Source organism: Kribbella catacumbae DSM 19601, assembly GCF_000372465.1.
In the GTDB taxonomy this organism is placed as follows: domain Bacteria; phylum Actinomycetota; class Actinomycetes; order Propionibacteriales; family Kribbellaceae; genus Kribbella; species Kribbella catacumbae.
Genome location: NZ_AQUZ01000003.1, coordinates 1 through 56,353, shown reverse-complemented (window position 1 = coordinate 56,353; position 56,353 = coordinate 1). Strand labels below are relative to the sequence as shown.

Here is a 56,353-nt window from a genome sequence, read left to right as displayed (position 1 = left end):
ACGCAGGACGCTTTTCCACCGATCTGGACTTCTCGGTCCGTGACCCCGCCGATGACCCAGCCGTTGTGTCCGACCTGCTGCGCGGTGAGATCGACGGTCTCGAGATCGACGGCTTCCGCTACCGCGTCGACGACCATCGCGGACGGCCCCAAGTTGCCTACGACACACCGTTCGGCGGGGTCGGCAATCTGACGACCAAACTCGACATCGGACCAGCCCCGTGGTTGCCACCCGACGAGCGGGGATGGATCCGGCTCGCCATCCACGACGCATACGACCTGCCGACCGCTCTACCGGTGATGGCGCTCACGGAGAACATGGCCGAAAAGATCGCGCGCCTCACCCGGCGCACACCCGCACGTGATGTCTACGACCTGGTGTGGATCGCAACCAACAGCCCCCACTCGAGCTTCGACCGGGCTGCAGTGCGTCGCCTGACCGTACTCAAGAACTGGGTCGACCAGTACGGTCTGGCCTCGCCGCCAACGATCTGGGCGCCGGTCTCCGGTGCGGTCGGATATGACCCCGCACTCTGGCGTCGAGCCAGGACAGCCGCCGACTTCGACGAACAAAGCATCGGTCTACTCGCTGTGCCGCCACCCAGCCTGGACGAGCTCAGCGAGCAACTGCGCAGCCTCTACGGCTTCCTGGCCGAACCCGACGACCTGGAGCTGGCGATCCTCGCCGGTGGCGCGAGCAGCCGCGGACAAGTTCTCGACGCGATCAGACAGCTCCACGGTGCCAGCTACGCCGACCGCGCCCTGTACTAGCTGTACGGGTCCCAGACTGTCCAAGCTCGGTATAGGACAGCGTCACGCACGACCGTGAACTACAGCGCCGCCACCCCGACCGGCCAGCAAACGGCACACAACAGACCATCCGTGATCCCCCCAGAACGAGGCCCGCCCGGTTCGGGGTCCGACCCCCGCTAGTCGCGATCTGCCACTGGCTTGATGGCTGCGAGCCTCCAGATAGCTCTGGGCCGTCTGCCCCTCTCTGGTTCACGCTCCAGGTCCGGACGTGTTTTCTCCGTGGTTGTGTGGGTGGTCGAGATCGGAGCGTTCCGCGAGGTGGAGTGGCACCGGCTTCTTGGTCCGGTCGTCCCAAGCAGCCGCCTGATGGCACAGCCTGGCTGTGAGTTCTACAAGAATTTTTGGTTGCCAGGATCCTGGTCGTGCGACCGTGATCTCGATCATGGTGAGCGCGTGCCAGTCTTCGGCGTGGAACTTCGCTCGATCGGTCGGCAGTGTCCACCGGGTGTATTTGGCGCCGGTTTTTGCTCCGATCGACTTGCCTCGGTAGGTCTTGGACGCTTGCGCTAGGACCCAACTGCCTGTTCCGTTCTCGCTGTGTCCATATACCTGCATCTGCGGCAGCGCCGGTTGATGAGGGTCGGCTACCGGCGTGCCGTGTCCACGATGTGTGGCTTGTGGAACCCGCTGTCCGCTGGCGCAGCGAACCACTGCAAGGTCTGGGGGGTTAAGGGAATCACCGGGCAGCGGTCCGCAGCCGAGAGCTGTGTCGTTGAGTCCGGACCAGAGCCCTTTGCAGGATTCGGCGTCAACGAACAGCACCACGGGTCGGTCGCTGGGAAACTCGGCTGCCTGTAGCGCCTGTTCAACGTAGGCCTGCACGGCTTCGCGATTGCCAGCTGTGCGGGACAGTTCCTTCATTCCGATGGGACCGGTGTAGTACTCGGCGTTAGCCTCGCGGTAGCTCAACCAGGGCTGGCCTGGCTTGCCCGCACTCTTAACTCGCCATGGCTGGTTCAGGTCCGCTTCGGCATGAAGCGCCGTGAGACGAATTACGAGGCTGTTGGCGGGTTTGTAGCCATTGCGTTGTCGTCGTGGTGTGTCCTGCCGGATATGGATCCCCACCAGGATCGCCGATCGATCCAGCGTCACCGTGTCACCCTTCACCATGGCCTGCCCCAGGCGGTCGTCGATCACGCCGGCCTGGCGAAAGAGATCTCGCATTGCGCCGATCGCTGGGTAGTCGGAGGCCTTCCTCGGCTTGACTATCATTTCGTTGCCCTGCGCATCTTTTGTCTTCGCCTTGTTGGCGGCTTTCGGCTTGGCGGGGGTCCAGTTGGAGTTAATGAACTGGCTGACGATGCCCTCTTCTCCAAGGAGGCGCCGCACGATCGGTTTCGCGTCGTCCTTGGGCGGGTCTTCGGGATCCCAGAATGTCTCGGCCAGGGCAGCGATACCGGTCCCCGGCGGTGCCTTCAGCCATGCTTGGCCGTTGACAATGCGAGGCTGTGAGCCGTGATCAAGGAGGTGGCCGGCCGCTGCCATGACGACGCTCAGTCTGTCGGTCAGGTGAATGGTTTGACCGTCGGGGATTCCTGCCAGCGAGGTGTCCGGGGCAGCGCTGTAGGTGGCCATGACTTCTTGCATGCGTCGGCGAACGGTCGGTGTGGAGTAAAGGCAGACGATGCGCAGGTGCTGCAGACCGCTGGCGAGTACTGCGCCGTCGATTTTGGCTGCGGGGACGGGGTAATCGTCGAATGCTTTGACACTCATCGGCGTCTTGGCATACCGCAGGGGCTGGATACCGAGCTGCCGTGTCGCGTGCTGGCCTAGCTGGTAAAGGAATCTGACTCCAGGCCCTTTGCCGGTGGGGTGGAACAACGGCTTGCCGATGGGGCGTACCTGTCCGGCTTCAGCCCCGAATTCGGCAGGAAGCGTGATCGCGCTCAGGCCCAGAGCATCGATGACATCTGCGACGTGGCCTTTGGTCTGGGCATGGTCTCGTCCTATTTTCGGATAGGGCGACAGGACCGGGAGCCGGAGGATCGGGTCAGCCGCGCCGGTGCCTCTGTCGATATAGGCGTTCTTCACGAATGACCACGTCGTGGGGTGACGGGCCACGTGACCATCGAGGCTGAGGTAGAAGTTCGCTGCACCGGGCACCGTGACGATGGCTGTTGAAACGTACTGCGTGGCGTGACCGGTCCTGGTTTGCCCGGACGGCAGGCTGATGGGGTTGTCGAAGGCGAGAAGGTTGCCTTCGGTGTCCATTCTCAGCTGAATGGGATACGTGCCGTCGATGAGCAGTGGTTCGGCGGCGATCCGGCGTGCGAGTTCCCAGCGGGCAGCCTGGTAGAACCAGCCAGGCGCTGAGACTGTCTGGGTAACCTTGTCGCGCTCGATGAAGTCGGCGAGATTCTTGATGTGCGGTGTGATGCCCACTGGCAGGAGTGCTGCGAGCGTGTCCGAGGTGTGGTCGCCGGTGGTTAGCTGTTCGAATTTCCGGATCGCGGTATGCAAGACCCAGGGATCGATCGGTTTGGTTGTGATGAGCAGGGCGTCGCTGTCGCGGGTGCCTTTCCGGCCGGGGAACAGGGTTACTGGCTGGCTTGTGACAGCGGTCAGGGCGACGGTAAGTGCGGTGTAGCTTGGCATGACTTCGTCGCGGGCTGGGCTTGACCCGTCTCAGTCGTAGTGGCCGATGACACGGGTTCGTGGCACGCGGCGTCTCGCATGGGCCTGGGCACGATGCTGACCGCTGATGTCGTCCGCGGGGCAACTTCACTTGATCCAGGTCGACGGAAGCGGCTTACAGGGCGGACGGCGTTTCGCCTGGCCAATGTTGGACGACATGAAGCCGTGATGAGTCTTGAGTGCGCAGGGCCGCTCGCTACCGTCATACCCTTCGGGTGTCCAACGATGCATCAGGGTGATGCATTAAGCATTGCAAACGCTGCGGAATAGAGCCGAGCCGTGCGCCACCAAGCAGCGCTTTGCGCCTAGATCTCCAGGATCTCAACCCTACTGCCCCCACCTGGAGCGGGCCGCCGATCACCTGACACCAGTGACAAGCGGAGTACCCCACTGACAGGAACACCGGCACGTCCCGCTCCCGCGCCTCCATAAACACCGCCTCCGACCACTCCCGCCAGTGCACCGGATTCCCCGCATGCTGCCGCAGGTAGGGCGAAGTGGACTTGGCAAGCTCGTTGGAGGCCATGCCCCCAACGCTAGATGGTCTGGGCCAGGGCTACTGAGAGGCCTATGGCTATGGCCATGATGACGAGTTCGCCGGCTACTAGTTGCCAGAAGCGGTTGCCGATGGTTTCGAGGCCGCCGATGGTGTGGCGGCGGTGGAGCCAGCCGCCGGTGATGAGGACGATGAACGCGACGGTCTTGGCGAGCAGGAGGCCGCCGTACGCGTCCGCGGTGAGGGCGTCGAAGACCGAGCCGAAGCCACCGCCCTTGGCGGCCAGGCGGCCCGCGGCGCTGACCAAACCGCTTAGCAGTAAGGCGATCGAGGACGCGAGAGCGACCTGGCTGAAGCGTTCGAGCACGAGCGGGAGGCCGTTGCGGCTGGCGCGCCCGTAGCGGACCAGGCCGGCCAGGCCACCGACCCAGCTGGTCGCCGCGATCACGTGGATGATCAGGGCCGCGCCCGCGAGGACGACGTACGACTCATTGCGGGGGTAGCTAGTGAGCGCGGGCGGGATTAGAGCGGCGATCGCCACCAGGACGCCGAGTCCGGCGGCCGAGGAGGTCTCGACGCGGCGGACGCCGATCGCCAGCGCGACGACCAGGATGCCGGTGATCAGGAGTGCCTTCACCTCGGGAACACCGAGCGCGTCATCCAGCCGGAGCCGGAGCAGGCCGACCGGGGTGTTGAGCAGGATCGCGGCGGTCAGGAGCGCGCCGGCGAAAGCGGCGAAGGCCCAGATGATCGCCGAGTTGCTGGCATCGCGAATCGCGCGCCGACCTTGCAGACCAAGCGGACCGCCGTCAGTCCGCAGCAGCACGACCGCCGCGAGCAAGGCGCCGGCGCAACCGACCGTCGCCATCGTGGCGAGCAACCGGAACATGGGCAGCAGCCACTCGGCGACCGCACCCGGCCCACCCAGGCCGTCGTCGTTGCCTTGCGGTTCGCTGCCGGCGGCGTACAGGGCGATCACCATCGCCACCGTCGCGACCAGGACAGCGCTTGCACCACCCGCGACCAGACGACCGGGCATGCGATGCCGGGCGGCGCGGGTCGCGGTCACAGACCGTTCCCGCCCTCGGGGCCTTGGATGGACACGCGCACACTATAGGTGAGCTATCTAACAGTGTCCCGGCACGACACCATCTCGTGACCAGACCAGCGCAAACGGTTGCCTGAGCGTGACTTTCGGCAATCCCAGCCGCTCCCGCAGGATCGTTGGGAAGCGCCATCCGTTGCCTGAGGCACCAACTCCGACGGGCCCCTACACCGCGTGACATCACCGCACGCGGCGGGCGGTTACTTCGTTGTGGGCTTGGTGTTGTCGGCGGACTCGACCGGCGTACTGGAGCTGTCGTCGCCGTCAGTCGCCGTCGGCTCGGCAGCGCCAGCCTGGGCCGCTGAGTTGTCCGTGGCCGGCGGGACGTCGGACGGTGCTCGGTCGCGCGCACCAGCGTCCGGATCGAAGTCGATCCGCTTCAACTGCTTGCCCATGTTGCGCCACAGGAAGACCGTGGCGGCACCGAGAGCGAGCACGATCAGCAGCGCGACCCAGCCGGGACGCACCGAGTTCGGATCGATCTCGGTCGCTTGCGGCCTGATGCTCAGGAGTTGGGTCATCGCTGTCACCCTGCCAGTGTCTCACCGTCTCCACCCGCCGTCAGCGCAGCCCCGCGAAGAGGTCGTCCTCGGGCAGTTCGGACTCCACCAGACTGCGCGCCAGCTCGTAGTCCTCGGTCGGCCACGCCTCCTGATGCACCTCCAGCGGTACGGCGAACCAGCCGCCGTCCGGATCGATCTGCGTCGCATGCGCGAGCAACGCGCGATCGCGCAGCGCGAAGTACGCGGACGACTCGACCCTGGTGGTGATCCGCTTCTCGTTCTCCGGATCCGGCTTCCAGTCCTTCAGCCGGTCGGCGTACGGCGACTCCAGGCCCTGCGCGAGCATCGCGTCGTGCAGCGCCTTCATCCGCTCGCGGTGAAAGGTGTGGTGGTAGTAGAGCTTCATCGGCTGGTACGGCGTACCGAGGTCCGGGTACGCGTCCGGGTCGCCGGCCGCCTCGAAGGCCGCCACCGCGATCTGGTGGCACATCACGTGATCCGGGTGCGGGTAGCCACCGTTCTCGTCGTACGTCGTGACGACCTGCGGACGGAACTCGCGAATCAGCTTCACCAGTGGAGCCGCGGCGTCCTCCACCTTGAGCGAGGCGAAGCAGCCCTCCGGCAGCGGCGGCAGCGGGTCGCCCTCGGGAAAGCCCGAGTCGATCCAGCCGAGCCACTCCTGCCTGATCCCGAGGATCTCCCGGGCTGCGTCCATCTCCTGCCGGCGGATCTCGGTGATGTTCGCCAGCACGTCCGGCCGGTCCATCTTCGGGTTGAGGATCGAGCCGCGCTCCCCACCGGTACAGGTGGCGACCATCACGTCGACGCCTTCGGCGACGTACCGGGCGGTCGATGCGGCGCCCTTGCTGGACTCGTCATCGGGGTGAGCATGGACATGCAGCAGGCGAAGATCTTCAGTCACAAGACACAATGGTGCTCCAAGCCCGAGGAGAACCAGTGACCGACCCGCATTCAGCCGCCCTGGACGTCCGCTACGGACGCACCGGCCGCAGCCGCAAACCGCTGCTGCTCGGCATCGTGGGCACGCTCGCGCTGGTCGCCCTCGTCTGGCTGGTCTGGGTCGCCTTCATCCAGTCGAACCCGCCGGTCGCCTCGCGGCTGCTGGGCTACAAGATCGCCTCGTCGACGTCGGCGACCGCGACGATCCAGGTGGACCGGACCAAGTCGGTCGAGGCGCAGTGCCGGCTGCAGGCGAAGGCGTCCGACTTCTCGATCGTCGGCGAGATCACCGTCACAGTGCCGGCCGATTCACCCCGTCAGCAGTCCATCGAGGCCACCCTCACCACCCAGCGCGCCGCGACAGCCGTAGTACTGGTTGGTTGCACCACGGCCGACGCTCACCGGCCGAACTGACCTACCCACTTACGGCTGAGGGCAAACGATTCCCCCGGGTGCTTCGGTAAACGTTTGCCAACTGTTTGAGAAGGCGAAGAACTGTGGGGTTCTGAGCCTTGGCTTGCTACGCTCAGTGGATTGGTCGCCGTCGGTCGACGGCGACCTGAAGCTTTTCTACCCATCCCATCGACAAAGGAGCAGCCCGTGACGCAGAAGATCGACGAGGACAGCGTTGTCTGGCTGACACAGGATGGTTACGAGCAGCTGAAGTCCGAGCTGGAGGAGCTGAAGGGTCCCGGCCGGACCGAGGTCACCCAGCGGATCAGCGACGCCCGCGATGAGGGCGACCTGAAGGAGAACGGCGGCTACCACGCTGCCAAGGACGAGCAGGGCAAGATGGAGCTCCGGATCCGGCAGCTCGAGGACATGCTGCGCCGCGCCCGCGTCGGCGAAACCCCGAAGGCCGGTGGCAAGGTCGAGCCCGGCATGAAGGTCTCGATCAGGTTCGCCGGCGACGACGACGTCGAGACGTTCCTGCTCGGCTCCCGCGAGCTCCTCGCCCTGGACACGTCGGTGGACATCGACGTCTACTCGCCGCAGTCCCCGCTCGGCTCAGCCATCCTGGGCAAGAAGAAGGGTGAGAAGGCGACCTACCAGGCCCCCAACGGCAAGCCCGTCACAGTAGAAATCGTCGCCGCGGTCCCCTTCAAGGGCTGACCCCTCTCGACGCAGAGCACCCCGGGACCGAGGTCGGCTCCCGGGGTGTTCTCTCTCCACTTACGTCCGAAGAACTGTCGATGACGTCCCTCGAGTTCTTCGGACGTTAGCTGCAGGGGTCAGTGGCCGGTGGCTCGGCGGTACTTGTCGAACTCCAAGGCCGGGTGAGCGCCACCATGAGCTTCGTCAGCTGGGGAGCCATCCCGATCGGCAGCCTCCTCGGCGGTCTCACAGCAACCGCCCTCGGCCTCCGACCCACGCTGCTCCTGGCCGGCCTGGCCACCCTCCTCGGCACAGGCTGGCTCCTCTTCTCCCCGCTCCGCACCCTCCGCACGACCCGGGGCGACGCCTACTATGAGTGCCGGAAACCCCGATGAGAGGAACACTCCGTGACCGACGTGCCGCCGGACAAGCCTTGGCCGAGCCTGCAGGAAGGCGTTCGCTACGAGGTGGCCCAAGACCTCTTCGGCCACCTGATCGGCCAGTGCTCCGCAAAGCTTGCGGAAGAGCGGCACAAGGAGACGCCGGACCCGGCCGAGCTCCAGCGCTGGACCAGCCAAGCCACCCAGTACGCCGCTGAACGCGCCGCGCTCGACCCTCGTGACCAGGAGGCTGTCGAGGCTGTCATCGCCAAGTACGGCCCGGTTGTCCGTGGACTGCGATCCGGTGGAGACAACAGTGGCAGCTGAGCTCGACGCATCGGCGTACCGGCTGCCACCGGCGCTGTACCGGGAGATCTTCGAACAGGTCATCATCCCATCGAGCTCAGCCACGGGGTACGGCAGGAAAAACCGCGGGCGCTGTTGCTCGGCGGCCAGACCGGCGCCGGCAAGTCGGTGATGACCGGAGTGCTCACGGCCGACCCACACTGGCGGCAGGCGGCAGGCTTCGGCAGTGACACGCTGCGGGTCCATCACCCCGACTACCAGCGCTTGCTGGCCACGGACGCTGACACGGCGTGCTTCTACACCGATCCGGATGCGCGGGCCTGGGTGGGCGATGCCCTCGACCACTGCGTGGACCAGCGGTTCTCGGTGGTCTTCGACAGCACGATGAGCCGTCAGGCGGCGGCCGAGGGTTTCGCCGAACGTTTCCACGGCGCGGGGTACCGGATCGACGCGGCGTTCGTCGCCGCTCCGGCGGCGCTGAGCAAGCTGGGCGTGGTGGCGCGCTACCTGGATTCCGTGGAGGTGAGCGGATCCGGGCGCTTCAGCCCGAACCACGACGAGACCTACGACGGCGTCCTCGAGGTGGCGCGCTGGATCGACCGGACCGCACCGTTCGACACCGTCGCGGTCTACCGGCGCAACGGCGATCTGCTCTACAGCAACAGCGTCGACGAGCAGGGCAACTGGGTCAATCCGCCTGGGCTCCGGCAGGCGATCGAAGACGAGCGCAACCGGCCGTGGTCCGCGGAGGAGAGCGACCGCTTCCTGGCGGCAGTCAAAGAGACAGTGGCCAAGGTGGACTCGGTCACGGTCGACGGAAAGCCGATGCCGCCGATCTGGCTGACCCGCGTCGCGGAGGCCGCGGACCTCGGCCAGAAGCTCGCCACCGGCCCCGCCAAGGGTGAGCTGACGCAGATGGTCCTGTCACTACGTCAAGAGGCCTCCCGCCGGGTCGCCGCGGCCAGCGGGATCGACCCAGCCGCATTCAGAATCGCCGACGAGTCCCGCAAGACGACCAACCTCAAGACAACCGACCCCACCACGCAGACTCCCACCACCGACCCCCCACGCCAACCCCGCCCAGAACGGGACCCCCAACAGGTGCCCTGGCTCGCGGTTGGGAGGGCAGGCGCCGGGTGGGTCAGTCGGAGGTGATTTGGGCGGTGCCTACCAGAACCTCGACGTCCAGGGCTGCGCGGCCGCGGCCGATCTCGACGTCTTTGGACTGGCCGGAGACGGCGCCGGCCCAGGTGACTCGGCCGAGCTGGGATTCAGTGTGGACCCGTACGTCGGAGCCTCGGCGGAGGGTCACACTGGCTGAACCGGACTCGACTCGCACGCGAGAACGGCCCTTGGTGATCTGGGCGTCGAGGGTGGCGGTGCCAGCCTGGACGAGCAGGTCGATCGGACCGTCGACGTCGGTGACCTTCGCAGTACCGGCTGTGACGCGTACGCGGGAGAGGCCGGGAAGGCGTTCCGCGATCACGCTGCCGCCGGTGACCTCGATCTCCACCTGGAGCAGCGGGTTGACCCGGATGGACAGCTCCTTCGCGAAGCCGTTCACGTGGGACTTGAGGTCGGTCGGGTTGCGCAACATGCTCAGCCCGTCGATCGAGACGCCCATATCGCCTTCGCTGTTGATCGCGAGGGTGTCGCCGTCGCGCTTGATCACATGCGGACCGTCCACCGCGACCCCGGTCACAGCGGGCTCACCGATCAGCCGCACTCGCCGCCCGATCGCGCGAATGGTCACCCGCCGCACTCCGGAGGGCACTACAAGATCGCTGTGCAGCGTCTCCTCTGCGACCACTGGTTCTGCGGGCGAGGGCGCCGCCACAACCGCAGCGTCATCCACCACACTGCCTTCCCCGCTCGCCGAGGGCTCAGCCGCATGCTTTGGCGCGGAAGGCGCGGAAGGCGACGCAGGGGTAGCCGCGGTGGAGGCGGCATCGGGTGAGTCGACGACGTCTGCCCAGACAGACGGCGAAGGCGCGTCCGAGCCGGCTGAAGGTGACTGCTCGCCCGTCGACCCGCTGGACTGCGCTTCCGGGCCGGCGGAAGCGTCGCTGGCGTCGGCGGCGGATGCGGCTCCCGCCGGGCTCGTAGTACCGGCGGAGGTGGTCGGGGTGGTGCTGGGGATGGCAGCGATCAGGGTCGCGGCTTCTTCGGTGGTGAGGTGGCCGTTGGCGACTCGGTCGAGGATGTCCTTGACCCGTCGGTCGTAGTCGCTCTGATTGCTCTGATCGCTCATACCCCCAGTCCAGCACCCAGACGGGTCGAAACCAATCGGGGATCGCCCCCAACTCCCCCGCCCACGCCCTGAACCCCGGAGACGCAGCCCATCAAACGACCCCCGCAGCCCCGCTGGCCGAGCGCACCAAGCCCGTCGAGCGCCACCACCCGCGGGCGACTGATGGCCTGGAGCTCCGGCTGGCGACCGTCGAGCTCACTGCGATGTCCGCGACCATAGCCCTAGCCACAGCCCTAGCGCGCCCGCTCTAAACAGCAGTGCGGGTCACGGCGGAGTAGCCCGTGACCCGCACTGCTTCTCTATGTGGTGTTCAGGCGACCGGAGTCATCTCCTCGTTCGCCAGTTCTTTCTGGACCGCTTCGAGTTCGGCGATCTCGGCGGCTGCTGCCGCTCGCCGGGCGGCCAGACCGCGGAGACCAGCCAGGCCGATCAGCAGACCGGCGAGGGTGATGGCGGTGATGACGACCAAGGCCGGCTTGTACGCCGACAGCATCCCGCTCGGCGCAGTCACACCATGCGACTGACTACCGATGACGGCTGTGGTGATGGCCAGCACGATCGCGCCGCCGACCTGGCTGGAGGTGTTGAACAGCCCCGACGCGAGCCCCTGCTCGTTGTCCGGGATCCCGTTGACCGCCTGCATGTTCAGCGCCGGGAAGCTGAGCGCAAAGCCGAGACCGATCAGCACGATCGTCGGCAGCACGGTCGCCACGTAGTCGGAGGACGGGCCGATCCGCAGGAACAGCGCGTAGCCGACGACGAAGAGCCCCAAGCCCGTCGCCACCATCCGCTCGGTACCGATCCGGTCCGCCACCTTGCCGGCGTTCGGCGCCAGGAAGGCCACGATCAGGCCGGCCGGCAGGAAGCCGAGCGCGGTTTCCAGGGACGACCAGCCGAGCATGTTCTGCAGGTAGAGCGTTCCGATGAACTGGAAGGAGACATACGCCCCGAAGACCGTCATGATCGCGAGGTTCGCGCGCCGGAGGTTGCCCTCGCGGAGAATGCCGAGCCGGACCAGCGGGTGCTTGGTCTTCAGTTCGATCAGGACGAAGGCGGCCAGCAGAGCAGCGGCCAGGACGAAGAGCCCGATGGTGCGGAACGAACCCCAACCAGCACCTTCGGCGCCGACGACCGCGAAGACCAGTGTCAGCATGCCTGCCGTGACGGTGACAGCACCCGGTACGTCGTACCCGCCGGCGGTCTCGTCGCGCGGGCTGCCGGGGATCAGCTTGATGGCGAACAGCAGCACGATCAGCGCGACCGGGCCGGGCATCAGGAAGGTCCAGCGCCAGCCGACCTCGGTCAGCAGACCACCGAGGATCAGGCCCATCGAGAAGCCGCTGGCGGCGCAGGTGGTGAAGATACTGAGGGCGCGGTTGCGATCCGGGCCCTCGTGGAAGGTCGTGGTGATGATCGAGAGCGCGGCCGGCGCGGTGAACGCGGCGGCGATGCCCTTCACGAACCGGGTCGCGATGAGCAGTTCGGGGTTGGTGGCCAGGGAGCTCAGCATCGAGACCACGGCGAAGACGGCGAGCGCGATCAGGAAGACCCGACGGCGGCCGAGCAGGTCGGCGGTCCGGCCGCCGAGCAGCAGGAAGCCTCCGTAGCCGAGCACGTAGCCGGTGACCACCCACTGGAGAGAGGAGAGCGAGACGCCTAGGTCGGCCCCGATGGAGGGCAACGACATACCGACCATGGACACGTCCAGGCCGTCGAGGAAGATCACGCCGCAGACCACGAGGAGGGCGCCCCAAAGGCGCGCGTCCCAGGTCAGGCGAGCCGGTGCAGTGGTTTGCGTTGTTTGTGTCACGAGACGAGAGCATTGCATGCATCTGCATCTAATGTCTACTCATTAATTGTGCTTGCATTGAATGCAGATGCATGATAACGTGCCCATCATGACCGAGACGAAGGTCAGCGCTGGGACTGGTGAAACCAGCGCCGATGTCCGCGAATGGCGCCAGCTGCTGGCCCGCCATGCCGACCTGAGCTGCGCGCTCGACCGCGAGCTGCAGAACCACGGCCTGGGCATGAGTGAGTACGAGGTGCTCGAGCGGCTCGCCGAGCTGCCCGAGCAGTCCGCGAAGGTGCAGACGATCGCCAAGTCGGTCCATCTGAGCCAGAGCGCCCTGTCCCGCGTGATCGGCCGGCTGGAGACCGCGGGCCTCGTCGCCCGCGAGATGTGCCCCGAGGATCGCCGCGCGATCACGGTCCGGCTGACCGACGAGGGCCTGATCCGCCAGACCGAAGCACGGCCGACCCAGCGTCGCGTGCTCGCCGAGCGCCTGCACTCTCCCTTGACGAAGACCTGCGAGCTCTGACCTACTCCCGTACTGCGCCCTCCAGCATGCCGGCGATGAAGTGGCGCTGCAGGAACGCGTAGACCAGCACCACTGGCGTTCCCACGATCACGGCACCGGCCGCGAGCAACGTGAAGCCGGACGTGTACTGCCCGGAGAAGAACGCCAGCCCCAGCGGCGCAGTACGCAGCGACTCGCTCGTCACCATCACCAGCGGGATCAGGAACTCGTTCCAGGTCCACATGAACACGAGCACGATCAGCGTCACCAGAGCAGGACGCGCCGGCGGCACCAGTACCTGCCACAGCGTCCGCCAAGGCCCGGCACCGTCAAGCCGCGCGGCCTCGACCAGCGACCGGCTGGACGAGCGGAAGTACGCCCGCATCCAAAAGGTGCCAAAGGCAACGGATTGCGCGACCTGCGGCAAGGCGATCGCCCAGAACGTGTCGGTCAGCCCGAGCGTGCGCAGGTCGAAGTACAGGGGAACGATGATCGCCTCGGTCGGCATCATGATCCCGACCAGGAACAGGTAGAACAGCACCCCTGCCCCGCGGAAGCGCATGGTGCCGAACGCGTAGCCACTCAGCACAGACAGCAGCACACTCACGACCACCACCGAGACCGACACCGCGACACTGGTCCGCAGATAGCTGCCGAAGTGACCGATCTCCCAGGCCTTGCCGAAGTTCCCGAACCCACTCGACCCGCTGCCGCCGTCGTCCGGCCCGAGCGCCGCCACCAGGATCGTCACGATCGGCCCGAGCGCGAAGAGCCCGAAGACGATCAGCAGCAGATAGTTGCCGACCCGCTCGGCCAGCGGCGCCCTCACGCCGTACTCCGGTCCGCAAGGCGGTTGACGCCCAGTGTGATCACGAAGATCAGCACCGTCAGGCACACCCCGATCGCCGCCGCCGAACCGACCTGCCCGAGCTCGAAGGCCCGGTGATAGACCTCGTACGACGGAACGCTGGTCGACGTTCCCGGCCCGCCACTCGTCGTCACGTAGACCAGGTCGAAGGTCCGCAACGCCGCGATCACCGTCAACGTGACCGCGACGGCGATCTCACCCCGTACCGCGGGCAGCACCACCGCGAAGAACTCGGCGAAGGCACCCGCCCCGTCCAGCCGGGCCGCCTCGTACCGCTCGCGGGGAATCCGGGCCATCCCCGCCAGCAGCAACACGGTGACCAGCCCGGTCTCGAACCACGTCCCGATCACCCCGACGGCCGGCAAGGCGAACGTGTAGTCCCCCAGCCAGCCCCGGGCAACCGAGTCGAGCCCGACGGCCCGCAGTACGTCGTTCAACGGACCATCCGGGGCGTAGATGTGTCGCCAGGAGACAGCGACGACCACCATCGCGATCACCTGAGGCAAGAACACCACAGTCCGAAAGAACCCCAGCCCGCGAACCTTGGCCCGCTGCAGCACCGACGCCAGCGCGAGACCGATCACCACCGGCAGCACCGAGTAGAAGACGATCAGCACCAGCGCATGCCCGAAGGCCGCGCGCAGTCCGGCGTCCGCGACGACGTCCGCATAGTTGCTCAGGCCAACGAATTTCCCGAGCGTGATCCCGTTCCACTCGAACAGCGACAGGTGCACGGCCCGGACCAGCGGATAGAGCAGGAAGGCTCCATAGACGAGCAGCGCGGGCAGGATGTAGAGGTAGCCGACCTTGCGCGGCTCGCCGGGAGGTGAGCTCACTTGCCTGCGAACTTGCTGTAGTCGGCCTCGAGCTTGTCGATGAACTGTTGCGGGGTCGCCTTCTTGGCCAGCAGATCCTGTAGCGCTGCACCGATCGTGTCGTACATGGTCGGCGTCGCGTAGTCGAGGTACGGGACCAGCCCTTCCTTGCTGACCGCGGTACCGAAGGCGTTGAAGATGTCGCCCGCCAGCCCGGCCGGTGCCTGCTGCGCCGAGGTGTCCGCGATCGGCAGGTTGCCCGTGCCGGCGAGGACCTTCATCGCGTCCGAGCTGGTGATGAAGTTGATGTACGCCGCGGCCGCGTCCGGGTTTTTCGCCTTGTTCGTAACGGCAAACGGCAGTCCTGTGCCGCCGGTGACCACCGGCTTCTCATCGGCAGAAGCACCCGGCGGCAGCAGGAAGCCGACCTTGTCACCGAGCGCCTTCTGCAGATCGGCCTGCAGCCAGGTGCCGGCGATCAGGAAGACGCCCTTGCCCTTGCCGAAGTCCTGCCAGGCCGGGTCGTACCCCTGCCCGTTGAAGCCCGGGTTGAAGTAGCCCTTGTCCACCCAGGACACCAGCGCCTCGGCGGCCTTGGTGTTCTCGGCCGTCTTCCAGCTCGCGCCCGGCCGGCCGAAGGCGAGCATGGTGATCTGCTGAGCCGGAACGTTCTTGTCCTGCACCGTTCCGAAGACGTGGATGGCCGGCCACTTGTCGAGATTGCCGAGCTGCATCGGCAGCTCCCCCGCCGCCTTGGCCTTGCCCAGCGCGCTCTCGAAGTCGGCCCAGGTCTTCGGCGGTTCGAGCCCGAGCGCCGCGAGCTTGGTCTTGTTGTAGTAGATGCCGACGACCTCGCCGACCTGCGGCATGCCGTACAGATCGCCCTCGCCGAAGGTCTTGCCGTCCGCGGAGTACCGCGAGTACTGCAGAACCGACGCCGGATACCGGCTCTTCCAGTTGTAGGCGTCCGCCCACTTGTCCAGCGGCACCAACTGCCCGGCCTTGACGAACTCGCCCATGTCGGAGCGCCCGTTGTTCGCCTGGACGACGTCCGGCGCGTCGTTGCCGGACAGCGCGAGCCGCAGTGTCGTCTTCAGGTCGTCGAAGGACCGCGAGACGCGCTTCAGCTTGATGTTCGGGTACTTCGCCTGGAACTGCTTGTTCAGCTCGGCCATCTGGGCCGCCTGACCACCCCGGACCTCCTGGTCCCAGACAGTCAGCGAGACATCCCCCATGGCGGCCGCGTCGGTCTTCACCGTGCTCGGCGCGCTGGCGGCACCGCCCGGGTTGTCGGAGCCCGGCGTACAGGCTGCCGTGAGCAACAAAGCTGCAGTGGCTAGAGCAACGACCTTCACGGCAAGACTCCTCAGTTCAGCGTGTACGTGTATCCGTTGGAGCTCAAACTCGCCAATACCCGTTCGCGGTGGTCCTCACCCCGGGTTTCGAGTTGCAACGCGACCTCGACCTCGTCCAGGTTGAGCGTTTCCGAGATGCGTTCGTGCACCACCTCGATGATGTTGGCATCCACCTCGGCGAGCCGGGTCAGCAGCGTCGCCAGCCCACCCGGGGTGTCGGGGATGCGAACCCGCAGGGACAGGTACCGCCCGGCCGCCGCCATACCGTGCCGGATCACCCGCATCAGCAGCAACGGGTCGATGTTGCCACCCGACAGGACCACGACGACCGGCGGCTTGAACCGCTTCGGGTCGTCCAGTACTGCGGCCACGGCTGCCGCGCCGGCCGGCTCGACCACCAGCTTGGCGCGTTCGAGTACCAGCAAGAGTGCCTTCGACAACGAGTTCTCGTCGACCGTGAGCACCTCACCGACGTGCTGCTGGATCGCCTCGAACGGGACCGCGCCAGGCAGTCCGACCGCGATGCCGTCCGCCATCGTCGCCATCTTCTCCAGCTGCACGGGCTTGCCCGCTTCCAGCGACGCCGGGTACGCCGCGGCGCCCTTCGCCTGGACTCCGACCACCTCGATCGGCAGCCCGTCGCGTTGCATCGCCAGCGCGATCCCGGCGATCAGGCCGCCACCGCCGGTCGGGATGACGACGGTCCGCACCTGCGGGCACTGCTCGACGATCTCCAGCCCGGTGGTCGCCTGCCCGGCGACGATGTCGCGGTGGTCGAACGGATGGATCAGGATCGCCCCGGTCTCCGCCTCGAACTCGCGAGCCGCGGTGAGACAGTCGTCGATCGAGGTACCGACGAAGCGGATCTCGGCGCCGTACGCGCGGGTCGCCTTCTCCTTGGGGATCGGTGCGCCGTACGGCATGAACACCGTCGCCTTGATCCCGAGCAGCTGCGCCGCGAGCGCTACCCCCTGCGCATGGTTCCCGGCGCTCGCCGCGACCACGCCGCGGGCGCGCTCCTTCTTCGACAACCGCGCCATCCGGACGTAGGCGCCGCGCAGCTTGAAGGAGCCGGTCCGCTGCAGGTTCTCGCACTTGAGGAACACGTCGCCGCCGACGAGGTCACTCAGCCACCGCGAGTACTCCAACGGGGTCGGCGCCACCACGTCGTGCAGCAGCTCCGCTGCCCGGGCAATCTCAGCCGCGCTGATACTCACCAGCCCACAGTACTTCCGGCGGGCCCATTTGCAGGGCTCATTTGCCGGGCTGTGATGCCTCCTCGAGGTCGCTCAGCCGGGCGGCCAGACCGAACCGCACCGGCCAGTCGAGCTCACTCTCCCAGCCCGGGACCGTCCGCTCGCCACGCAGGAACGCGTAGTACGCGAGAGCCTCGGTCAGGGCTCGCTCGCGCAGGTAGAACATCGCCCCGGTACGACGTACGCCGCCCGGCACCCGGCCGAAGGACGCGTTGGCGATGAAGATGCCGAAGCCCTGGAACACGGCGAGGAGATCGGTCAGCGACTCCTGGTCGGGACGCGTGCGACTGACCCGACCGGAGCCGATCAGCAGCTCATGACCGATCTCGTGGGCGAAGTTCGCCACCAGGACGGACGGCTCGCCGAGCAGGCTCGCACTGGTGAAGACGGTGTTGCGTTCCTTGCCCGGCAGCCACGCCCCGAAGCGCATCCTGGTCGCGCCGGCCAGCACCGGCACCGGCCTGACCTCGCCGAACTCGGCGTTGCGGTCGTCCAGGTCGAAGCGCAACTCGAGCCGGCCGGCCGGTACCCCCATCACCTCGCGGACTCGCTCGAACAGCTCGCTCGCCGCCGCCTCCGAGCCGTCGTATCCGGCGGAGATGAAGGCGGACGGCGACACGATCGGACGGGTGAGGACGTCGCGCCCGAACTGCTCGATGAACCAGTCCATCGAATCCCGGATCCACTGGTCCTGGCCGCCGGGCAGCTCTTCCACGGGTGCCTTCAGCCGCTCGACCAGGGCCGCCTGATCCTTGAGTCGCCGCATCCGGGCTCTGAAAGCTTTGAACATGCAGCTCGGACGCAGCGGGCGACCAGTCGGTTGCGATCAGCTACCGGTTTGCAGTGCTTCCTTGAGCTTGTGCAGCCGCGAGACGGTCCGGATCCGCACCGGCCAGTCGAGCTGCTGGTGCCAGGACGGCAACGCACGCTCGCTGCGCAGCAGGGCGTAGTACGCGAGTGAGTCGGACAACGCGTGCTCGCGCAGGTAGAAGCGCGGGACCTGCCGGTCCTCTTCACCGTCCGGGATGGAGGCGTGGGCGGCGTTCGCCATGAAGATGCCGAAGCCGGCGAAGACCGCGAAGAGGTCGATCAGTGCTTCCTGGTCGACCCGGTAGGTGGCGATCCGGCCCGAGCCGAGCAGTACCTCGTGGCCGACCTCATGGGCCAGGACGGCGACCAGTACATCGGGTTGTTCGAGCAGGCTCGCGGAGACGCGGATCAGGTTGCGGTCGGTGCCTTGGCGCCACAGCCCGAACTGTCCTTGGACGAGCTCGTGCAGATGCTGGTCGGCCAGCGGCAGGTCGTCAGGAAGCTGGTCGCTGACCTCGTTCAGGTCGAACCGGAGCTCGACGCTCGAGGCGTCGATGGCCATCCGCTCGCAGATCTGCGCGAACAACGCCCTTCCTGCCTCAGTGCTCGCGTCGTAGCCGGCAGGGATCAGATCGGCCGGCTGGAGGATCGGCTGGTTCAGCAGCTCGGGTCCGAACTCCTCGAGCAACCAGTCCATCGAGTCTTCGATCCACTGGCGGTGGCCGGCAGGCATCCGCCGCTTGCGCGGCGTCGGGTCGGGGGTGATGACCAAGGGACGTTGATTGCGATTGGCAAGGGCCTTGAAAGCGGCGAACACGGGCACGAGGACCAAGGTATAGACCGGATGGTCCATGACGGGTCAGTAAATCGGTGGGCTACCAAACGTTCACCTACTACGCTCCGTTCAGTGACGGGAGGGTGCTGTGAGAGTCACGGCGGTGGTGGTGCGTCCGGACGACGAAGCCCTTCTGGTGTTGCCTTCTGGGCTACCCCGGGTGGCGGTCGCGGACGAGTTCTGGTTCCCCGCGGGTTGATCAGCTGACCTCTAGTGCTGCGTGCTCGGTGGCGATCGCATCGAGCCAGATGACGACGGCCTCGGCGCCTGGGTCGACGGTGCCGAGAGCCCGCTCACCGAGATAGCTCGAGCGGCCGCGGCGGGCCAGGATGCCGGCCGTTTCATCGGTGCCCTTCCGCGCGGCAGCCACGGCATCAGCCAGTACGCCGGTACGCAGCTGGGCCGCCGCCGGGAGCAACGCGTCGAGCATGGTGCGGTCGCCGATCTTTGCGCCGCCGAGTTCGGCGATGGCATCGACGCCTTCTGCGAAGGACTCAGGCCAGGAGCGTCCGGCGGTGAGGGCGGCGGCGGTTCGCAGTACGAGGGCTGCGTACAGCGGACCTGAGGTGCCGCCGACGGTACGACGAATGGTGGCGGCGATTCCGCGCAGAGCGGAAGCGTCGTCGGTGCCGTCGTAGTCGGCTTTGGCGGCGAGCACGGCTCGTGCGCCACGGGCGAGGCTGATGCCGAGGTCGCCATCACCGACGAGCTGGTCGAGATCGGTGAGCTGCTGCTCCGCGCCGATCAATGCAGTGCAAACGGCGCTCACCGATCGCCAGAGCGATTCGTCGATGGGATGGAAGGGCGTGGTCGCGTCAGTGGTCGGCTGCAGGTGGGCCAGCGCAGGCGAACCGGAGGCGGACTGCGTCGAGGGGGTGGCGGCCGGCTGTGGCTCAGCAGGATTTGAGGAGACTCGGCCGAGGTGGGCGGCAGGCCAGGCGGTGGTTTCGGAAGGTGCGTCGAGGAAGGTGAGTGCCTGGTCGCCGACACGGGCAAGGGAGAGGGAGCAGCCGGCCATCTCGAGTGCGGTGAGGAATGTGCCGACCCAGAGGCGTTCGAGCCTGATCTCCTGGGCGGCGAGGTAGTCGACGGCTCGGTGAGCGATGATGCCGAGCTCCATGGCCGGAGTACCGCCGAGGTTGTTGACCAGCAGGACCACGCGGTCACCCTTGGACAGGTCGCGGTCGGCGACGAGCTGGCCGAGCAAGCGGTCGACGATCTCGTCGGCGGTCGGGATCGGGCCGCGTTCGACGCCTGGTTCACCATGGATGCCGAGTCCCCACTCGATCTCGTCCGGGCCGAGGTCGAGGCCGGCCTTGCCCGCGGCGGGAACCGTGCAGCCGGAGAGCGCGACCCCCATCGTCGCCACCGAGGCGGCCGCCGCCCGCGCGATCCGCGCGACGTCTGCCAGCGACTGTCCGGATTCGGCCGCGGCGCCGGCGATCTTGTGTACGAGCACCGTTCCCGCGAGACCGCGCCGACCGGCGTTGTCGTCGCTGTCCGCGAGCGCGGCATCGTCCGCGACCACGACGAGCTCGACCGGGATCCCCTCACCGCGGGCGATCTCGGCGGCGAGCCCGAAGTTCAGCCGGTCGCCCGTGTAGTTCTTCACGATCAGCACCACGCCGGCCGGCCCGCCGACCGCGCGGATCGCGGTCAGTACCGCGTCCGCCGATGGTGAGCTGAAAACATCGCCGGCCACCGCGGCCGTCAGCATCCCGCGGCCGATGTACCCCGCGTGCGCCGGCTCGTGCCCGGCCCCACCACCGGAGATCAACGCGACCTGCCCGGCGGCCCCCAACTCCTCGGCATCGGCCCGGGCCGCCACCCCGTCGCCCAGCAGCACGATCGCGGGGTTGGCGAGCGCGAACCCGCTCAGCATCTCGGGAACCACGTCGGCCGGCGCATTGATGAGCTTCTTCACGACAGCAACCCTTTCGGAGATCTGTGAACACCATTCGATAATGTCGAATATGTTTCGAGGATAGGTCGCTGTTCATCTCGCTGTAAAGGGGGGCGCGGACGGCCACGCCATCGAACGTGGCCTGCCGAGGTGGGCGCCGAGCACGGTCGAGCGCGACGCGCGGGCCAGGGCCCGGGGTTGATGGACCGGGGGTTCGGGTCAGACGCTGACGGGCCAGCGCGATGCGCCGAGCTCGCGTGAGATGTTGCGGGCCGCCTCGCGGACGGCAGTGAAGGTCGACTCGGCGGGCGGCCAATCGGCAGCGGGGAGGACGATGCCGATGGCACCGACCGCCATCCCGGACGCATCGAAGATCGGCGCCGCGATGCCCGCCTCGCCGAGCACCGCCTCTTCCCGCTCGGTGGCCAGCGCCTCCCGAGCGATCTCGGTCAGCTGCGAGCGCAGTACGGCGGGATCGATCAGCGTCTCGGACGTCATGCTGCGCAGCTTGTCGCCGGCGAGCAGCCCATCCACCTGCTCAGGAAGGAACGCGAGCAACGCCTTGCCCAGCGCGCTGGCGTGGGCGGGGATCACGATGCCGACCTCGGGCATCTGCCGGCTGCCGTCGGGCCTGGGTTCGTGGTGGATGATCACCACCTCGTCGAAGGTGAGCACTCCGGTCCGGACCGCGTGACCGCTGCGCCGGGCGAGTTCCTCCGACCAGGTCACCGCGCGAGACCGGAGCTCCAGGGTGTCGAGGTAGACGTTGCCGAGCTTGAGCACGGCCGGCCCGAGCTGGTACCGGTTCGAGTCGCGATCCTGCACCACCATGCCGTGCGCCTGCAGCGTCTTGAGGATGCCGTGCGCCGTCGACGGCGGCAGCTCGAGCCGGCTCGCGACCTCGGAGAGGCTAAGCCTTCGCGCGCCCTGCAGCACTCCGAGGATCCGGATCGCCCGGTCGACGGACTGGATCATCCCAGTTCCCCTCAGTGGATCGAACAAGTCTTTACAGCAGTGAACCACAGGCGTATCTTCCGAGAATCATTCGATAATGTCGAACGGTCTTCAGACTTCCACGCCGTACTCCGGTCGCTCCCGGAAGGACTCCCCAATGGACGACAACTCCCTGCCCCAGCGCCTGGCCACCGAGCTGATCGGCACCGCGATCCTGGTGTTCGTCGGTGTCGGCGCCGTCCCCGCGACGCTGATCGTGAACGGCTCGGCACCGTTCACGATGGCCGACCTCGGGATGATCTCGCTCGCCTTCGCCGCCGCGGTGATCGCCACCGTTTACGCGCTCGGCCCGATCTCCGGCAACCACATCAACCCCGCCGTCACGGTCGGTCTCGCCGCGACCGGAAAGTTCCCATGGTCCCTGGTTCCGGCGTATGTCGGAGCGCAACTGGCCGGCGCGATCGTCGGAGCCACGGCGATCCTCGGCGTCCTCGGGTCGAAGGCGAGTGACCTCGGGCTCGGCGTCGCGACGTACGGCGCGGGCGTCGGCGTACCGCAAGCCTTCATCGCCGAGTTCGTCGGAACCTTCATCCTGGTGCTGACGGTGTTCGGCGCGACGCAACGCAAGGCCGCACCCGGGTTCGCAGGACTCGCGATCGGCCTGATCGTCTTCGGCGCGATCATCCCGGTCGCGCCCGTCACCGGCGCCTCGATCAACCCGGCGCGCACGGTCGGCCCGATGCTGATCCAGCAGCTCGCCGGCGGCCAGGTGAACTTCGCCCAGCTCCCCGTCTACCTGCTCGCCGAGCTCAGCGCCGGAGTACTGGCCGGGCTGACCTTTGCCGCACTGTCTCGCACTCGGGCTGCGAGCCGGCAGGCAGCACAAGCATGAGCGACACCATCACGGTGGAGTTGCTCTCGCGCTGGATCCACGAGTTCAGCGGACTCGTCAGCGCTCACCACGACCAGCTCAACTCGCTCGACGCGGCGATCGGCGACGCGGATCACGGCACCAATCTGGATCGCGGCTTCACCGTCGTGGCGGCCGGGCTGGCGACCGCGCCGCAGCAGCCCGGGGATCTGCTGAGCCACGTCGGCCGGACTGTGGTGAGCAAGGTCGGTGGCGCCGCCGGGCCACTCTTCGGCAGCTTCTTCCTTTGCCTTGGTGATGCCATCGGCAACGATCCTGACCTGGACAGCCGCCGGTTCGCGCTCGGCCTGCGGGCCGGCCTGGCCGGGGTCGTCGCCCGCGGCCGCGCCGAGGCCGGCGACAAGACCTTGTACGACGTACTCGCGCCGGGCGTCGACGCGATCGACGCCGCGGCAGCAGCGCAGTATGACTTGCCCGACGTCTTCCGCGCCGGACTGCTGGCAGCCGAAGCGGGCCGCGAATCGACCATCTGCATGCTCGCCCGCAAGGGCCGCGCCAGCTACCTCGGCGAACGAAGCGTCGGCCACCAGGACCCGGGCGCCACCTCCGCCTGCTTGCTTTTCACCGCAGCAACCTCTGCCGCTACTTGAGCAGTAGCTTGCCGAGGCGGCGGGACGCGACGTACATGCCGGCGGTGCCCATCACCGCGAGGTACAGGGCGTTGATCAGCAGCGTCCAGCTGACGGCGCCGGTGGTGAGGGCGCGTTCCAGCGCGACGCCCTGGTAGAGCGGGGTGATCTCGACCAGCCAGCGGATCCAGCCCGGGTACGTCTCGACCGGGTAGAAGGTTGCCGAGAACAAGAACATCGGCATCGTCGCCAGCTGGACGAACTCGAAGTCCTGCCAGCTCCGCATGAACGTGGTCAGCGCCATCCCGGCGCCGGCGAACGCATAGCCGAGCAGCACCGACGCCGGCAGCGCGAGCAGCGCCCACCAGGACTGGATCAGCCCCATCACGAGCATCACCAGGAGGAACATCGCCGAGTAGCACGCGCCCCGCAGCAGCGCCCAGGTCACCTCGCCGGTCGCGACGTCCCAGGGCCGCAGCGGGGTCGCGAGCATCGCGTCGTACAGCTTCGCGTACTTCATCCGGAAGAAGATGTTGTACGTCGAGTCGAAGATCGCGCCGTTCATCGCCGAGCTGGCCAGCATCGCCGGCGCGACGAAGGCGGCGTACCCGATCACGGTGCCGTCCGACAGGCTGAAGTCGCCGACCAGCTGGGCGACGCCGATGCCGATCGAGAGCAGGTAGAAGACCGGCTCGAAGAAGCCCGAGACGAACACGACCCAGGATCGGCGGTAGACCAGGAAGTTCCGCTCGACCAGGTGGCGGCCGTTGCCGGCTCGCACCGGAATCACGCGGGCGGTGAGAGTCGCCATCAGCTGATCAACTTCCGGGTCAGGTTGCGGACCGCGAACCAGGTGCCGACGGCGAACCACGCGGACAGATAGGCCAGGTTGCCGAGCGCGGGCAGTAGCTCGACCGTGCCGAGGCTGAGGTCACGCGACAACTCGACGGCGTGCCACAACGGGCTCAGGTACGCGAGCCACTCGATCCAGTTCGGCAGCTGCGAGACCGGGAAGAACGCGCCGGAGAACAGGAACGCCGGGACGACGCCGAACCGGAAGATCATCGCGAAGCCCGCGTCGTTGTGCAGCCCGGCCGCGACCGCGCAGACCGGCGCCGACACAGCCATCCCGACGAGCAGCGACACCGGCAGGGCGAGCAGGCCCCACGCCGACCTCAGCCCGCCGAACGCGGCGATGACAGCGGTGAACACCACGCAGGTCGTGAGCACCCGGAAGGCGATAAAGGCGAGCTGCCCGTACATGACGTCGGCCGGCCGCAACGGCGTCGCGATCATCGAGAAGAAGGTCTTGTGCCACTTGATCCCGCCCATCACCGGGTACGTCGACTCGCCGACCGCGATCTGCATGGCAGTCGAGGCGAGCAACCCGGGCGCGATGAACTGCAGATAGCTGACTCCGCCGAGCGCACCGGACCCGTTGTCGTCGACGAAGGAGCCGAGCCCGATCCCCATCGCGGCCAGGTAGAGCAGCGGGAGCAGGAAGCTGCTGACCAGACTGCCCTTCCATGTGCGCTTGTAGACCATCGCCCAGTAGTAGAATTGGCGACGACCGTTCTCCACTGCGACGACCGTCATCAGTCGACCAACGTCCGGCCGGTCAACCGGAGGAACACGTCTTCCAGCGTCGACCGGCGTACCAGCACGGCGGCCGGCTCCAGCCCACGCTCGTGCACAGCCGCGACCGCGCGCTCCCCGTCATCGGTGTAGAGCAACAGCCGATCAGGCAGTACTTCGATGCGCTGCGCGAGGTCCTCCACCTTGCCCGCGAGCGCGTCGTGATCCGCGAACATCACCTCCGGGCCGAACCGCAGCTCGGTCACCTCGCGGGTCGAGTACTCCCGGATCAGCTCGGCCGGCGAACCCTCGGCCGCGATCTGCCCGGCGTCCATCACGACCAGCCGGTCGCACAGCTGCTCGGCCTCGTCCATGTAGTGCGTGGTGATGATGAGGGTGACACCGGCCTGCTTCAGCCGGAACAACTTGTCCCAAAGCAGGTGCCGCGCCTGCGGATCCAGCCCGGTGGTCGGCTCGTCCAGCAGCAAGAGGTCGGGCTTGCTCACCAGCGACCGCGCGATCGTCAGCCGCCGCTTCATCCCGCCCGACAGCTCGTCGACCTTGACCTTGGCCTTCTCGGTCAGCGCGACGAACTCGAGCAACTCGTCGGCCCGCTCCCGGCACACGGCCCGGCTCAGCCCGTAGTACCGGCCGTAGATCGTGAGGTTCTCCCGCACGGACAGCTCGACGTCGAGCGTGTCGTCCTGCGGGCACACGCCCAGCCGCGCCCGGATGACCGGCCCGTCGACGCCGGGATCCATCCCCAGGATCCGCAACTCGCCCCCACTGGCCGGCGACACCGCCCCGATCATCCGCATCGTCGACGATTTGCCCGCCCCATTGGGCCCGAGGAACCCGAACGCCTCCCCCTTCCAGACATCCAGATCAATCCCCGCGACGGCCTCGAAATCCCCATAGGACTTCCGCAACCCCCGCGCCCGCACCAACGACTCCCGCGACTCCGCCACCCCACGACCCTAAACCGCCCCACCGACATCGACGGCTGGCTGGTCGGGCTGGACTTCCCCACGCGGGCTCCTGCATTACTGCAGCCATTCGGCCTACATGCCCCCAGGCAATTCCGGGTGCATCGACGAACTCCGACTCCTAGAGTGCGTGAGGTGAATCTTTCGCATCTCGGTGCTCCGATCGGCCCGATGATCCGTGTCCACGGCGGGTTCGCCAACCGGATGTACCGGCTCGACACCGACCAGGGGTCGTTCGCGGTGAAGGAGTTGAACCTCGTCGACCGCCGCTGGACCTACCGCATCGAGGACGTGTTCAGGTTCGAGCGGGCAGCCTTCGCCGCCGGCATCCCGATGCCAGAGCCGATCTCGGCCGGCCAGCACACGATCGTCCATCGGTGGGTCGAGGGAGAGAAGCTGCCCGAAGCACCGGTGTCGGCGGCGTACGCGTTCGAGATCGGTGAGATTCTCGCCCGCATCCACGCGCTCGACGTCGAGTGGACCCAAGTGCCGGTCGAGGACCCGGCGGCACGGGACTGGCCCGAGCTCGCCGAGCGGGCGGTGGCAACCGGGCAGCCGTGGGCCGACGAGCTCGCCTCCCAGGTCGAGACGCTCCTCGCGATTGCCCACTTCGTCGACACCTGCGAACGGCCAGGCCCCGTTGTACTGACCCACAAGGACATCCAACCGTGGAACCTGCTCGCTCGAGACGGCCGGCCGGTAGTGCTCGACTGGGAGCTCTCGGGGATGCTCGACCTGGCGGGTGAGCTTGGTTCGACCGCGCTGAGCCTCGCGAAGGGTCCTGGCTTCGACAACATCGAGCCCGCGATCTTCCGCTCGGTCCTCGACGGCTACGTTGCAGGGGGCGGAGTGCTGCCGCCGTCGGGTCCAAGCTGGTTCGTGTTCATGATCGGCGGCTGGCTGGGGTTCACGAGGTCGAACATCCACCGCTGCCTCGCCGGTGTCGAGGCGAGCACCGGCCCTGATCTCGCGCTGTCGCACGAGTCCGTACGCAACGGCGTGCGCGGCCTACCCGACATGTTCAGCCGACTTGCAGAACTCGAGACGCTGCTCGTGTGACAACGACCCGCTTCTAGCCGCGTCCCACGAACGGCATGCCGGCCGCCATCACTGTCAGCGTCGGGATAGCGACGTCCGTAGGCAACTGAGCGATCCGGACCACGAGATCAGCGACGATCTTGGGATCGAAGGTCGGTTCGACAGCCGTCGAGCCGTCGGGCTGCAGCACACCAGCGCTCATCTTGGCGGTCATCGACGTCGCCGCGTTGCCGATGTCGATCTGGCTCGCCGTGATCCCCTGGTCGCGACCCTCCAGCTCCAGCGCCTTCGTCAACCCCGTGATCGCGTGCTTCGAGGCCGTGTACGCGATCGCGTGCGGACGCGGTACATGCGCCGAGATCGACCCGTTGTTGATGATCCGCCCGCCCGACGGCTGCTGCCGGAGCATCAACGCGAACGCGGCCTGCGCGCACAGGAACGACCCGGTCAGATTGGTGTCGACAACCCGCCGCCAGTCCTCCTCCGTCACATCCTGTACTGCGGCCGCCGGCGCCCCCGTCCCCGCGTTGTTCACGAGCAGATCGATCCGCTCCAGCGACCCGAAGAACGCCGAGACGGCCGAACCATCCACCACATCCAGTTTTGCGGTCCGCACCTCCCCGACCCCGACCGACCCGACGGCCGCCACTCCAGCCGCGGCCTCGGCCGTCTCGCGGAGCTTCGCCTCGGTCCGCCCGGTGACCGTGACCTGGAACCCGGCCGCGGCCAGCGCCAGGGCCATCTCCCGCCCGAGCCCGGAACCGCCACCGGTCACCACCGCCACCTGCTGCATGCCGTCCTCCACTCTCGCCGGGTGCCCTCATTCTCGCCGGTTGCCTCAGCGTGACCGCTCGAGGACGCGAAGTTAACCGTTTGCCACTCACCCCTCAGCGGCGGAAACTCATTTGCGTGTATCACGCAAGCATGTATATGCTTGCACCATGCATGTAAATGAGAGCGGCTGGGCGCCGCAGACGCCGGTGGAGGGCGTCCTGCACGCTTTCACCCGGATCGGCCGCCGGCTGAAGTCGAAGCAGCCCGGCGACACGATCGACCACAGCGCCCACCTGGTGCTGTTCGTCCTGCGGTGCAACGGTGCACTGCGACTGTCCGACCTGGCCGGCAAGATGGAGATCGACGCCTCCACCGCCAGCCGGCACGTCCGGGCGCTCGAGCAGGCGGGACTGGTCCGCCGCTCCGCTGACCCTGACGACGGCCGGGCCTTCCGGGTCGAGCTGACCGAGCAGGGCACGGCGGAGTGGGAAGCAGCCTCCAAGCGCCGGATGGAGTTGCTCAGCCAAGCGATGGACGGCTGGACCGACACAGACATCGAGACCTTCGAGAAGTTGATGACCCGGTTCGCCGACGGTGTCACCAGCCTCGTCGACGCGCGCGACGGCGCGAGCAAGGCCTGGGCCGACAAGGGCTGGGCCGCCGCTGCCGCCGCGGCGCGCCCCAAAGACACACAGAACGTGGAGAACAACGCATGAGCAGCACAGAGCCCGCCGTCGCAGGCGGCGCCTCAGCGCCTGATCCCAACACTCCGAACTACCTGTCCCACAAGCAGATCCTGGTGATCCTCGGCGGCCTGATGGCCGGCATGTTCCTGGCCGCGCTCGACCAGAGCATCGTCGGTACCGCGCTGCCGCAGATCGTCAGCGAGTTCAACAGCCTGGACAAGCTGTCCTGGGTGGTCACCGCCTACCTGCTGACCTCGACCGCCTCCACTCCGCTGTGGGGCAAGATCTCCGACCTGTACGGCCGCCGCCCGCTGTTCATCGCGGCGATCGTCACCTTCCTGGCCGGTTCGGTGCTGTCCGCGCTGGCGCAGAACATCGAAGAGCTGATCGGCTTCCGCGCCGTCCAGGGTCTGGGCGCCGGCGGTCTGATGTCACTCGCGTTCGCCACCATCGGCGACGTGATCCCGCCGCGCGAGCGCGGTAAGTACATGGGGTACTTCGGTGCCGTGTTCGGCCTCTCCTCGGTGGCAGGCCCGCTGCTCGGCGGCGTACTCACCGACGGCCCCGGCTGGCGCTGGATCTTCTGGATCAACCTGCCGATCGGCCTGGTCGCGCTGGGCATCGTCGCCGCCGTGCTCAAGCTGCCGCACACCAGGCGCAGCCACAAGATCGACTACCTCGGTGCCTCGATCGTGACCGGCGCGGTGACCGCTCTGCTGCTGGCCGTCTCCTGGTCCGGGCCGCAGAACGGCTGGGGCAACGGCACCACCCTCGCGCTGCTGATCGGCTCGGTCGTGCTCGCCGTCGCCTTCGTCTTCGTCGAACTGCGGGTGTCCGAGCCGATCATCCCGATGGACCTGTTCAAGGGCCGGATCTTCTCGGGCTACGCGGCGTACGCGTTCCTGCTCGGCTTCGCGATGTTCGGCGCGCTGATCTTCCTGCCGCTGTACTTGCAGGCCGTCAAGGATATGTCGCCGACCCGGTCGGGCCTGGCGCTGCTGCCGATGATCATCGGGATCTTCTCCGCCTCCATCCCGAGCGGTCAGCTGATGAGCAAGACCGGCCGCTACAAGATCTACCCGATCATCTCGGCGGTCCTGGTCGGCGGCGCGATGGTGATGCTGTCCACGATCGGCCTGACCACGCCGTACTGGCAGCTGGCGATCTACATGTTCGTGATGGGCGCCGGCCTGGGCCTGTCGATGCAGATCACCGTCACCGCCGCGCAGAACAGCGTGCCGAGACAGCACATGGGCACGGCGACGTCGACGATGACCTTCTTCCGCTCGATGGGCGGCGCGATCGGTACGGCCGTGTACGGCGCCGTACTGACCAGCCGGCTGGAGGTCCACCTCGGCGACATCGTCCCGAACGCGACCCAGAGCATGATCGACGGACTCGCCAAGGCGGCCAACAGCGTGCAGGCACTGCACAGCCTGAAGGAGCCGATGAAGGGCTGGGCCCTGCACGGCCTGGTCGACGCGATGGACGACGTCTTCCTGGTCTCACTGCCCTTCCTGGTGATCGCCCTGATCCTCGCGATCATCACCCCGGAGCAGCGCCTCGCCGGCCGCACCGACGGCCCGAAGCCCGAGGAAGAAAACCTCGAGGCCTCCACCGCCGCCTCGATGCACTAACCCGCACCACCAAAGCAGCCGCCCTCGGGGAGTCCCGGAGGGCGGCTGCTTTTCCTGTACTGCGTACCAGCTCAGACTGACGGTTCGCCGGCTGGGGGGTGATGGCGGCGGCGGGGGATGGGGCGGGGTGGTTCTGGGTCTACGTCGTTGCCGGCTAGGTGGTTGATGATTGTGTTGAGTACTGCGGCTGTCGGTACTGCGATCAGGGCGCCGACGATCCCGGCGACCACTACGCCGGTCGCGATGGCGAGGATCACTGCCAGCGGGTGAACGCTGACTGCCCGGCCGAGCAGGAACGGCTGGAGGACGTGGGCTTCCAGTTGCTGCACTCCGATCACCACGGCGAGCATGACGATCGCGACGATCGGGCCCTTGGCGACCAGGGCGACCAGTACTGCGACGATGCCGCTCACCAGCGCACCGACAACCGGTACGAAGGCGCCGACGAAGACCAGGATGCCGATCGCGCTCACCAGCGGCAGGCCGAGGATGGCCGCGCCCAGGGAGATGCCGATGGCGTCGACCGCCGCCACGATGATCGTCGCGCGGACGAACGCCGTCAGCGAGACCCATGCCTTGCGCCCGGACGAATCGGCCTTCTCCCGCGCCTGCAGCGGGAACAGCCGCACCACCCAGGCCCAGATCTGCGGACCCTGGTACAGGAAGAAGAACAGGCAGAACAGCGCGATGAACAGCCCGGCGATGACGTGCGTCGCCGTCGTACCGACCTCGGCCGCGCGCTGACCGAGCGCGCCACCGTTCATGACGGTGTCCCTGAGCCTGTTCAGCGACTCGGTGATGTCCTGCTCGCTCAAACCCAAGTTGATCCGGAGCAGATCGCGCAACTCCTGCACGCCCTCGCCCACCTGCGCCGACAACTTGTCGAACTGGTTGGCGATCTGCGCGCCGACCAGCGTGAGCAGGCCGGCGACGACCACGATCGTGGCGAGCACGGTGATCCCTGCGGCCGCTCCCCGCGGCAGGCGAAGCTTCTGCAAGCCGTTGGTGACAGGCACGAGCAGCGCCGTCAGCAGGATGCCGACCGTCACCGGTACGACGACCTCGGACAGGTACCGCATCCCGTAGGCGATCACCAGAACCGCCGCGACGATCACCAGGAAGCGCCACGACCACGCACTCGCGATCTGCACGGCCGGGGTGACGCCGAGATCCACCCGCCCCCGACTCGACGACGCGACTAGGTGCTCGTCGGTGGCAGTCGGCACGACAGTGTCGCTGATGTTGGTGGCGGCAGAGTTGTCCGCAACCGGACTCTCCGCATCGCTGCCGACCTCAGGTACGCGGTCCCGGCGCCTACCACCCTCAGGCACGTCGGCCGAGTCGTCCCGCCCCACCGGCTCGTCCGGCTTGCTCATGACACCTCCGGTTCTCAGTCGTTGCTGAGACTAGTGCCCGGCGCCGACGGTTCCATGAATGTGGGCTGCCAACCCTTGGGCGGCTGCAGCGTCCAGGTCGGCGAGCAAGCCGACGCCGGCGAGCACATAGTCAGAGTCCACACACGTACGAGCCGCAGTGGGCACCAGCCAGCCCTCCTCCTGCGCCCCCGCCGAGATGCCGCCGAGGATGCGGGCCGCGACGTCCGGCCCGTTGTGCCGCAACACTCCACCGGACCCGACAAGCAGGTCCACCTCGCGCAGGTCCTTCCCGGAACGCTCGATCACGCGTCCACCCGGCCCGAAGACCACCCGCTGCCTGCCCGCATGCCGCCGCAACGCCACCGTCGCGGCCACCCGGGCAAGAGTTTCGTCGTACGACGCCTCTTGCGCGTCACCCGGCAGGAACGACGGATCGTCATGCCGTCGCTTCGCCGCACCCTCGAGCGGAGTACCGGCTTCGAGGAGCCCGGCCTCGACTCCCGCCGCAACGACCGGTGCTGCGCTCCAGCGCATGCCGAGATCGCCTTCGACCGTGCGGGTGACCGGATGGGTGGCGACCACCTCGCGGCCGAGGTTCGCGTCCTCCGGGTCGAGCTCGATGACCGAGTGCACGTCCGTGGTCGCGCCGCCGATGTCGACCACCGCGACGTCCCCGTGCAGTTTGGCGAGCACCTCGACACCACGCAGTACGACGTCCGGCGTCGCCGCCCGGACCATCGCCGCGAAGCCGGGATCCCGCGACAGGTTCTTCCCGCCGATCACGTGCGCGAGGAACATCTCCCGGATCGCCGCCCGCGCACTGTCCGGCGCGAACACCCCGATCTCTGGCACGACGTTGGCCGCGATCACCTGCGGAACGCTTGCCGCCGACAACAACTCGCGGATCTCGGCTTGCGCATCAATGTTGCCAGCAGCAACCACTGGTCGCCGCCACTTGTACTTCGCCAGTACCGCGGCCGCGTTGGTGATCACCGCCGAGTTGCCACCGTCCGTGCCGCCGAGCAGCAGCACGACATCGGGGCGCTCGGCCCGCAACGCCTTCAAAGACGTTGCCGTCAGCCCACCGTTGACCACGGCAACCACTCGCCCGCCACTGGACAACGCGACCCGCCGGCCCGCCTCGGCGGTGACGAGCTCTTCGTTGCCGACGACACCGATTCGCAGACCGCCGCCCGCACTCGAGCAGGCCAGCACCTCGGCCTTGGCGACACCGGCGTCCGCCGACAGCAACGCAGTACGGCAGGCATGCCAGCCGTCCATCACGTCAGTGTCGACCGTGGTGCGGTGTTCGGCCCGGGCGACCAGGTCACCCGAGCCGGCGTCCACCGCGATCGCCTTTGTGAAGGTCGACCCGAAGTCGACCGCCACCCACAGGCTCACGACATCGCGCGGTCGAGGTCCTGGAGCAGGTCGTCGATCGTCTCGATCCCGACGCTGAGCCGGATCAGGTCGGCCGGCACCTCCAGCGGCGTACCGGCGACCGAGGCGTGCGTCATCTTGCCCGGGTGCTCGATCAGCGACTCGACGCCGCCGAGCGACTCGCCCAGGGTGAAGACCTCGGCCTTGTTGCAGATGTCGATCGCGTGCTCCTCGCCACCGGTGACCCGGAACGACACGATGCCGCCATACCGCTTCATCTGCTTGGCGGCCGTCTCGTGGCCGGGGTGGCCGTCGACGCCCGGGTACAGGACCGACGTGACGCCCTGGTGCCGTTGCAGGAAGTCGACGACCTTCTCCGCGTTGTCGCTGTGCCGGTCCATCCGGACGCCGAGCGTCTTGATGCCACGCAGTACCAGCCAGGCGTCGAACGGGCCGGCGACGGCGCCGATCGCGTTCTGGTGGAAGGCGATCTTGTCGGCCAGCCCGGAGTCGCGGACGATCAGCGCGCCACCGACGACGTCGGAGTGCCCACCCATGTACTTCGTGGTGGAGTGCACCACCACGTCGGCGCCGAGCTCCAGCGGCTGCTGCAGGTAGGGCGAGGCGAAGGTGTTGTCGACCACCAGCAGCGCGCCGGCCTCGTGGGCGATCTGCGCGACGATCGCGATGTCGGCCACGTTGAGCAGCGGGTTGGTCGGCGTCTCCAGCCAGATCACCTTGGTCTTACCCGGGCGGATCGCGGCCCGGATCGCGTCCGGGTGCGTCACCGCCGCCGGGGTCATCTCGACGCCCCAGGTGCCGAGCACCTTGGAGAACAGCCGGAAGGTGCCGCCGTACGCGTCGTCGGGGAAGACCACGTGGTCGCCCGGCACGCAGAGCGAGCGGATCAGGGTGTCCTCGGCGGCCAGCCCACTCGCGAACGCGAACCCGCGGGTGCCGGCCTCGATCGCCGCGAGACACTCCTCCAGAGCCGTCCGGGTCGGGTTGGCCGACCGGGAGTACTCGTAGCCGTTGCGGAGCCCGCCGACACCGTCCTGCTTGTAGGTGCTGGTCGCGTAGATCGGCGGCACCACCGCTCCGGTGGTGGGGTCGGGCTCGTTCCCGGCGTGGATGGCAAGCGTCTCGAAGCCGTAGGAGTGTTCAGAGTTCACCGGACCAGCGTACGTCCTGGTCCCATCGGGACAGGCATCCCGTCCACAGCCACCGGACGGGCGTACGGACTGCCTGTGGATGGCGACTGGCGGTGACCCCGCGAGAGGCCTACGGTTTCCCTGGTTGACGCGCTGTGATGCTTTGGGACGTATGGAAGGAACGCCGCGGATGAAAACGCAGGACAGGCCCCTCGACCAGGACGACCGGGCGATGGCCGACTTCGCCGAGATCGGTGACTGGACCGTGCTGGCCGGTCCGGACGACGACGAGTCCGGTCTGGCGGTCGTCCGCGCCCTGGTCAACCGGGTGATGACGCACACGAACTGGAAGCCGTGGCCGCTCGAACCGGGCGAGGTGATCGACGACGAGATGGTCTCCTGGGGCTTCACCACTCCACGCGCGACCACGATGATCGTCTTCGCCGGCCTGGCCTTCTCGGACTGCCCGGACAGCGGCTGGTCGGCGTACGACATCGGTCCTGACGACCTCGCCGCGGCCGAGGCCGGGCTGGACGCGCACTGGCCGGACCACCTCGCGCTGGCGCGGCGGCACTGGGGTGCGCCGGACTACGCCAGTGACGACAGCGTCGACGGGTTCGAGGACGAGTGGGAACCGGGTGCCGGCGCTGGGCGTCGACACCTTGCGGTCTGGCTGCGGCCGGGAGCGCAGTACCGGCTCTACAGCACGAAGCCGACCAAGGAGCCGTTGACGACGGCTGTCGGGGTCAACTACGCCGTCTACATCGACTAGGAGCACCGTGAGCCTCTCGAACCCGTCCCCGCGCCGGATGACCCGGCGAGGTACGAGGACCCTGAAGGCCGCGTACGCCCAGGCGGCGCGGGACGTGAAGCGGATGGATCCGGCCGTGCTTGCGGCTGTCGGGCGCTCCGGGATGAACGGCAGCGACCTGAAGCACCTGGCGCACGCCAACGTCGCCGCCCTCTACGGGACCGGCCACGAACGCTTCGCCCAGCAACTCAACGCCCAGGCCGCCGCGCAGGTCCAGGCGACGACACCGTCGAACCAGCGGACCCGCAACCCGTTCAAGAAGCTCTCGCAGTGGAACGAGAACCGCAAGGACGTCCGCGACGGCAAGTACCTCCTCAAGATGGCCTATGCCCAGGCCAAGAGCGAGGTGAAGCGGATCGACCCGGCCGTCCGGGAGGCGATCGGCCGCTCGGGGGTCGACAAGCAGGATCTGAAGATGCTCTCGCACGCCCAAATGAGTGGAGTCGTACGCAGCGGCATCGAGCAGGCAGCGCAACAGCACTACGCCCAGGCGCGGGCTGCCGCGGCGGCCGTCGCCGCGCGGCCACCTGTCGTCCGCCAGACCATGGGACAGCGAGCCGCGAACGTGGTGAACACGGCATCGCGCTGGTCAAAGGCGGTGGGGGACGGCTCGAGAGCGGTGGCGGACGGTTCTAAGGCAGTGCTGGACGGTGCGAAGGCGAAGGCCGAGAAGTTCCGTGCCGACTACAGCGAACGCCGCCAGAACCCGACCGGTCGCAGCGCCCAGCCCACGGCTCCCGCTGCCTTTGCCGACGGGCCGCCGACCATTGAGCTGCCTGTTATCACGCCGGAGACGGCGCCTGCTGCCGCGCAGGCGGCTCCGGACCTGGCTGCGGTCAAGGCCGCGGACGCCAAGGCGTTCCACGTCGGGCTCAACCACACGGTGGTGGTGCCCGCCTTCGAGACGCCGGAGACCGGCGGACGCCACAGTGCGCCGGCCGGGGTCAGTAGCGACGGCCCGGTCTTCAACGGCCCTGTCAACGGCGTGCAGATGGCGAACGGCGCCACAGGCCCGGTGACACAGAACCAGTACGGCGTGGAATCAAGCCGGCCGACTGCCGAAACCAGCCAGCCCGGCGCGGAAAGCATCTCCGGGCAGCAGTTCGAGTGGAACAACGGCAACTCCCCCGTCGACCAGCAGACGGATCAGAGCGGCAAGCCGGCCAAGGGCGGCCCTCCGGCGCCCGGCGCGGACCCAGCCATGGCACCCGCCGCCGCAGCGGTCGCGACAAAGCCGGCCGCTCACCAAGCGGCCGACGGCCAGAAGAGCGAAGCTGCCACCGGCCACAACAAGCACCGAAAACCAGACGGCCTGGACCGCTGACCCCCAGCGCCACCAACTCTGACGCCCGCGCCCACCCGGCCGGGCGTCAGCGCATTCGGCGCCAGTACTGCGTCCGCCTCCGACCGCCAGCGCGTTCCCAGACCGGTACTGCGCCCCTGCGGCTGGCTGTCAGCGTGTTCTTCGGGCCAGTACTGCGCCTGCGGCGTCTAGCAGGATGGTTCGCATGTCCTCGTCGGAGACGTCGGCCGGGCCCATTCCGCCGGACAGGACCGCGCCGGCGACCTCTACAGCGGCGGCCGCCAGCAGGCGGTCGGTTGGGGTCGGATCCGGGCCGGCTAGCCACAGCTGGAAGCGCCGGCTCTGCTCGATCAGGTCGTCCAGCCGCTCGCCGAACGCGGCGAGTACGGCGGTCATGTCTCGCAGCAGGGTCGGCCCGGTCGCGCGGTGCTTGATGATGGCGTCCAGGTAGGCGCCGAGCACCTCCGACTCGCGTTCCGGTGACCACGGCTGCTCGTCGACCTGCGCGAACACGTCGTTCAGGTCGTCGAAGAACGTCCCGATGATCGCCTGCAGCAGTTCCTGCTTCGACGAGTAGTGGTAGTACAGCGACGCCTTGGTGATACCGACCTGCTCGGCGATCTCCCGAAGGCTCGTCTTCTCGTAGCCGCGGCTGGAGAACAACTCCAGCGCCGCCACATGAATCTCAGCCTTGGTATCGCGGGCCTTATCCCTGACGCCGTCCCTGACACCGTCTCGCGAACTGGTCTCGTGCTGCACTCCCCCACCCTCTCACTTTCCTTACCTACCGTGCGGCAGGTAGTCTACCTACCGACCGGCAGGTAGAGGAAGAATCAGGAGGGGCCTGTGTTCACCAAGCTCGGACGCTTCGTCGTCCACAACCCGTGGAAGGTGATCGCCGCGTGGGTGATCGCGGCGATCGCCGTGGTCGCGTTCGCGCCGACGCTCGCGGATGTCACCAACAAGGATCAGGCGAGCTTCCTGCCTGATTCCTACGAGTCCGTCCAGGCCCAGAAGCTCGGAGCCGACGCGTTCGGCCAGACCAACGACGCGACCGCCAGCATCGTCATCAAGCGCACCGACGGCGGCGTACTGACCGCTGCGGACCAAGCCAAGGCGACCGAACTCGCGAGCAAGATCACCGCCGCGAAGATCGAACGCGTCACCGGCGCCGTGACCGGCCCGCAAGCGGTCTCCCCCAACAAACAGGTCCAACTCGTCAGCGTCGGGCTCAAGGGCCTGCCCGACGAGCAGCCCGTTCTCGACGCGGTCCAGCACGTCCGCGACCTGACCGGCCCGGCGATGGCCGACAGCGGCCTCCAGTACGGCGTGACCGGGGACGCCGCGCTCTTCCTCGACAACCAGGACGCGTTCAACAACGCCTTCATCGTGGTCGGGATCGCCACCCTCGTACTGATCGTCGGCCTGCTGCTGTTCATCTACCGCAGCCCGGTCGCCGCGCTGCTGCCGATCCTCACGGTCGGCCTGGTCAGCGCGATCGCTCCCGGGCTGATCGCCCTTGCCGCAAAGGCGTTCGACCTGCAGGTGACTCAGGACCTGCAGACCATCCTGACCGTCGTGCTGTACGGCGTCGGAACGGACTACATCCTGTTCCTGCTGTTCCGCTACCGGGAACGTCTTCGCGCCGGCGAGCAGCCCAAGGAGGCGCTGGTCCACGCGACCGCACGTGTCTCCGAGGTGATCGTGTCGGCGGCAGGCGCGATCGTGGTCGCCTTCAGCGCATTGCTGCTGGCCGTGTTCGGTGGCTTCAAGAGCCTCGGTCCGGGCCTGGCGATCGCCGTCGCGGTGATGGCCTTCGCCGCGATCACGTTGATCCCGGCCGTCGTCTCGCTGCTCGGCCCGAAGGTGTTCTGGCCGTCGAAATCCTGGCAGAAGACGCCGAAGGGCGCGACCTTCAAGCGCCTCGGCCGATTCACCGCCCGCCGGCCCGCCGTGGTCGCACTGGTCTCCGGTGGCGTGATGGTTCTGCTCGCCCTTGGCACGTTGGGGATGAAGGTCGACTACGACGCCTTCAGCCAGCTCCCGAAGGACACCGAGTCCGGCCGCGCGGTCAAGGACCTGCAAGCCGGCTTCCCCGCCGGCGCGCTCAGCCCGACCACGGTCTACGTCAAGAGCACGGACGGTACGCCGCTCGACGCGGCCGAGCTCACGTCGTACGCCGGGAAGCTGGCGAAGGTGGATGGCGTCGGCTCGGTACTCCCCGCCGCGCCAGACGGGTCCCCGGCGTTGCTCAACCCGGACAAGTCGGTGGCCCAGATCAACGTGGTGCTGGCCGATCCGCCGTACACGAAGGCGGCTCTGGATCTCGTCGACGGCCCGTTGCGCGACGCCGCGCATGCCGACGCCCCGGCCGGTACGACGACGCTGCTCGGCGGGGTCAGCGCCAGCTACACCGACATCCGGGACGCCAACAGCCGCGACCTGTTGGTGATCTTCCCGGTCGCGGGTGGACTGATCGCGATCATCCTGGCGCTGTTGCTGCGCAGCCTGCTGGCGCCGCTGGTGCTGATGCTCGCGGTGGTGCTCAGCTTCTTCAGCACCACCGGCGCGACCGTGCTCGTCTTCCAGGGCGCGGCCGGGCACCCGGGCGTGACGTTCTCGCTGCCGATCATGCTGTACCTGTTTGTCGTTGCCATCGGCACCGACTACAACATCCTGATGATCGCCCGGCTGCGCGAGGAGGCCGAACGCGGTACCGATCCCCGTGAGGCCGCCGATCTCGCGATCGAGCACGGCGGCCCGTCGGTGGCCGCGGCCGGCCTGATCCTGGCCGGGACGTTCTCGTCGCTGATGCTCGCCGGGATGGCACTGCTGACCGAGATGGGCTTCTCGGTGGCGGCAGGCATCGTTATCTCGGCGTTCCTGATGTCGATCTTCCTGGTGCCGAGTGTGACGGCTCTGCTCGGCCACCGCGCCTGGTGGCCACGCAAGCTGAAGATCGAGACGCCGTCGACCGAGGACCGCACGCTGGAGCGAGTGGGCTGACCCACTGGACCGCAGGCTCCCGGCACCTCCCCGTTCATTCGCCCCCTTTTCACCCTCTTTGGACCTCCCGGCTGACTGCGTGCCGGCCGGGAGGGTGAAAAGGGGGCGAATGAACGGGGAGGTGGGTCGGGAGCCGCTGACTTTAGCTTCTGTCAGGAAGTTTGACGGTGAACAACGGAAGCAGCACATGCACGAGCGGGCCGATCGCGAGTGCATAGGCGACGGTTCCGATGCCGACGACACCGCCCATCGCAAAGCCGATCGCGAGCACGGTCACCTCGATACTGGTCCGGACGAGCCGGACGCTCAGCCCGGTACGGCGTACGAGGCCGGTCATCAACCCGTCGCGCGGGCCGGGGCCGAACTGGGCGCCGATGTAGAGCGCGCCGGCCAGGGCGTTCACCACGACCCCGGCGAGCATGAAGACGGTCCGCAGCCAGAGCTCGTCCGGCCGGTCGACCGTCGACAGGGTCAGGTCCGTCACCAGGCCGATCACGATGGCGTTGCTGATCGTGCCGAGGCCGGGCCACTGCCGCAATGGGATCCAGGCGAGCAGGACGAGGAAGCTCACCGCGATCACCACCGTCCCGAAGCTCATGTCGAGGTGCTTGGTGATTCCGGCGTGCAGCACATCCCAGGGGTCCAGCCCGAGATAACCCTGGATCATCAGGCCCATCGACGCGCCGTACAGGGTGAGCCCGAGGTACAGCTGGACGAGGCGGCGCGGGAGGCGGCCGGCCCGGAGTTGCTCGATCGGGTTCAGGGGGGACAGTTGGCGGCCCCGGGTGGGCGCGGCTTCAGAAGTGGCGGTCACGTGCTCTAGTTTGTGCGCGATTGGCCTGGTGTTCGATAGCCAATTGCGCAATAGTGGACTGCATGACAGGCCAACATCTCCCCGCGAGCACTCTCGCCGGGCTGCTCGGCAGTTGGTCGGACGCCACCGGACCGGCGTACCGGAGTCTGGCCGAGCGGTTGCGGTTGCTGATCGCGGACGGCCGGATCATGCCTGGCGCGCGGGTGCCTTCGGAGCGCGAACTGACCGACGCTTTGGGAGTCAGCCGCACCACCGTCGCCTCGGCGTACCGGGAACTGCGGGATCGCGGCTATCTGACCAGCCGACGCGGTTCGGGCAGCGTCACCTCGCTGCCGTCGAAGGTCGAGCCCGAACTGGGCCGCCACCACGCGCCCGGGATCGACACTGACGGGATGTATGACTTCACCTGCGCGGCGTCGCCTGCCGTGCCGGGGATCAGCAGCGCCGTGACCGAGGCGCTCGAGGATCTGCCGCTGCATCTGGCCACGCCTGGGTATCACCCGCAAGGCCTGCCTGCGTTGCGAGAGGAGATCGCCGCGTCGTACCGGGCCCGCGGGCTGCCGACGACGGCGGACCAGATCGTCGTCACCGCGGGCGCCCTGGCCGCGACCTCGATCGCGATCCGCGCGATGACGCAGATCGGCGACCGGGTGCTGACCGAGAGCCCCACCCACCCGAACTCCGTCGACGCGATCCGGCGCAGCGGTTGCCGCGTGGTCGCCGCGCCGATGAGCCCGCACGGCTGGGACCTTCCATTGCTAGAGGCAACGATTCGGCAGTCGTCGCCCCGCGCCGCCTGGCTGGTGGCCGACTTCCAGAACCCGTCCGGCTGGCTGATGTCCGCCGCCGACCGGCAGCAGCTGGCGACCGTGTTCGCCCGTGCCCGGACCACCGCGATCATCGACGAGACGCTGTTCGAGTTGTCGCTCGACGGGCAGGAGATGCCGCCGCCGTTCGCTGTGTTCGACCCGCAGGGCGTGATCACGGTCGGCTCGGTCAGCAAGTCGTTCTGGGGCGGCCTGCGGATCGGCTGGCTGCGCGTACCCGAAGCCTTGGTCGCCCGCATCCTCGACGCCCGCGCCTCTCTCGACCTCGGCGCGCCAGTACTGGAGCAACTCGTCGTCACTCGGCTGCTGCGGTCGCGGTCGTCGATACTCCCGGAACGCCGCGCTGCTCTGGCACTGCGCCGAGACACTCTCGCCGAAGCCCTCCGTACTGCGCTGCCGTCGTGGCGCTTCGAGTTGCCCGGCGGCGGCCTGTCGATGTGGTGCGAGCTCCCAGAGCCTGTGAGCTCGAGTCTGGTCGGTGTAGCCCAGCGGCACGGAGTACTGGTGATGGCGGGGGCGCGCTTCTCCCCCGACGGCGGGCTGGAGTCGTTCCTGCGCCTGCCGTACACGCTGGAGCCGGACACGCTCCGTGACGCCGTCGAGCGCCTCGCATCGGCGTACGGGTCGCTGACCGTGGGACCACCGCTCCGGCGTACCGCCGCGATGATCGCGTGACGTCAACGCCCCGTAATCGGCTGGGGGAAGGTTCGCCGCGGGGACGGCGTTGGGAGACTATGAGAGTCACTTTGCGAGAGGTGTGAGATGTCGTTCTTCAAGAACAAGACAGCCCTGATCGAACCGGCCGCGGCCCTGCCGGGCCGGCCGGAGCCCGCGTTCGCCGTACCGGCCGACAACATCGTGCTCGGCACGCCGCAGACCGCTGCTGCGCCCGCCGGGTTCGAGGAGGTCTGGTTCGGCACCGGCTGTTTCTGGGGCACCGAGGAGATCTTCTGGCAGCAGCCAGGGATCTACACCACCGCAGTCGGCTACGCCGGCGGCTACACGCCCAACCCGACGTACGAAGAGGTCTGCAGCGGCGGCACCGGCCAGACCGAGGCCGTGCGAGTGGTCTACGACCCGACGAAGGTCAGCTTCACCGACCTGCTCAAGGTCTTCTGGGAAACGCATGACCCGACACAGGGGATGCGCCAAGGGAACGACCTTGGGTCGCAGTACCGGTCGGCGATCTACTACACAACCGACGACCAGAAGGCCGAGGCGGAGCGCACCCGCGACCTCTACGCCCCGGTGATCAAGCCCCTCGGCTACGGCGACATCACCACCGAGATCGCCCCGGCGACAACGTTCTACTACGCCGAAGCTGCCCACCAGCAGTACCTCTACAAAAACCCCAACGGCTACCGCTGCCACAGCAACACCGGCGTGCCGTTCCCGGCCGAGGCATAAGCCCCTCGGGCGTCGTGCTAGTGGTGGCTGCGGGCGAGGTGGACATGGATCTCGGCGTCGAGTTCCACGGTTTCGGGGAGGACCTGGAGGGTTCGGCGGAAGACCTGGTCTCGATCGGCGGGCTCCAGCATCACGTACGCCGAGACCGTCGAGAGTTGTCCGATGTAGTCGTGGGCGCTGATCGTCAGGCGCCGTTCGATGACCGACTGCCGGACATCGGTGAACCACTCGGACTGCTGGAGCTCTGTGCCGGGCCACTGCATCGGGCGATCGGCGGGTGTGCCGTCGGGCGACGGGATGCCGTCGTTCTCCAGGTACGGCGAACGTGCCGCGCGCGCGGCCTCCTTGAGGGCCGGGTCGGCCAGCTGGATCGGTACACCGAACGACGCGAACACGCCACCCGGTCGGACGAGTGCGGCCATGCGGGCCCACCGGCCTTCAGGGTTGGTCCAATGAAGCGCGGCAGCCGAATACACCAACTCGTACGACGAATCCAGCGGTAAGTCCTCGAACGCGGCTTGCACGGTGGTGACGTTCGCCGGCAGGTGTTTGCGCATCTCCGCGAGCATGGCCGCGTCAGGCTCCGTCGCCGTGACCGCGATCCCTCCCTGCGCGAACAGACGCGTCGCCTTGCCCGTCCCGGCGCCGATCTCGAGGGCGGTCCGGATCGACCCACCGGCGTACGTCATCACCAACTCGAGGAGTTCCAGCGGGTACCCAGGCCGGAACCGTTCGTACGCCTCGGCCACCGCCCCGAAGCTCAACGCACGCGCAACCATCCCGGCATCCTGGCACCTTCCACGCCCCCAGCGCCTGTCATTTATCCCCCCCGTACTCACATCCCGGGCCGACGCGTTGAGAACTGTCGCGAGGGCGGCTGACCGAGATCGACGTCTCGAGCCTCGCAAACCCGACGGCCTAAAGCGCGAGCCGGCCATGGGTGCCGAGTCCGCGCACATCGACCTGATCTCGAACCACTCCGTCTTCCGGGACGATCAGAGCTTCCTCGCGCTGACCCGCAGCGGTGGCGCGATCCCGCCTGGGATGTACTCCTCGTTCATTCACGAGGCCACCCATCACTGGTGCTTCACCTCGCCGGTCGGGTCGTCACTCAGCTTGCTGTACCTCTCGATCGCCCGGCGAGTACTGAACTGGGCCGCGACCGGCGACGAGTCGGAGTATGCCGAGATTCTGGACGACCTGCTGACGTACCGGTTCGTGCTGGAGTGGCTCCGGCCGCTGAGCGAGGGACTGGCGTTGTTCGCCGAATTCGATGTCAACCCCGATCCGGCCGCGCGATCCATGTCGCCACCCTTCGACGCTGCCATGTTGCATCTGTTCCAGCTTCCTCAGCGTTTGCGCGACGCGGGCGAGTCCGCCGGCGATGCGGTCCGCTACAGCCTCTACGACGACATCCACCGATGGCGATTCTCGCCGGAATCCGTTGCACGCAAGGCAGAACTGCTCCTGCAGCCGATGAGCGGACCGAGCGGGCACTACCTGATGGGCTACTTGGCGGTGAAGCAACTCTGGAGGAACGCGGCCCGACGCGTTCCCGAGCTCGCCGACGCGGATCTGTTCATGATGTTCCTGCGGAAGATGGTGTACGCCGACTACTCCCTGGTCGCGCGGATCCTCGACCGCAGTCAGCCGGGCGCCACCCGCGCACTGGGAGCCGCCGAGCATCTTTTCGACCGGCTGTGGGACGGTCCCGCACCCGATGGCGCGAGGGTCGACTGGGATGCGTTTCATTCCTCGTTACGCAGGACCAAGTGGGATCCGTTGCCCGGTGCAACAGACCGGGCCGACGGCCTGCCCTACGTCGGCACGGACAACGAGGACGCCGTACGCCAAGGTGTCCGGCTACGCCAGGCGCTGAACGCGGAGGTTCTCCTGCCGCTGGAGGAGCACCCCGATCTGGACATCTTCCCCCGCGACTTCTTCGCCAATGTTCTCAGCGAGCGGCCGTTCATGTGGCTTTGCAGCACTCAGGGCCGCTGGGTCCCGGTGGCCAAGAACGTCGGCACGGTCGAGGTCGGCGGCGACGTGGTCTTCCGCGACTTCAAGCTCCGTCACGCCTCCGATGACGGCCTGGACCGGCTGCGGCTGGATGTCTACCTGGACCTGTACGAGAGGTACGCGTTCACCACGCTGGGAGGCGATCGAGGGGTCTTCGGCGTCGCCAGCGGGTACGACCTGGACCCCGAGTTCGTGGAAGAGGTGTTGCGCACCGGGCTGGACCGGGAAGAGATCCTCGCGGTCACCCGGGCCTTCCGCCAGTGCCTCCATGAGTACACGAAGTCCACCAATTTCGACGAGGTCCTCGAAGACCTGTGGAGTAGCGGCGGCCGCGAGCTGCTCGACCAGACCTATTCGTCGCTGGCCTTCGACGGCGACCTCGCGGCACACCAACACTTCACCCGAACGGGGATCTCAGCCCTGATGACCAACAACGCCGGCCTCGTCCGCGGACTCGCGGCGGCGACACTCGGGGCAAGCGCGAACATGTCACCCGAGGCGGTCGCGGAGCACTGCGATTTCGACCTACCAGCAGCCGTTCAGCGTGCCACCACGACCTGGCCGTTCCCCCGACTACCCCTCGCCTCGGTAGACAACGACGGCTTCCTGGAGAGCGCGTTCTGAGGTCAGCCCATGGTTTTCTGGCCGTCGATTGATTCGCGGATGATGTCGGCGTGGCCGGCGTGCTGGGCGGTTTCGGCGGCGATGTGGAGGAAGACGCGACGTACCGACCAGAACACGCCCGGGGGCTGCCAGGGAGCGGCCGGGAGTTCGTAGCTGCTGTTGAGATCGAGGGTGCGGACCAATTCGTCGGTGGCGGCCGCGACCTTCTCGTACTCAGCCAGTACGCCGGCCAGCGTCTCGCCCTCGGTGAGGCGGAACTGGTTCTCCCACTCGGCGATCAGCTCCGGCGTGAACTCGATCTCCTCGGGCACCTCCGGGCCGCCACCCGCCTGGGCGAAGTCGGCCCACCTCCGCTCAACCGCGGTGACGTGCTTGATCAGGCCGCCGACGGTCAACGCGCTGACGGTACTGCGAGTGCTCGCCTGCTCGTCGGAGAGGCCATTCGCCGTGTGGCGCAGGAAGTAGCGGTGCTTGCTCAGGAAGTCGAGGATGTCAGCCCGCTCGCCGGTCGCGATCAACTCGTTCGTAGTCATGGACTGAGCTTAGGAACAGTAGCGGCCAGCCTCTGACCTCTATTCCTAGCAGTTAGTGTCCCGACCGACAGGTAGTGCACCTCGTGTACGCCGTCTCGCGCGCACTGTCCAGGCGTGAGACAAGGGCGGCAACCGGACTATGTCCTGTCGATCGGGACGCCTAACACGATCCGCTCGGCGAAGCGGCCGCGCTTGGTCGCCTTGTCCTCGCGAATCGAGTCCAGCTGTGTCTCGTCGGTTCCGAGGTCGGCCGCGATCGCGTACACGACCTCCAGAACGTCCGCGAGTTCCTCGAGAGAATCCTCGTCGCCGGCGGTCAGGAACTCGTCGACCTCCTCCACCAACTTCTCCCGCAACCGCCTGCGGTACTCACCTGGATCAGCCCGATAGCTGACCGGCTCCTCGCCGTTCGCGCGGATGATCTCCGGAATCCGGTCCCTCACCAGCTTGCCGTCGGCACTCATCAATTCCTCCCCGCTCCGGGGAGCAGACTAATGCGGTGGCCGAGGCGGCGGGGCATGTACCTATGTCCAATGCAACGGCCAGCCCGACCCGGCCGCCAACCTCCACTGCGGCGACCCGGGCGACCCGCGAACTCAACCCTGGTGCCCCACAGACTGACCCGCCCAGAACCCAATCAGCGGTCCAGGTGATCCTTCAGGGCGCCGAGGCGGCTGTCCCAGTCGCGAGCCATCGCGGCCAGGAACTGCTGGGCCACCTGCATCGGCGCGGAGTGGAGCTGGTACCGCACACGGCGCCGCTCCCCCGGTTCGGGCGTCACCAGGCCGGCCTCGGCCAGCAGCGTCAGGTGCTTGGCGATCGCCTGCCGGGTGATCGGCAGGCGGTTGGCCAGGTCGGTCGCGGTGGCCGGCCCATCCGAGGCCAGCGCGGCAAGGATGCCGCGCCGGCTCGGGTCGGCCAGGGCGATGAAGACCTGCTCGGCGATCGCCTCGCTGTCAGGCTGCATCGAGGTAGCTGACCAGTTCGGCCAGTTCCGTGCCCCAGCCGTCGGTGTTGCCGTCGAAGGCCTTCTTGTGGGCGTCGTCCGGCAACTGGGCGAATCCGGACTCGACCACGGTCAGCCGCGTTCCGGCGCCGACCGGCTCGAGGGTGAACTCGACGTACGTCCGCCGCGGGTCGCCCTCGGGTAGCCCATAGATGTGCCAGGTGAAGCCGAACACCTTCGGCTCTTCGATGCGCTCGATGGTGAGCTGCGCCTTGTCGCCGGTGTCCCAGCTCAGCTGCGCCTCACCACCGCGCCGCAGGTCGACCTCGGCGTCGTTGCCGAACCAGGTCCCCAGCCCTTCAGCCGTGGTGAGCGCGGCCCAGACCTTGGCCGGCGGGTGGGTGAGGTCGAGCGTCCGCTCGATCCGATCGGGGAATGCCATCACTGCCTCCATTGAATAGCAACCGTTCAGTTGCCATCCAAGTTATAGCAACCAACCGGTTGCGTCAACTGATCCCTCCAAGTTCTCATCTAACTGAACCAGCGAAGCCTTATCGTCGCTGGACGGCGGCATCGACCCGCGGTGACGCCTGAAAAGGGGTGGGCGAATGGACATCAACCGGAGGCGATTGCTGGCACTGGGCGCCGGGGCGGCGGCCGCAGCGACGGCAGGAGCGGTGGCGACGCCGGCTGCGGCGACCGAGGCCACAACGAGCGGCGTACCGTCCGATGCTGCCTTGGCGCGGTCGCTGGGCCTGCGCAGCAAGTACGCGAAAGGCCAGCACTACGTCATCGGCGGTCAAGGTGAGCCGCTGGTCCTGCTGCCGGGCTGGCCGCAGACCTGGTGGGAGTTTCACAAGATCCTGCCTGCGCTGGCGAAGCGCTACACGGTGATCGCTCTCGACCTTCGCGGCATGGGCGGATCGGACAAGCCGGCGGACGGCTACGACAAGAAGACGATGGCGCGCGACGTCTACGACCTGATCCGGCACCTCGGCTACGACTCGGTCAACATCGCCGGCCACGACATCGGCGCGATGGTCGCGCACAGCTTCGCGGTCAACCACCGCGCGGCGACCCGGAAGGTCGTCCTGATGGATGTCGGGCACCCCGACCCGTCGCTCTACGACCAGCCGCTGCTGGTCCGGCCGGGACAGGGCATCAGCCTGTGGTGGTTCGCCTTCAACCAGGTCCAGGGCCTGCCCGAGCAGTTGATCACCGGACGGTCCCGGTACGTGGTCGACTACTTCATGGACGCCTTCCCGCTCGACCCGTCGACCATCGACGAGCGCTCCCGGCGGATCTACGCCCACGCGTACTCCGGTCCGCAGGCGATCCGCGCGGGCAACGCGTGGTACCAGGCATTCCACACCGACATCGTCGACTTCGCCACGTACGGGCGCATCACGGCGCCGTTCCTCGGGCTGACGTCGGAGTTCAGCCACGACTTCATGCAAGCCGTCTGGGCTGAGCAGGGCACCGACGTGCGGGTCCACAAGATCCCGGGAACAGGTCACTTCCTCGCCGAGGAGAACCCGCAGGCAGTCATCGCCGAACTGACCGCGTTCTTGTCGCACTGAATCAGCCTGCGCCGGGTCGAGCTGCGTGGCGCGGAGCTGGTCGACGAATGCCTCCTCGTCACCCTCAACGAGGAATGGCAGCACCGCCTGTACGCCGAACGCGACCTCGCCGCCCTAGAGGCCTGACAGCGGTTCGGCCTCGTACGCCTTGCGGAGCAGCGCCGCGAATTCAGGGGCCTCGGGCAACGGTGTTGAGGCGATGCTGCGAATGGGAACTGCCGGCGTCCAGGAGTTCATCACCACCGCGCCGGAAAGATCGGCGATGTCAGCCGGCCTGACCTCCTGGTTCTTTTGCGGGATCCCGAGCTGGTCGAGCTGGCGGCGGAGGATGCCCATCGTGATGCCGCCGAGCATGTCGGCTCGGGGCCAGATCACCGAAGTACCGTCCCAGAAGGCGAGGTTCCAGATCGAGGCCTCGCTGAGCCTGCCGTGGCGGTCGATGAAGGCAGCGTCGTCGAAGCCCTGCGCGACCGCTTGGCGCAGGTAATAGCCCTTGGCGACCTCGCCGACGTGCTTGATGGCGGGCAGTACCCGCTCGTACTCGACCACCTGGAGCGCCAGCGGGCCTTCCGGACCGGACGACGGCGGCCCGGTCCGGACTAGCACCTGGGGCGCCACGCCCTGCCCGGAAGCACTGAATTCGCCGGCTGGCGAGTAGATGGTCGCGACCAATGACTGATCGGCCGGACCAGCCTCCACTGCCGCCTTCAGATACGAACGCACCTGTACGTCGGGCAGCGCCTGTCGGTACAGCTCTAGCGAAGCGACCCGCAACCTCTCCAGGTGGAGGTCCAGCGCGCGGACCTGACCGCCGCGCACCTGCATCGCCGTGAAGTGGGCATATCCCGCGAAGGCCACCGGCGCCAGCTGCTCAGCCGTCGCCTCCTGACCGTTGTGATGGACAACAAAGGAAGTCATGCTCACCAGTCTGCCTACGCACCCAACCCCTGCCCGGGTACCGCCATATCGTGGAATGGTCGGGTTGGGATTTGGGCAGGACCTGCTCTGACACGGGCGGAGCCTAAGCTGCCGACCATGGTGACGGTGCTGAGTGTGGGGCAATGGCAAGGGTCGTCGGCGCCAATCGCTGCACGGTTGACCGAAGCCTTGAGCGGCATCGACGACCTGGTCATCACCGTGGGCGGCGACTGCGGGGTCGATCTCGCGCCGCTGGCCGCCGCGCGAGCGCAGTACGGGGATGATCTGCAGGTGTTGTGGCTCGACGCGCACCCGGATGTGAACTCGCCCGAAACGCTGCCGTCCGGGTCCTTCCACGGCATGGTGCTGCGGACGCTGCTCGGCGACGGGCCGCCGGCGCTCACCCCGGAGCAGACGCTGACGCCGGCGCAGGTGATCCTCGGCGGCGTCCGCGGCTACGAGCCGGGCGAGCGCGAGTACATCCAGGAGACCGGGCTCAAGCTGTACGACGTGGAGCACCTCACGGGCGTGCTCGACGAGTTGCACGGACCCGTCTACGTCCACCTCGATCTCGACGTACTCGATCCGGCGGACTTCACCTCCGTCTCGTATCCCGAACCCGATGGCGTCCGCGCGGAGCACTTGATCGACCTGATCTCCCAACTGGACACCGTGATCGGCGCCGCGATCACCGAGCACGCCCCGACCAGCATCAAGCCGGCGGAGGACGACATCCTCCGCCGGCTCGGTGCCGCTTTCCTCAGCTAGTTCGTCCAGCCAGCCGCTCAGGAGACAAGTTCAGCCCGCGCAGCAGCTGCGCGTTGAGGGCGACCACGATCGTCGACACCGACATCAGTACTGCGGCCGCCGCCGGTGAGAGCACGACCCCGGCGAACGCCAGGACGCCGGCGGCAACCGGTACCGCGATGACGTTGTACCCCGTCGCCCAGACCAGGTTCTGCCACATCTTGCGGTAGCTCGCCTTCGACAGGTCGATCACCGACAGCACCGCACGCGGATCGTCGGCGGCCAGCACCACCCCGGCCGACTCGATCGCCACATCCGTGCCGGCGCCGATCGCGATACCGACCTCGGCACGAGCCAGCGCGGGCGCGTCGTTCACGCCGTCACCGACCATCGCGACCTTCAGCCCACGCGCCTGCAACTCGGCCACCTTGGCGTCCTTGTCGTGCGGCAGCACCTCGGCGAACACCTCGTCGATGCCCAACTCGGCCGCCACCGCCTCGGCCACCTGGTGTGCGTCACCGGTGATCATCGCGACCTTGACCCCACGCTGGTGGAGCGCATCAACCGCCTGCCGAGACTCGTGCCGAACCTCGTCCTCCAGCGCGATCGCGCCAAGAACCTCACCATCGCGAACCACCTGCAGTACTGCGGCGCCACGCTCCTTCCATCCCTGGATCGTCTCCTCCAACTCACCAGGAACCTGTACTCCGGTCTCACGGAGCAACGCCGGCCCGCCAACCGAGACGCGAGCGCCGTCGACCTCGGCCTCGACACCACGCCCGGTCAGCGACCTGAAGTCGGACGCCTTCAAGCGCTGCGAACCAGCCTCCTCGGCGGCCCGCACGATCGCCTTCGCCAACGGGTGTTCGCTGTCCGCCTCGACGGCCGACGCGATCGCCAGCAACTCGTTGTCCGCAACGGATACCGCCGCGACTCCGGTGACAGCAGGCTCACCCTTCGTCAGGGTTCCGGTCTTGTCGAACAGGACCACGTCGATCGTCCGCATCCGCTCCAGCGCCAACCGGTTCTTCACCAGTACGCCGGCCTTCGCAGCGCGCTCGGTGGAGATCGCAATCACCAGCGGGATGGCCAGCCCGAGGGCGTGGGGGCAGGCGATGACCAGTACGGTCACGGTCCTGGTGACCGCCTCGTCGAGCTTGCCCAGCAGGCTCCAGACCACGAACGTGATGACACCTGCGGTGGAGGCGAAGTAGAACAGGAACGCCGCGGCGCGATCGGCGAGTGCCTGTGCCCGTGACGATGACGCTTGCGCCTCTGCGACCAGTCGCTGAATCCCTGCCAGTGCTGTGTTTTCACCGACCGCGGTGATCCGCACTCGCAATGCGCTGTCGGTGGCAACCGTGCCCGCGACGACCTGGTCGCCGACGGCGCGGAGTACCGGGCGGGACTCGCCGGTGATCATCGCCTCGTCGACCTCGGCCTGGCCGTCGACCACGACTCCGTCGGCGGGTACGCGACCACCTGAGCGGACCAGTACGACGTCGTCTTCGGACAGGTTGCTCAGGGCAACCTCGACCACGCCTTCGTCGGTGATCTTCTCGGCCGTGTCGGGGAGCAACGCGGCCAAAGCGTCGAGCGCACCGGAGGCGGCGCCGAGCGCGCGCATCTCCAGCCAGTGCCCGAGCAGCATGATCACGATCAGGAGCGCGAGTTCCCACCAGAAGTCGAGGTCGAATCCGCCGAGCTCCAGGGTGGTCACCCACGACGCGATGAACGCGACGGTGATGGCCATCGAGATCAGCAGCATCATGCCCGGCTGGCGGGACTTCAGTTCGCTCCAGCCGCCGCGCAGGAACGGCTGACCGCCGTACAGGAAGATCAGCGTGCCGATGATCGGCGCGATCAGCATCGACCCGGCGAACTCCGGCGGCCGGTAGCCGAGCAGGTCGGCAAACATCTCGCTGAAGAAAACCACCGGCACAGCCAGCCCCAAACTGACCCAGAACCGATCCTTGAACTGCGCAGCATGATCCCCGTGCCCACCGTGCTCACCATGGCCTGCCTGCTCACCATGGCCTGCCTGCTCGCCGTGGCCAGCGTGCTCGCCGTGCATGGCGTGCTCCGCCTGGGCGGTGTCTGCGTGCTGCTCGTCACTCATCTTGACCTCCGTCAGTACCCCGATTCGCTCCCACTATACCCCCTAGGGGTATGACCTCCGCAACTCGGCACCTCGCCCACCTATTCCCAACCAGGCGAAAAACCCTCAGCGACTGCCGAAACAAGGCGCGCCTCTAGTACCCACAGGCCGGTGTTCACCACAGCCGGTGGGTCACTCACACGCAGTACTCGGGCGACAAGCCGCCGAAGTCCGCGAGCACCTCGTCGATGACGTGTTGGGCGTTGGCGGCGATGCCTTTGTTCGTTTCCCGGTAGTACGGGAGCTGGATGAGCGCCATCGAGAGCGCACGACCGCGCCCCCGGTTCCAGTCGTCATCGTCGACGTCCAGCGCGGCCCGGTAGGCAGGGCGCGCGTCGGCGGGCAGCAGATTCCACGCCGGGATCAGGTCGCACGCCGGGTCACCCACGCCCGCCGTAGCGAAGTCGATCACCGCAGCGAGCCTCCCGTCAGCAAGCAACAGATTTGACGGCATCAGATCCCCGTGCACCCAGCAAGGCACGGCCGCCGGCGCCGCGGCCAGCGCGGATTCCCAAGCAGCCAAGGCCATCCGCGTGTCGATCCACCCCTCCAGCTGACCGATCGCCGCCCGAGTCTCCTTATCCTCCAACTCCAACGGCCCGCCCCGGTACGCCGCCGGCGCACCGGGCAACTCGATCGCCCGGAACGCCCGCACGAAGGCGGCCAGATCCTCCGCCAACTCATCCGGCTCCTGCACCGCACCGGCGATCGCGATGGACCCCTCGATCCACTCCTGCACCGACCACGGCCACGGATACCCCTCAGCCGGTTTCCCCAGCCCCACCGGCGTCGGAATCCGCACCGGCAACAGCGGCGCCAGCCGCGGCAACCAGTCGAACTCCTTCTCGATATCCGAAACACCACCCGCGACCCGAGGTAACCGAACAGTCAGCGAATCCCCCAGCCGGTACATGGCGTTGACGGTCCCGCTGGACGGAATCTCCGAAACCCCCAACCCCGCCCACTGCGGAAACTGCCCCGCCACCAGGCGCAGTACCAGCTCGTCATCAAGGTGCGCCTCGTCGGCATGCATCCGGCCCATCCGCCCATCCCACCGCATCGCCGCAGCCATTTCCAGGGATTTCGAAAGGCTGGTGACCAACAGTTGCCGAAGGCTACTTTCGGTGAGGATCACCCGAGCCGAGAGGAACCCTCCATGCCCAAACTGTTGCGAGTCCTGGCCACGGCCAGTCCGGCGGGTTGGAACAACTGCCCGGCGGGACGGGTCTGCCTGTTCAGCCCTCCCTCCGGCGGCGGCGCGGTCTGGTACGCGTTGCGGTGCGGGAAGCACAACCTGCACGATTTCGGCGTCGGCAACTGGGCGACGTCCTATTGGAGCCGGACCGGTCAGCGGATCGACATGTATGAGTGGGGCTCACTCACGCGCGAGGTGTACTCCGGCCAGGGCAACTTCCCCTTCAACAAGACCAAGGTGTACGACGAGATGGAAATCATCTGCTGACAGCAGGTAAGGGCGGACGGCCACCACTACCGAACCTCACCAGCAACCGCTTCCCCTCGCCGTGTCGCGGCGCTGGCGCTGGTTCGGTAGTGGTGGCGATCCGCGGCCGCTCAGAACTCGTTGTGCCGGCGCATTCTCCAAGGGCGACCATCGGGGTCGTAGACGTGGTGATAGAGCGGCCGCGCCCACAACCTCGCCACTCGTCCGACTGGCACCGGTTCGTGCCGCCGGATCTGACCGGGCGGCCGCGGCCCGACTCCGCCGGCGGCGTGCCAAGCGTCCAGCGCGGCAGCGGCCTCCCTCCACTGCTCGAACCCCTCAACCGGATCGAGACGCGGATCGCCACCCAGGTGCTCGGACCAAAGTTCAGCACGCACCGACCGCGCCAGACCGTCACCGACCACCGCGCAGGTCAACTCGCTGTCGTTCGTCCACGACCGCCGGTTGGAGTTGTCCGATCCACACGTGAACCACTCGTCATCTACCACGCACACCTTCGCGTGGACGTAGATCGGCACCCCCTCCGCGTTCTCCAGGTCGTAGACGCCGACCCGGTCCGGCGCCACCGCGCGAAACAGCTCCATCGCCTGCAACTGCCCGTACCGCGCCGGCGGTCCACTCATCCGCCCGTCGGCATCCGGATACCGCGGCACCACCGCGATCACCCGCAGCTCCGGCGACCGTTCCAGCGCGCGGCAGATGCCCTCGGCAACAACCGACGACCACAAGTACTGGTCCTCGAAGTAGATCAGCCGCCGCGCCCGCTCGAACGCCTTCCGGTACGCCCGCGCCACGCTGTACTCCCCCTTAGGCGCAAAGGGAAACGGCGGATGTTTGTGCCCATACGTCCGCAGTACCTGTACTGCGTGCCGCCCCGCCTCGGGCGGATCCGGAAACGCCTCGGGCAGCTTCGACGGGTGACGCGGCATCCGTTCCCTCCGCTGCACCAGCATCCGGTACGGCGTCCGCCGGTCCAGCGGGTGCGAGTCGTCCCAGCGCTCGACGAAGGTGCGTAGGACATCCCCGACCACCGGCCCACGAAGCTCGAGCATCGCGTCGTGCCAAGGAGTCCGCGAACCGTACCGCGGATCCATCGGCACCTGCTGCGGGTCCCCCAGATGCCGGGTGTCGTCGCGCCGCTGATGACTGAGATCGATGCCGCCCACGAAGGCGACATCCCGGGCAGCGTCACCGCGATGCCTGATCACGAACAGCTTCTGGTGATGCGAGGCCAGCCGCCGTACGCGCTGGTCGAGCAGTACCTCCGCGCCGGCTTCGTTGAGCTCGGTCCCGAGTCGCTGGTTCTCCTGGGCGTTGAGTCGCAGATGGTCCGAGTGTGATCGCCAAAGCAGACCCCGGACCTCGACGCCGATCCCGGCTAGCTCGACAAGCAGTTCCCCGATCGACGGACCGTCGTCGAAGAGCCGCTCGTCGGCGTCACCCCGCCAGTCGGTGAAGTAGACGCGATCGCCGGCCGCGAGCGCGCGCATTTCGTCGTACAGGCGCTGGTAATAGACGGCTCCGTCGACGAGCAGGCGGACCGCATTGCCGGCCGACCAAGCACGGTCTATGTCGGCCGCTGGGTTGCCTCGCTCGGCGGATGTCAGGAACCAGTCGCTCATCAGGCCCCGGTACCCGGACGGCCCGATGCCGAACTACCGAGCTGATGAGAGGGTGGGCGGGTGGATCTGGTGAGGCGAAGGGCCGGCAGTGTGCTCGTTCTGGGGCTGCTGTCGATGCTCGGCTGGAGTTTGGCGGTGTCGGCGTCGATGCCGAGTTGGTTCGACCCGGACTACGACTGCGCGAAGGCATTCCCGGGGGTCGGTGGGGACGGAATCCGGCACAGCACTCAGTGGTTGCCGCCGCGTGCTGTGTGTGACTTCGGCGGCGGTGAGGTGCGCCAGTTCATCTCGCCGACCCGGTCGGTGGTGCTGACGATCATCTTCGTACTGACCGCCGCTCTCACCGCCTTCGCCCTGTACTTCGTCATCCGGCGACTGACCGATCCGCCCGGCATCCTGCGATCGGAGGAGGCAGTCAACCTCCGCGCCCGCCAGCTTCGGCACCTCGGGATCGGCGGCGGCCTCATGCTGCTGGTTCTCGCCGCCTACACCGTCGCCAACATCTTCGCCGCGGTCCTGGGCGGTCCTCCCGGCGCGATGATCCTGGCCGTCACGATGGCGATCGCCCTGGCTGCACTCGCGGCCGCCCTCGATCGAGCGCACGGCCCACTGCCAGGCACCGCACGCGACTCCCATCGACGTGGGACGGCGGTCGGCTTGGGCACCTTCGCAGCGATCTTCGTAGCAACCGTCGCCTCCGGCGACTTCCCCTTCTACCGAATCTGGGTCGCCTCTCTCGGCGCGATCGCCTATCTGGTCTTGATCGCACTCCAGTGGTCTCGGTCGAATCGGACCGATCGTGGACCCGGCAACGGTGATACAGCCGAGCAAGGTCTGCTCGGACAGCCCCGCACCTGACAAGCAGACCTGCCGCCCCGTGACGTGCTCGACGTGCTCGACGTGCTCGACGTGCTCGACGTGCTCGACGTGCTCGACGTGCTCGACAGGAGCCTGAACCGCAACCGCGAACTGGTCAACAAGCAGCTAGGCCGCCGACAACACCCAGCACCCATACTTCCCGCTTGCAACCCAGCTCCGCGTCCTAGCCGGCATCCTCAGTCCCGACCAGGTCGAGGTCTGGCTTGCTCGAGTACGCCGCCAGTATCCCGTCACGCGCAGAGCGCTACACCGCGCGCGAATCCTCCGGCGCCGCCCGAGCGATGCTCACTCGGTGAGTCGAGCGATGCTCAGTCGGTGAGTCGGTGGGTGCCGGTGTAGTCGACGCAGAGCGCCGCACCGCGCGCGAATCCTCCGGCGCTGCCCGAGCGATGCTCAGTCGTTGAGTCGGTGGGTGCCGGTGTGGTCGACGTGGAAGGTGTAGCCGTTTGGGGTGGTCCATTGCAGTGCTCCTTCGGCGGAGTGCTGGACCTTCCAGCGCCCGTGGGTTTTGACGCGGGTGCGCCGTGAGGCGCTTGTTGATTGAGTGGAGGTGGGAGACCTTCGCCGCTGTTCCTGTCGCAGCAGGACGGTGTAGCTGAGGGCAGCCTGATCCGGGAGGTGCCGGGTTCGGGTGGAAGCGGCCCTGACAAAGCCGGGACGTGTCAGTACTGCCAGATGGTGCGGGTCCGGCGAGCGTGGCGGAAAGGCATACGCGAGGAACCGGCGTTTACGTCCCTCAAAGACACACCGGCTCGAAACCTGGCGGATCCGGGCCGGATGCGATGCGCACCCACCCCGTCATGACGGGGTGGGGGACTTCCCGGAGCTATTCGAGTGGTGATGGGGAGGCTGCGGTGAAGTGCTGCGGGGTAGCCGTGGCGATGTCGCAGGGGCCAAGTCGGGTGCCTCCTTCGCCGAGCGATCAACGAGTGAACACGGGAACCGTTCCGGTCCTC

The 56,353-nt window shown here is 67.6% G+C and carries 55 protein-coding genes (1 of these 55 cut by a window edge); 22 read left to right on the top strand and 33 right to left on the bottom strand.

Annotated elements, in window-relative coordinates; genetic code table 11:
- Positions 1–770, top strand: the 3' portion of a protein-coding gene (locus tag A3ES_RS51010; RefSeq protein ID WP_020385529.1) for a nucleotidyl transferase AbiEii/AbiGii toxin family protein. Its footprint begins 178 nt before the window's first position; the window shows 770 of its 948 coding nt (coding positions 179–948); the start codon falls outside the window, past its left edge; it ends in the stop codon at positions 768–770.
- 231 nt (positions 771–1,001) lie between these two features.
- Here A3ES_RS51010 and A3ES_RS0104190 read toward each other — a convergent pair whose 3' ends face one another.
- The 5 genes from A3ES_RS0104190 to mca all read right to left on the bottom strand — a co-directional run bounded on the left by A3ES_RS0104190 (position 1,002) and on the right by mca (position 6,472).
- Positions 1,002–3,407 (bottom strand): RNaseH domain-containing protein, encoded by a 2,406-nt coding sequence (locus tag A3ES_RS0104190; protein ID WP_020385528.1) that lies wholly within the window; start codon positions 3,405–3,407, stop codon positions 1,002–1,004.
- 241 nt (positions 3,408–3,648) lie between these two features.
- Complete coding sequence (locus tag A3ES_RS56995; protein ID WP_083933184.1) at positions 3,649–3,972, bottom strand: DUF255 domain-containing protein; 324 nt, start codon at positions 3,970–3,972, stop codon at positions 3,649–3,651.
- A gap of 10 nt (positions 3,973–3,982) precedes the next feature.
- Positions 3,983–5,011 carry a copper resistance D family protein gene (locus A3ES_RS0104185; protein ID WP_020385527.1) on the bottom strand — a complete coding sequence of 343 codons (1,029 nt, stop codon included), beginning with the start codon at positions 5,009–5,011 and terminating at the stop codon, positions 3,983–3,985.
- A 236-nt stretch (positions 5,012–5,247) separates the two neighbouring features.
- Entirely contained in the window at positions 5,248–5,568 is a 321-nt protein-coding gene (locus tag A3ES_RS0104180; RefSeq protein WP_020385526.1) for a hypothetical protein, read from the bottom strand.
- 40 nt (positions 5,569–5,608) lie between these two features.
- Positions 5,609–6,472, bottom strand: a complete 864-nt coding sequence (mca, locus tag A3ES_RS0104175) for a mycothiol conjugate amidase Mca (RefSeq protein WP_020385525.1) — start codon at positions 6,470–6,472, stop codon at positions 5,609–5,611.
- 35 nt (positions 6,473–6,507) lie between these two features.
- On the opposite strand from mca, the gene A3ES_RS0104170 reads away from it, so the two are divergent.
- The 5 genes from A3ES_RS0104170 (at position 6,508) to A3ES_RS51005 (ending at position 9,446) form a co-directional block, all read left to right on the top strand.
- The gene (locus A3ES_RS0104170; RefSeq protein WP_020385524.1) at positions 6,508–6,924 is read left to right on the top strand and encodes a DUF4307 domain-containing protein; all 417 of its coding nucleotides are present in this window, start codon (positions 6,508–6,510) and stop codon (positions 6,922–6,924) included.
- Between the two features lie 186 nt (positions 6,925–7,110).
- The gene (gene greA, locus A3ES_RS0104165; protein ID WP_020385523.1) at positions 7,111–7,623 is read left to right on the top strand and encodes a transcription elongation factor GreA; all 513 of its coding nucleotides are present in this window, start codon (positions 7,111–7,113) and stop codon (positions 7,621–7,623) included.
- A 176-nt stretch (positions 7,624–7,799) separates the two neighbouring features.
- On the top strand, positions 7,800–8,000 hold the full coding sequence (locus A3ES_RS0104160) for a hypothetical protein (protein ID WP_202806434.1): 201 nt from the start codon (positions 7,800–7,802) through the stop codon (positions 7,998–8,000).
- 12 nt (positions 8,001–8,012) lie between these two features.
- The gene (locus A3ES_RS46205; protein ID WP_020385521.1) at positions 8,013–8,312 is read left to right on the top strand and encodes a hypothetical protein; all 300 of its coding nucleotides are present in this window, start codon (positions 8,013–8,015) and stop codon (positions 8,310–8,312) included.
- A 9-nt stretch (positions 8,313–8,321) separates the two neighbouring features.
- On the top strand, positions 8,322–9,446 hold the full coding sequence (locus tag A3ES_RS51005) for a zeta toxin family protein (protein WP_085955538.1): 1,125 nt from the start codon (positions 8,322–8,324) through the stop codon (positions 9,444–9,446).
- Here the strand turns inward: A3ES_RS51005 and A3ES_RS0104145 are convergent.
- Together A3ES_RS0104145 and A3ES_RS0104140 are read right to left on the bottom strand one after the other, a co-directional pair.
- Entirely contained in the window at positions 9,433–10,542 is a 1,110-nt protein-coding gene (locus A3ES_RS0104145; RefSeq protein ID WP_020385519.1) for a hypothetical protein, read from the bottom strand. The two genes, A3ES_RS51005 and A3ES_RS0104145, sit on opposite strands and share 14 nt — an antisense overlap.
- A gap of 310 nt (positions 10,543–10,852) precedes the next feature.
- Positions 10,853–12,352 (bottom strand): MFS transporter, encoded by a 1,500-nt coding sequence (locus tag A3ES_RS0104140; protein WP_026162531.1) that lies wholly within the window; start codon positions 12,350–12,352, stop codon positions 10,853–10,855.
- A gap of 88 nt (positions 12,353–12,440) precedes the next feature.
- On the opposite strand from A3ES_RS0104140, the gene A3ES_RS0104135 reads away from it, so the two are divergent.
- Positions 12,441–12,863 carry a MarR family winged helix-turn-helix transcriptional regulator gene (locus A3ES_RS0104135; RefSeq protein WP_020385517.1) on the top strand — a complete coding sequence of 141 codons (423 nt, stop codon included), beginning with the start codon at positions 12,441–12,443 and terminating at the stop codon, positions 12,861–12,863.
- 1 nt (position 12,864) lies between these two features.
- Here the strand turns inward: A3ES_RS0104135 and A3ES_RS0104130 are convergent, their stop codons facing one another.
- The 8 genes from A3ES_RS0104130 to A3ES_RS0104095 all read right to left on the bottom strand — a co-directional run bounded on the left by A3ES_RS0104130 (position 12,865) and on the right by A3ES_RS0104095 (position 21,659).
- Positions 12,865–13,671, bottom strand: coding sequence for a carbohydrate ABC transporter permease (locus A3ES_RS0104130; protein ID WP_020385516.1), 807 nt, complete (start codon positions 13,669–13,671; stop codon positions 12,865–12,867).
- Complete coding sequence (locus A3ES_RS0104125) at positions 13,668–14,546, bottom strand: carbohydrate ABC transporter permease (protein ID WP_020385515.1); 879 nt, start codon at positions 14,544–14,546, stop codon at positions 13,668–13,670. The genes A3ES_RS0104130 and A3ES_RS0104125 overlap by 4 nt, the downstream gene beginning before the upstream one ends.
- On the bottom strand, positions 14,543–15,880 hold the full coding sequence (locus A3ES_RS0104120; protein WP_020385514.1) for an extracellular solute-binding protein: 1,338 nt from the start codon (positions 15,878–15,880) through the stop codon (positions 14,543–14,545). The genes A3ES_RS0104125 and A3ES_RS0104120 overlap by 4 nt, the downstream gene beginning before the upstream one ends.
- 11 nt (positions 15,881–15,891) lie before the next feature.
- On the bottom strand, positions 15,892–17,097 hold the full coding sequence (gene ilvA, locus A3ES_RS0104115) for a threonine ammonia-lyase (protein ID WP_020385513.1): 1,206 nt from the start codon (positions 17,095–17,097) through the stop codon (positions 15,892–15,894).
- A 37-nt stretch (positions 17,098–17,134) separates the two neighbouring features.
- Positions 17,135–17,902, bottom strand: coding sequence for a hypothetical protein (locus tag A3ES_RS51000; protein ID WP_020385512.1), 768 nt, complete (start codon positions 17,900–17,902; stop codon positions 17,135–17,137).
- A 60-nt stretch (positions 17,903–17,962) separates the two neighbouring features.
- Complete coding sequence (locus A3ES_RS0104105) at positions 17,963–18,799, bottom strand: hypothetical protein (RefSeq protein WP_020385511.1); 837 nt, start codon at positions 18,797–18,799, stop codon at positions 17,963–17,965.
- A 181-nt stretch (positions 18,800–18,980) separates the two neighbouring features.
- Complete coding sequence (locus A3ES_RS0104100) at positions 18,981–20,705, bottom strand: dihydroxyacetone kinase family protein (RefSeq protein WP_020385510.1); 1,725 nt, start codon at positions 20,703–20,705, stop codon at positions 18,981–18,983.
- Between the two features lie 198 nt (positions 20,706–20,903).
- On the bottom strand, positions 20,904–21,659 hold the full coding sequence (locus A3ES_RS0104095; RefSeq protein WP_020385509.1) for an IclR family transcriptional regulator: 756 nt from the start codon (positions 21,657–21,659) through the stop codon (positions 20,904–20,906).
- A 136-nt stretch (positions 21,660–21,795) separates the two neighbouring features.
- Here A3ES_RS0104095 and A3ES_RS0104090 point away from each other — a divergent pair, with 136 nt between their 5' ends.
- Both A3ES_RS0104090 and dhaL read left to right on the top strand, forming a co-directional pair.
- A complete protein-coding gene (locus A3ES_RS0104090; protein ID WP_020385508.1) occupies positions 21,796–22,530 on the top strand; it encodes an MIP/aquaporin family protein in 735 nt (244 codons plus the stop codon).
- Entirely contained in the window at positions 22,527–23,159 is a 633-nt protein-coding gene (gene dhaL / locus A3ES_RS0104085; RefSeq protein WP_020385507.1) for a dihydroxyacetone kinase subunit DhaL, read from the top strand. Before A3ES_RS0104090 ends, dhaL begins: the two co-directional genes overlap by 4 nt.
- Here dhaL and A3ES_RS0104080 read toward each other — a convergent pair.
- From A3ES_RS0104080 to A3ES_RS0104070, 3 genes are read right to left on the bottom strand one after another with little or no spacing between them, the layout of a single operon-like run.
- Positions 23,152–23,949, bottom strand: a complete 798-nt coding sequence (locus A3ES_RS0104080; RefSeq protein WP_020385506.1) for an ABC transporter permease — start codon at positions 23,947–23,949, stop codon at positions 23,152–23,154. The genes dhaL and A3ES_RS0104080 overlap by 8 nt on opposite strands.
- Positions 23,949–24,734 (bottom strand): ABC transporter permease, encoded by a 786-nt coding sequence (locus A3ES_RS46190; RefSeq protein ID WP_020385505.1) that lies wholly within the window; start codon positions 24,732–24,734, stop codon positions 23,949–23,951. Before A3ES_RS46190 ends, A3ES_RS0104080 begins: the two co-directional genes overlap by 1 nt.
- On the bottom strand, positions 24,734–25,681 hold the full coding sequence (locus A3ES_RS0104070; RefSeq protein WP_020385504.1) for an ABC transporter ATP-binding protein: 948 nt from the start codon (positions 25,679–25,681) through the stop codon (positions 24,734–24,736). The genes A3ES_RS46190 and A3ES_RS0104070 overlap by 1 nt, the downstream gene beginning before the upstream one ends.
- 153 nt (positions 25,682–25,834) lie before the next feature.
- Between A3ES_RS0104070 and A3ES_RS0104065 the strand changes: the two genes are divergently transcribed.
- On the top strand, positions 25,835–26,758 hold the full coding sequence (locus A3ES_RS0104065; protein ID WP_026162530.1) for a phosphotransferase family protein: 924 nt from the start codon (positions 25,835–25,837) through the stop codon (positions 26,756–26,758).
- A 13-nt stretch (positions 26,759–26,771) separates the two neighbouring features.
- Here A3ES_RS0104065 and A3ES_RS0104060 read toward each other — a convergent pair whose 3' ends face one another.
- A complete protein-coding gene (locus A3ES_RS0104060) occupies positions 26,772–27,530 on the bottom strand; it encodes an SDR family oxidoreductase (RefSeq protein WP_026162529.1) in 759 nt (252 codons plus the stop codon).
- A gap of 148 nt (positions 27,531–27,678) precedes the next feature.
- Here A3ES_RS0104060 and A3ES_RS0104055 point away from each other — a divergent pair, with 148 nt between their 5' ends.
- On the top strand, positions 27,679–28,227 hold the full coding sequence (locus A3ES_RS0104055) for a MarR family winged helix-turn-helix transcriptional regulator (RefSeq protein WP_051084623.1): 549 nt from the start codon (positions 27,679–27,681) through the stop codon (positions 28,225–28,227).
- Positions 28,224–29,834, top strand: a complete 1,611-nt coding sequence (locus A3ES_RS0104050; protein ID WP_020385500.1) for an MDR family MFS transporter — start codon at positions 28,224–28,226, stop codon at positions 29,832–29,834. Before A3ES_RS0104055 ends, A3ES_RS0104050 begins: the two co-directional genes overlap by 4 nt.
- A gap of 71 nt (positions 29,835–29,905) precedes the next feature.
- On the opposite strand, the gene A3ES_RS46185 is transcribed toward A3ES_RS0104050, so the two are convergent.
- The 3 genes from A3ES_RS46185 to A3ES_RS0104035 are packed head-to-tail and all read right to left on the bottom strand — an operon-like array spanning position 29,906 to position 33,762.
- Complete coding sequence (locus A3ES_RS46185) at positions 29,906–31,210, bottom strand: AI-2E family transporter (protein WP_020385499.1); 1,305 nt, start codon at positions 31,208–31,210, stop codon at positions 29,906–29,908.
- Between the two features lie 30 nt (positions 31,211–31,240).
- Entirely contained in the window at positions 31,241–32,611 is a 1,371-nt protein-coding gene (locus tag A3ES_RS46180) for a glutamate mutase L (RefSeq protein ID WP_020385498.1), read from the bottom strand.
- Complete coding sequence (locus tag A3ES_RS0104035; protein WP_020385497.1) at positions 32,608–33,762, bottom strand: cystathionine gamma-synthase; 1,155 nt, start codon at positions 33,760–33,762, stop codon at positions 32,608–32,610. The genes A3ES_RS46180 and A3ES_RS0104035 overlap by 4 nt, the downstream gene beginning before the upstream one ends.
- Positions 33,763–33,931: 169 nt before the next feature.
- Here A3ES_RS0104035 and A3ES_RS0104030 point away from each other — a divergent pair, with 169 nt between their 5' ends.
- Complete coding sequence (locus A3ES_RS0104030) at positions 33,932–34,513, top strand: hypothetical protein (RefSeq protein ID WP_020385496.1); 582 nt, start codon at positions 33,932–33,934, stop codon at positions 34,511–34,513.
- Between the two features lie 7 nt (positions 34,514–34,520).
- A complete protein-coding gene (locus tag A3ES_RS0104025) occupies positions 34,521–35,876 on the top strand; it encodes a hypothetical protein (protein WP_157630330.1) in 1,356 nt (451 codons plus the stop codon).
- 129 nt (positions 35,877–36,005) lie between these two features.
- Here the strand turns inward: A3ES_RS0104025 and A3ES_RS46175 are convergent, their stop codons facing one another.
- The gene (locus tag A3ES_RS46175) at positions 36,006–36,614 is read right to left on the bottom strand and encodes a TetR/AcrR family transcriptional regulator (RefSeq protein WP_157630329.1); all 609 of its coding nucleotides are present in this window, start codon (positions 36,612–36,614) and stop codon (positions 36,006–36,008) included.
- An 87-nt stretch (positions 36,615–36,701) separates the two neighbouring features.
- On the opposite strand from A3ES_RS46175, the gene A3ES_RS0104015 reads away from it, so the two are divergent.
- A complete protein-coding gene (locus tag A3ES_RS0104015) occupies positions 36,702–38,861 on the top strand; it encodes an MMPL family transporter (protein WP_020385494.1) in 2,160 nt (719 codons plus the stop codon).
- 142 nt (positions 38,862–39,003) lie between these two features.
- On the opposite strand, the gene yczE is transcribed toward A3ES_RS0104015, so the two are convergent.
- Entirely contained in the window at positions 39,004–39,675 is a 672-nt protein-coding gene (gene yczE, locus A3ES_RS0104010; protein ID WP_020385493.1) for a membrane protein YczE, read from the bottom strand.
- Positions 39,676–39,737: 62 nt separating this feature from the next.
- Between yczE and yczR the strand changes: the two genes are divergently transcribed.
- Complete coding sequence (gene yczR, locus A3ES_RS0104005; protein WP_020385492.1) at positions 39,738–41,177, top strand: MocR-like transcription factor YczR; 1,440 nt, start codon at positions 39,738–39,740, stop codon at positions 41,175–41,177.
- A gap of 87 nt (positions 41,178–41,264) precedes the next feature.
- Positions 41,265–41,909, top strand: a complete 645-nt coding sequence (gene msrA, locus A3ES_RS0104000) for a peptide-methionine (S)-S-oxide reductase MsrA (RefSeq protein WP_020385491.1) — start codon at positions 41,265–41,267, stop codon at positions 41,907–41,909.
- Positions 41,910–41,926: 17 nt separating this feature from the next.
- Here msrA and A3ES_RS0103995 read toward each other — a convergent pair whose 3' ends face one another.
- The gene (locus A3ES_RS0103995) at positions 41,927–42,688 is read right to left on the bottom strand and encodes a class I SAM-dependent methyltransferase (protein ID WP_020385490.1); all 762 of its coding nucleotides are present in this window, start codon (positions 42,686–42,688) and stop codon (positions 41,927–41,929) included.
- A 157-nt stretch (positions 42,689–42,845) separates the two neighbouring features.
- Here A3ES_RS0103995 and A3ES_RS0103990 point away from each other — a divergent pair, with 157 nt between their 5' ends.
- Entirely contained in the window at positions 42,846–44,552 is a 1,707-nt protein-coding gene (locus A3ES_RS0103990; RefSeq protein WP_020385489.1) for a hypothetical protein, read from the top strand.
- Between the two features lie 2 nt (positions 44,553–44,554).
- Here A3ES_RS0103990 and A3ES_RS0103985 read toward each other — a convergent pair whose 3' ends face one another.
- From A3ES_RS0103985 to A3ES_RS0103970, 4 genes are all read right to left on the bottom strand, one after another.
- The gene (locus tag A3ES_RS0103985; protein WP_020385488.1) at positions 44,555–45,085 is read right to left on the bottom strand and encodes a DinB family protein; all 531 of its coding nucleotides are present in this window, start codon (positions 45,083–45,085) and stop codon (positions 44,555–44,557) included.
- Between the two features lie 137 nt (positions 45,086–45,222).
- A complete protein-coding gene (locus A3ES_RS0103980; protein ID WP_020385487.1) occupies positions 45,223–45,549 on the bottom strand; it encodes a nucleoside triphosphate pyrophosphohydrolase in 327 nt (108 codons plus the stop codon).
- 173 nt (positions 45,550–45,722) lie between these two features.
- Positions 45,723–46,052: an ArsR/SmtB family transcription factor gene (locus A3ES_RS0103975; RefSeq protein WP_020385486.1), complete on the bottom strand. Its 330-nt coding sequence runs from the start codon at positions 46,050–46,052 to the stop codon at positions 45,723–45,725.
- Entirely contained in the window at positions 46,042–46,473 is a 432-nt protein-coding gene (locus A3ES_RS0103970) for an SRPBCC domain-containing protein (protein WP_020385485.1), read from the bottom strand. The genes A3ES_RS0103975 and A3ES_RS0103970 overlap by 11 nt, the downstream gene beginning before the upstream one ends.
- Positions 46,474–46,639: 166 nt before the next feature.
- Here A3ES_RS0103970 and A3ES_RS0103965 point away from each other — a divergent pair, with 166 nt between their 5' ends.
- On the top strand, positions 46,640–47,611 hold the full coding sequence (locus tag A3ES_RS0103965) for an alpha/beta fold hydrolase (protein ID WP_020385484.1): 972 nt from the start codon (positions 46,640–46,642) through the stop codon (positions 47,609–47,611).
- A 114-nt stretch (positions 47,612–47,725) separates the two neighbouring features.
- On the opposite strand, the gene A3ES_RS0103960 is transcribed toward A3ES_RS0103965, so the two are convergent.
- Positions 47,726–48,529, bottom strand: coding sequence for an aminotransferase class IV family protein (locus A3ES_RS0103960; RefSeq protein WP_020385483.1), 804 nt, complete (start codon positions 48,527–48,529; stop codon positions 47,726–47,728).
- A gap of 117 nt (positions 48,530–48,646) precedes the next feature.
- Here A3ES_RS0103960 and A3ES_RS0103955 point away from each other — a divergent pair, with 117 nt between their 5' ends.
- Entirely contained in the window at positions 48,647–49,297 is a 651-nt protein-coding gene (locus tag A3ES_RS0103955; RefSeq protein ID WP_020385482.1) for an arginase family protein, read from the top strand.
- On the opposite strand, the gene A3ES_RS0103950 is transcribed toward A3ES_RS0103955, so the two are convergent.
- Together A3ES_RS0103950 and A3ES_RS0103945 are read right to left on the bottom strand one after the other, a co-directional pair.
- Positions 49,290–51,395 carry a copper-translocating P-type ATPase gene (locus A3ES_RS0103950; protein WP_020385481.1) on the bottom strand — a complete coding sequence of 702 codons (2,106 nt, stop codon included), beginning with the start codon at positions 51,393–51,395 and terminating at the stop codon, positions 49,290–49,292. The two genes, A3ES_RS0103955 and A3ES_RS0103950, sit on opposite strands and share 8 nt — an antisense overlap.
- A 175-nt stretch (positions 51,396–51,570) precedes the next feature.
- Complete coding sequence (locus A3ES_RS0103945; protein ID WP_202806433.1) at positions 51,571–52,476, bottom strand: aminoglycoside phosphotransferase family protein; 906 nt, start codon at positions 52,474–52,476, stop codon at positions 51,571–51,573.
- Between the two features lie 114 nt (positions 52,477–52,590).
- Between A3ES_RS0103945 and A3ES_RS0103940 the strand changes: the two genes are divergently transcribed.
- Positions 52,591–52,896, top strand: coding sequence for a peptidase inhibitor family I36 protein (locus tag A3ES_RS0103940; RefSeq protein WP_020385479.1), 306 nt, complete (start codon positions 52,591–52,593; stop codon positions 52,894–52,896).
- Between the two features lie 110 nt (positions 52,897–53,006).
- Here A3ES_RS0103940 and A3ES_RS0103935 read toward each other — a convergent pair whose 3' ends face one another.
- Positions 53,007–54,518, bottom strand: coding sequence for a phospholipase D family protein (locus tag A3ES_RS0103935; RefSeq protein WP_020385478.1), 1,512 nt, complete (start codon positions 54,516–54,518; stop codon positions 53,007–53,009).
- 69 nt (positions 54,519–54,587) lie between these two features.
- Between A3ES_RS0103935 and A3ES_RS0103930 the strand changes: the two genes are divergently transcribed.
- Positions 54,588–55,376 (top strand): hypothetical protein, encoded by a 789-nt coding sequence (locus tag A3ES_RS0103930; protein ID WP_157630328.1) that lies wholly within the window; start codon positions 54,588–54,590, stop codon positions 55,374–55,376.
- Positions 55,377–56,353 lie beyond the last annotated feature (977 nt).

Bases quoted from the DNA above. Each gene is read 5' to 3' on its own strand.
- dhaL (WP_020385507.1), top strand. From the start codon at position 22,527: ATGAGCGACACCATCACGGTGGAGTTGCTCTCGCGCTGGATCCACGAG.
- A3ES_RS0104105 (WP_020385511.1), bottom strand. From the start codon at position 18,799: ATGGACCATCCGGTCTATACCTTGGTCCTCGTGCCCGTGTTCGCCGCT.
- yczR (WP_020385492.1), top strand. From the start codon at position 39,738: ATGACAGGCCAACATCTCCCCGCGAGCACTCTCGCCGGGCTGCTCGGC.
- A3ES_RS46185 (WP_020385499.1), bottom strand. From the start codon at position 31,210: ATGAGCAAGCCGGACGAGCCGGTGGGGCGGGACGACTCGGCCGACGTG.
- msrA (WP_020385491.1), top strand. From the start codon at position 41,265: ATGTCGTTCTTCAAGAACAAGACAGCCCTGATCGAACCGGCCGCGGCC.
- A3ES_RS0104095 (WP_020385509.1), bottom strand. From the start codon at position 21,659: ATGATCCAGTCCGTCGACCGGGCGATCCGGATCCTCGGAGTGCTGCAG.
- A3ES_RS0104060 (WP_026162529.1), bottom strand. From the start codon at position 27,530: ATGCAGCAGGTGGCGGTGGTGACCGGTGGCGGTTCCGGGCTCGGGCGG.
- A3ES_RS0104030 (WP_020385496.1), top strand. From the start codon at position 33,932: ATGAAAACGCAGGACAGGCCCCTCGACCAGGACGACCGGGCGATGGCC.
- A3ES_RS0104050 (WP_020385500.1), top strand. From the start codon at position 28,224: ATGAGCAGCACAGAGCCCGCCGTCGCAGGCGGCGCCTCAGCGCCTGAT.
- A3ES_RS0103945 (WP_202806433.1), bottom strand. From the start codon at position 52,476: ATGGGCCGGATGCATGCCGACGAGGCGCACCTTGATGACGAGCTGGTA.
- A3ES_RS0103950 (WP_020385481.1), bottom strand. From the start codon at position 51,395: ATGAGTGACGAGCAGCACGCAGACACCGCCCAGGCGGAGCACGCCATG.
- A3ES_RS0103940 (WP_020385479.1), top strand. From the start codon at position 52,591: ATGCCCAAACTGTTGCGAGTCCTGGCCACGGCCAGTCCGGCGGGTTGG.
- A3ES_RS0103970 (WP_020385485.1), bottom strand. From the start codon at position 46,473: ATGGCATTCCCCGATCGGATCGAGCGGACGCTCGACCTCACCCACCCG.
- A3ES_RS0104080 (WP_020385506.1), bottom strand. From the start codon at position 23,949: ATGGCGACTCTCACCGCCCGCGTGATTCCGGTGCGAGCCGGCAACGGC.
- A3ES_RS0104055 (WP_051084623.1), top strand. From the start codon at position 27,679: ATGCATGTAAATGAGAGCGGCTGGGCGCCGCAGACGCCGGTGGAGGGC.
- A3ES_RS0103985 (WP_020385488.1), bottom strand. From the start codon at position 45,085: ATGACTACGAACGAGTTGATCGCGACCGGCGAGCGGGCTGACATCCTC.
- A3ES_RS46190 (WP_020385505.1), bottom strand. From the start codon at position 24,734: ATGACGGTCGTCGCAGTGGAGAACGGTCGTCGCCAATTCTACTACTGG.
- A3ES_RS0104190 (WP_020385528.1), bottom strand. From the start codon at position 3,407: ATGCCAAGCTACACCGCACTTACCGTCGCCCTGACCGCTGTCACAAGC.
- A3ES_RS0103960 (WP_020385483.1), bottom strand. From the start codon at position 48,529: ATGACTTCCTTTGTTGTCCATCACAACGGTCAGGAGGCGACGGCTGAG.
- A3ES_RS56995 (WP_083933184.1), bottom strand. From the start codon at position 3,972: ATGGCCTCCAACGAGCTTGCCAAGTCCACTTCGCCCTACCTGCGGCAG.
- A3ES_RS0103990 (WP_020385489.1), top strand. From the start codon at position 42,846: ATGGGTGCCGAGTCCGCGCACATCGACCTGATCTCGAACCACTCCGTC.
- A3ES_RS0104160 (WP_202806434.1), top strand. From the start codon at position 7,800: ATGAGCTTCGTCAGCTGGGGAGCCATCCCGATCGGCAGCCTCCTCGGC.
- A3ES_RS0103995 (WP_020385490.1), bottom strand. From the start codon at position 42,688: ATGGTTGCGCGTGCGTTGAGCTTCGGGGCGGTGGCCGAGGCGTACGAA.
- A3ES_RS0104135 (WP_020385517.1), top strand. From the start codon at position 12,441: ATGACCGAGACGAAGGTCAGCGCTGGGACTGGTGAAACCAGCGCCGAT.
- A3ES_RS0103980 (WP_020385487.1), bottom strand. From the start codon at position 45,549: ATGAGTGCCGACGGCAAGCTGGTGAGGGACCGGATTCCGGAGATCATC.
- A3ES_RS0104145 (WP_020385519.1), bottom strand. From the start codon at position 10,542: ATGAGCGATCAGAGCAATCAGAGCGACTACGACCGACGGGTCAAGGAC.
- A3ES_RS0103935 (WP_020385478.1), bottom strand. From the start codon at position 54,518: ATGAGCGACTGGTTCCTGACATCCGCCGAGCGAGGCAACCCAGCGGCC.
- A3ES_RS0103955 (WP_020385482.1), top strand. From the start codon at position 48,647: ATGGTGACGGTGCTGAGTGTGGGGCAATGGCAAGGGTCGTCGGCGCCA.
- A3ES_RS51000 (WP_020385512.1), bottom strand. From the start codon at position 17,902: ATGCGGCGACTCAAGGATCAGGCGGCCCTGGTCGAGCGGCTGAAGGCA.
- A3ES_RS0103965 (WP_020385484.1), top strand. From the start codon at position 46,640: ATGGACATCAACCGGAGGCGATTGCTGGCACTGGGCGCCGGGGCGGCG.
- A3ES_RS0104180 (WP_020385526.1), bottom strand. From the start codon at position 5,568: ATGACCCAACTCCTGAGCATCAGGCCGCAAGCGACCGAGATCGATCCG.
- A3ES_RS0104090 (WP_020385508.1), top strand. From the start codon at position 21,796: ATGGACGACAACTCCCTGCCCCAGCGCCTGGCCACCGAGCTGATCGGC.
- A3ES_RS0103975 (WP_020385486.1), bottom strand. From the start codon at position 46,052: ATGCAGCCTGACAGCGAGGCGATCGCCGAGCAGGTCTTCATCGCCCTG.